This window comes from Umezawaea tangerina (genome assembly GCF_003002815.1).
Classification (GTDB): Bacteria; Actinomycetota; Actinomycetes; order Mycobacteriales; family Pseudonocardiaceae; genus Umezawaea; species Umezawaea tangerina.
The window spans coordinates 56,745-112,713 of record NZ_PVTF01000011.1 but is presented as its reverse complement, the minus strand read 5'-3'; the positions used below and the strand labels follow the sequence as shown (position 1 = coordinate 112,713).

Genomic DNA, 55,969 nt, shown 5'->3' with positions numbered 1-55,969 from the left:
CCGCTCCTGGAGCATGCCGCTGGCGGTGATGTGGATGTTGGTCTTGATGTAGTCGCCGACCCGGCGTTCGAGGTGCTTGGCCACCGAGGAGAGGCTGTCGACCCGGTCCATCCAGAACAGCAGCATCTCGCCCCAGTGGCCGAGGACCAGCTGGAGGTCGGGGTGGCGGTCGAAGGTGCCGCGCAGGATCAGCCGCAGGGCGGCCAGGCCGGCGTCCATGTGCCAACCCCAGCCGAAGCTCGCCAACCCGAGGTCCACCAACGGGTCCAGCCCCCGGTACGCGGCGTCGCGCAGGGCGTCCGACGGGATCTGCGGGTGGATGAAGATGGGCTGACGCAGGCGGGCCGCGGTGGCGAACAGGTCGTCGTAGGCGGGGTCGTCCAGGGTGCGGGTGCCCGTTCGCCCGTGGACCATCGCGCCGACGTGCCCCAGCCCGGTGGCGCACCGTTCGAGCTCCCCCGCGGCGGCCAGCGGGTCGCCGGTCGGCAGCGTCGCGAACGCGCGGAACCGGTCCGGGTGCGCACGAACGGCCTCCGCGGCCTCGTCGTTGGCGTCCCTGGCCAGCGCGACCGCGTCCGGTGCCGGGAGCGCCTGGGTGGCGGGTGTGACCACCGACAGGATGGACACGTCGATCCCCGCGGCGTCCATCGCCTCGATCCGGCCCTGCCCGATGTCCTCCAGCCGGACCTGGTTGTCCCCCAAGGCGTTGAAGGCGACGCTCTCGTCGCGCGCCCCGTCCGGCAGGCGGTCGAGCGCGTCGCGGATGGCGACGCTGTTCCAGTGCTCCTCGATCGCGATGGTCTTCATGTCGACGTCCTCTTCTCCGGACCGCGTGCGGCCCGCCACGATTCGCTCATCATGCGTTGAGCCAAACGTACACCACTCGCTCAACAGCGGTAGAGTGAGCGATGTGGACAAGCCGACGAGCAGGGCGGAGAAACGGGCCGCGACCGCGCAGCGGATCCTCGAGGCGGCGCGCGCGGAGTTCGGGGAACTGGGCCTGGAGGCGACGACCATCCGCCGCATCGCCCAACGCGCCAACGTGGACCCGTCCCTGGTCATGCAGCACTACGGCTCGAAGGCCGCCCTCTTCGCCGTCGCCATCGCCATGGCGGAGTCCACCCCGGACGAGGTCGAGTCCCACCTGCACGACGTCCTGGACGTGCGCCTGGGCACCCTCCCCCCGGAGACCAGGGCCCTCGTGCGCTCCATGCTCACCGCACCCGAGGCGGGAGCCGCGATGACCGCGTTCCTCGACGAGCGGGTCGCCAACCTGAGCCGCGCCATGGGCGGCGAGGACGCCGAGCTGCGCGCCGCGCTGACCGTCAGCAGCATCCTCGGGCTCACCATCGCCCGCCACTTCCTCAAGCTCGACGCCCTCACCACCGCCTCCGACGCCGACATCACCCGCGTCGCCCGCCCCTGGATCACCACCGGGCTCGACCCCGCGCGGCCTCCCACCGGGTCGGACGACTCGACGTCGTGAGATCGCGGCCCCCGGTCGGCGCTCCTGACTTCCGGCGCGCTCGCGTCAGCCCCGCTCGGCGCGGAACAGGGCGGTGATCTCGGCCGGGATGCGACCGCGGTCGCGAAGGGTGAACCCGGCTTCACGCGCCCAGGACCGGATCTGCTGGTTCCGGTCCTGCTCGTCGACCGAGCTCCGCGCCGCCGGAGCCCGTCGACGCGCGCTCGTGGTGCGCCGACCGTGCCGGATGAACACCGCGAACACGGCGCGGAGCCTCGCCGCGTTGTCCTCCGACAGGTCGATCGCGTAGTGGACACCGTCCAGTCCGAAATCCACCGTCTCCTGAGCCGGACCACCATCGAGGTCGTCGACGAACTCGGTGACCGTCCGATGGGCCATCGATTCTCCATTTCCGCGTCGCCTACCGGCACTACGTCCGAGACCCCCTGGAGGTTGCCCTCGGCAGGACATCCGGAGCCGACTTGGGGAAAACTAGGAGAAATCCCGCTCCCGCCCCATACCGCAGGCGCCCGTGGCGTGGTGGAGCGCGCTCCACCCCCCTGGCGTCATCGCAGACCACAATGGACTCACGCGCCTGTCGCCCGCTCCGGCGAAGTCACCTCGACGAGAGGCTTCGCGCGCGCCTTGGCCCGGCGGGCCTCACGCCCCCGAGGCCGCGGACACGGCATCGCCCAGGGTCTCGTGCAGCGGCCACAGCGCCGCGGTCCCGGTCGCCACCAGCCGTCGACGCACCAACCCGTTGACGACCAGCCGCACCCGCTGCCCCGCCGACCCGCCGCTGTGGTGGTGCACGACCAGGAGGTCCGTCAGACCCCGCGAGTCGAAGTAGGTGGTCTGGGACAGGTCCAGCACCACCGACGGCGTGCCGTCGTCGAGCAGGGACAGGCAGCACTTCCGCATGTCGTTGCCGCCGAACGAGTCCAGATCACCCCTGAACCGGACGACCGCCACACCGTCGTGCGCCTCGGACCACACCAGCGACGGTGGCACGTCGGACGTCACCGGGCGGTCACCGCGCAGCGTTCTCGGTCCGACCCCTCCGACACACGCAGAACCTCCACGGAAACCGGAACACCGACCCCAGGACGGGGCCAGACGCTCATGGGCCAAGGCACCTGTCGAATCGACACCCGGTCGAGCGAACTTGACCCACCGCCCACTACTTCGCCCGAATGGACCACTGCCCGAGTGATCTCAAGGACCGCTGTGCACGAGAGACGCCCATGCCGCGGGGGCGTCGGGGTAGCGGGTCCGCAGCTCTCGCACCACGTCGCGCAGCACGTCGGCGGCGGTGTCCGAGCGGTCCCCGACGAGGTGGTGGAACCGCTTGGCCGCGCGCTTGGCGACGCTGTGGTTCAACGGCCACATCCCCGCGACGACGTGCCGGAACCCGGCCAGCTGGAAGGCCGACGCCGGGTGGATCGACTCGTCGACGTGCCGCACACCCCGGTGGCCGCTGGAGCACGCCGACAGGTAGGCCAGCTCCGCGTGCGCCAGGTCGAGCGCGTTGACCTCCGACACCGGCAGGTCCGCCCCGTGCAGGTGCAGCGCGCCCGACGACGGCGCCCGCAGGTCGATGTCCGCGTGGCAGGCGAAGTACACCCAGGTGAACCGCGGCAGCGCGGCCAGCACCCGCTCCGGAACGGCGTCCGGCCCGACCAGCGCGTGGTCGGTCAGCTCGGCCATCTCCTTCCCACCGGGCAGCCCGGCCCCCACCGCCACCCCCAGCACCCGCCGTTCGGGCTCGGCGGGACGCTCCCGCGCCCGCGCCAGGGTCCGCAGCGTGGGCGTGTAGGACGAGACCACCAGATCCAGCGCACCCGGTCGGCCCGGCGCCTGGGCCGCGTGCAGCGGGAACAGCCCGAGCACCCCCACCGGCAGCCACCAGACCCGTTGCGACGGCACGTGCTCCAGCACGGGCCCGACGACAGCGGTCCACAGCCACTCCAGGACGCCGACCACCACCGTCCCGCGCACCCCGCGCAGTTCGCCCCCGTCGTAGGTGGCCCCCAGCAACGCCTCGGCGTGCCGGTCGACGTCGGCCCGCGTCAGCAGCGGCAGGTCCACCGGTCGCGGCGGCCCGTCGGCCGTGACGACGACCGCGTGGCCACCGCGCGGGCCGACGTTCACCAGTACCGCCGCACCGCCGGCCACCGCCCGGCGCAGTTCCTCGAACCGGGGCCGCCGCGAGGCCCCGGCCTCGTGGGCTCCGGCCAGCAGGTCCTGGTGCTCGGCCCACAACCGGGCGCGCTCCGCCCTGTCCCCCACGCGGTTGAGCCGCTCCCGCACCTCCCGCAACCGGCCCGCCGCCTCGGAGTCGAGCCTGGCCAGGTCGGCGCGCGCGTCGAACGCGGCACCCAGCAGCACACCCCTGCCCGACTCGGCGACCTCGACCGCCCCCTCCGGATCGCCCACCGCGTGGTGCGCCGCCACCGCGTCGCCGATCAGCCTGCGGTTCTCCCCCAGCCAGTACTCCTGGTCGAGCCGCCGCCACGCCTCGCCGGTGACCGTGGAGGACAGCAGCTCCACCGCGTCGTCGAGCAGGCCGACCGCGACCTCGTCGGAGCCCGCCGCGTAGGCGAGCGTCCCGGCCCGGTGGCCGAGCCGGACCATGTCGGTGGGCGGGCACGTGCCCTTGATTCGGCCGCACCGCGCCAGCACGTCCTGCAGATCTGCCCGCGCCACCGGCCGTCCGGTCAGTTCGTGCTGCTTGAGCAGCACGTTGGCCAGGTTCGCCAACCGCACCGCGACACGCGGGTCGTCGTCGGGGGTGAGGTCGACCGCCCGCCGGGAATGCTCCACGGCTTCGTCCAGGTCCTCGGTCGACCGCAGGTGCAGGCAGCGCCGCAGGAGCACGTTGCCCAGGTTGGACAGGTACGTCAGGTGGTCACCGTGCCGCGCGGGGGACTCGTCGACGGCTTCCCGGGCAATCCGGACGGCGCGGGCGAGATCGGCCTCGGCACCCCTGCCCTCGAAGCGCCGCACCAAGGCGAGTCCGAGGTTCACCCGCATCGCCGCGAGGTCAGGCGAGGCCCGACCGGCGGCCACCGCCAGTTCGCCCGCCTGGACGGCGCGGTCGAGGTCGGCCTCGTCCTCGTCGCGCACGTGGCGCTTCCACCGGGCGAGCGCGACATTGGACAGCGCATCGGCTTCGCCATGGGCCGCCGCCCACTCTCCGACGTCCACGGCGCGGTCCAGGTCGGTCTTCCCACCGTCGCGGCCGTAGCGCAGCTGGTACGCCGCGCACAGGCTCGACAGGCGTTGCGGCAGTACCGCGTCACCGGGAGTGGTGGCGCCGATCGCCCACTCCCCCGCCTCCACCGCGGCGTCCAGGTCCGCGGACCGCCCCGCCCGCTCGTAGCGCTCCTGCCGGGTGACGCCGAGGTTGGCCATGCGCGTGGCCATGGCTGGTTGCCCAGCACCTGTGCGCGCCACGGCGACCTCCGCGCACTCGACCGCCCGGTCCAGGTCGACCAGGTCGCGGTCGCGTTGGTACCGACGCCGGTAGGAGACACCCAGGCTGGACACCGCGCCCGCGACCTGCGAAGGGGGTGCCTGCCGGGCGGCCTCCTCGCCGCACGCCACCGCGGCGTCGAGATCCTCCTCCGGTCCACCCGACCGGTGGCGCTCGAAGTGCGCGTCGGCCAACCGGTGCAGGTACATCGGCAGCCCGGAGTCGCCGGATCCCAGCTCGACCGAGCGCTTCGCGTGCAGGACGGCCAGGTCCGCGTCGGACGGGCGATCGGCGTGCAGCGACCTCGCGGTGAGCGCCGCGGCGAGGTTGGACAGGTACAGCGCCTGGTAGGGGTGGCCGTCGGGCAACGCGGTGAACGCCTCGTCCACGACCTCGACGGCCCGGTCGAGGTGCGCCGACACCTGGGTGCGCGAGTGGAGGGCGCGCAACGCGATACCGAGGTTCGACAGCAGCACCGGGCGGTCCGGGTGGTCGACGACCCGGACGGAGAGCTCCCCGGCTCGCACCGCCGCGGCCAGGTCGTCCGGATTACCACCGCACCGGTGGGACTCCACGTGCGCCAGGCAGAGGTTCGACAGGAACGACGCGCGTGCGGTGAGGTCGTCCGTCAGCTCCACCAACCGGGACAAGAGCACCACCGCGGCACGGGGGAACGCCGGTTCCGCGGAATCCAGGGCCGCGGACAGCAACCTCCCGCCGTGGTGCTCCAGCAGGTCCACATCAGTGATCACATCCTGCCTATCGGCGCGCGGCGTTCCGGCATCAGCTGCCATTCGGGTGGAACGGGCCGCCGCCGGTGCGACGTGGCGCGAACGTCCAGTGGCAACCCCTTACGGTGGTGGCCGCGACGGAGGGAGCAGCGCGAGTGCTGGAACGGGAAGCCAGGAACGACGCCTTGGACGTCCTCGACGACCTGCTGGGCTGGGAGCTGCCGTCCGACCGCTGGCCCGAGGTGTCGGCGCGGCTGACCGCGCTGGCGGCCGCGGTGCGCGCGAACGACAGCGCTGGCGTCACCGCCGCGACCGTCCAGCTGGAGCTGATCTCGCCGCTGATGGGGCCGGGGATGGGCAAGGAGCCCACGGTGCCACCGACCGACGCGGTGCGCGAACAGCAGGCCGAGATCGTCGACAGCCTGCGCGACAAGCCCGACGATGACCACCCCCGGACCGGCTGAGCAGGAACTGGTCGTCCACCTCTACGTCCCGTCGCGCGGTGAGCACGCGGACGCGGCGATCGGCGGGGTCAAGGCGATCTGGGCCCGGTGCCGCGACCTGCTGGGCGCCACCGAACCGGTGCCGCGGGTCGGCCTGCCGACGACTCCACCAGCCGACGTCCGCGGCGAACCCGATGGCGCGCTGGCCGCCGCCCAGAACGGCGCGGTGGACGTGCAGGTGGTCCTGCGCCGCGCCGGTGCCGTGCTCGCCCTGTCGCTGATCTTCGCCGTGCCCGGCACGCCGGGGCTCGGCGCGGCAGCCCCGCCGGGGTGGATCGAGTTCGATCGTTGGTGCGACGAGGTAGTAGGGGCCGACGCGGGATCCGCTCTCGGCGTTGTCCGGGTCCACCAGGCCAAGCAGCCCGCCGACGACGTGCGCGCCTGGCTGCCCGAACGCCTGCGCGACGTCGTGCGCTGGCAGCGGCGGAGGCGGTTCCTGGTGTGGGAACCCGTGGACGACGTGGGGCGGTCACGCGACCTCGTGGTGATCGCGGCCGAGGGCGAGGACGACGAGCTGACCGCGTGGACGTGGAGCAGGGGCGGATCGGAGATGCCACCGCTGGGCCGCTACCTGCTGCACGCGTCCTTGCTGCGCCACCACGTCCGGGTGTGGCGACGCGACGAACCGTGGCTGGCGGGCCTGCGCGAACAGGTCGACGGCCATGTCGTCGAGTCGCGCGACGACCCGGCGTCCGCCGTCGACGAGCTGCGCCGCGACGAGATCGGACTGCGGGTCGCGGGCGACCGGGTGGAGCGGATGCGCACGTCGGTGGAGACCACCAGGACGAACATGGCGGCACTGGAACCCGACCTGCTTCCCGCGGACGTCGGACTGGCCGACTGGTTCCTGGCGACGCTGGACGACTCGCTGCTCGGGCTGACCCGTGGGCGCGCACTCGCCGCCGAGGTGCGCGGGCTCAGCACCCGACCGGAAGCGGCAGGCCATCCCACCGGCAGGCGGATGCGGACGGGGTTCGTGATCGACGTCGTGGACTACGGCCGCCGCTCCACACCCGACCAGGAACTGGTGCAGCGGCGGATGGTCGCGCTGGTCGAGGGAGTGCTGGACGACCTGGACGTGCGGCTGCCCGAGGCCGACCACCAGGGCACCGGTGACGGGCTGATGGTGTTCCTGCCCGAACGGGTGGACGTCCAGCGCGCGTTGCCCAGGCTGCTGCGCGGCGCCGCGGAGCGGCTGGGGCGCGACAACACCGTGCACCGCGACCGGGTGCGGCTGCGCATGGCGGTCGACGTCGGACCGGTCGGTCTGGCCGCGCTCGGGTTCGGAGGAAAGGTCGCGACCAGTCTGGGGCGCCTGCTCGACAGCCCACCGCTGCGCCGGGCCGTGCTCGACCACCCGGACGTGGACCTGGCGATCGTGCTGTCGGACCGGCTGCACGGTTACGTGGTCGCCGAAGGGGTGCCGGGCGTGGACCCGGACGAGTTCGTCCCCGTCGACGTCGAGGTGAAGACCTTCCGCGACCGGGCTTGGCTCTGGATGGCCCGACCCGCGACGCCGTAGCCCGAGCGCCCGCTCACCCCCTCGGCACAGCGGCCAGTGGGCGGATGGTGTCGTGGAGGTGGGTGCGGAGCCAGCGCGAGGCGGGGTCGTCGTCGACGCGGCGGTGCCAGCGCAGTTCGACGTCGGCGGTCGGCAGGGTGACGGGTACGTCGTGGAGGCGCAGGGGGACGCCGCGGTCGACCAGGTGGGTCGCGGTCACGTGCGGGACCAGGCAGATGAGGTCCTGTTCCAGGGCCATGAGCGCCCCGACGGCGTAGGTGGGCACGACGGCCGAGACGTGGCGGGACCGACCGAGCGGTTCCAGGGCGTCGTCGAGCGGGCCGCGGGCGAGGCCGCGGCGGGAGGCGGAGACGTGGGGGTGGTGGCACAGGTCGTCGAGGGTGAGCCGCGGGGCCCGGCCGAGGTCGGAGTCGGCCGCGACGACGGCGACGAAGTGGTCGGTGAACAGCGTCGACGTGTGGACGTCGGGCGGTGGTGGGCCCGCGACCGTGACGTCGAGGTCGATCGAGCCGTCGCGCAGCGGGTCGGGGTCCTTGGAGTCCTGGGGGACGAACCGCAGGCGGACGTCCGGTGCCTCGGCGGCGATCCGGCGGGTGAGGCGCGGGGCGACGACCGGGACCAGGCCGTCGTTGAGGCGGATCGAGAACGTGCGCCGCCACGAGCGCGGGTCGGTGTCGGCGGGGCCGGTCCGCAGGCGGTCCGCGGCGTCGAGCAGCGCCCTGACCGTGCCGGTGGAACGCAGGGCGAACGGGGTGGGGACCAGACCTCGGCCCGCCCGCACCAGGATCGGGTCGTTGAGCGCGCGCCGCAGCCGCCCCAACGCGCGACTGGTCGCCGGGGCCGACAGGTGCAGGCGCTCGGCGGCCTTGGCGACGCTGCCGGTGTCCATCAGCGCGTCGAACACGCGCAGCAGGTTGAGGTCCAGGTCCTCCGCCACGACCGTCCCCATTCGTGCGTCCGACGCATGTAGTCCCTACCGACAATGCACTGGGAATTATGCCCGAGCGGCTCGATACTGGTTCTCGGGAGTCCTCGACGGCGGACGTTCCGCCCTCGACCAGGAGACACCCGACCGGCCGCCCCATCGGGGCAGGGCCGCCAGTCAGCAGGACAGGAGAACAGGCATGCCCAGGATCGTGCGCCCGACCGCCTACGGCTCGCCCGACGTGCTCGCCGTGACCGAGGTGCCCACCCCGCGGGCGGCCGCCGACGGCGTGGTCGTCGAGGTCCGGGCCGCGGGCGTGAACCCGGTCGACTGGAAGCTCTACAGCGGGACCTTCCACGCCGTGGCCGAGGACCTCAAGGACGCCGCCGGGATCGCCGCCTCGATGCCCTCGGTCGGTCTGGAGTGCGCGGGCGTCGTCACCGAGGTCGGCCGGGACGTGACCGGTGTGCGGGTCGGCGACGAGGTGATCGTGTACCCGGTGACCGCCGCCTACGCCGACCGCGTCACGGCCCCGGCCACCTCCGTCCTCCCCAAGCCCGCCGGGCTCGGCTGGGCCGAGGCCGGGTCGTTGATGCTGACCGGCACGACGGCGGTCCACGCGCTGCACGCCGCCGGGGTGGGTGCCGGTGACACGGTGCTCGTCCACGGCGGGTCCGGAGGGGTCGGCCTGATGGGCGTGCAGCTGGCCGCCGCCGCGGGGGCGACGGTGATCGCCACCGCCGCCGAGCGCAACCACGCGCTGCTGCGCGAGCTCGGCGCCGTCCCCGTCGTCTACGGCGCGGGGCTCGCCGACCGGGTGCGCGCCGTCGCGCCGCGGGGCGTCGACGCCGCGGTCGACTTCGCCGGTACCGACGAGGCGCTCGACGTGTCGCTGGAGCTGGTGGCCGACCGCACCCGGATCGCCTCGATCGCCGGGTCGCCGCGCCGGGCCGCGGCGGGCATCGCGGTGCTCGGCTACGGCCCTGGGCAGGACGCGGGCACCGAGGTCCGCACGGCCGCCCGCGGTCAGCTCGTCGAGCAGGCCGGGTCCGGTGCGCTGCGCGTCGTCGTCGCCACCACCTTCCCGCTCGACGAGGCGGCGAAGGCGCACGAGGTCGGGCTCGCCGGGCACGCTCCCGGCAAGCTCGTGCTCATCCCCTGACCGGCGCACCGACCGCACGTGAGGACGGCAGGACGATGACCGACGACGTCGTGGACGTGGCGGTGGTGGGCGCGGGGCCGGTGGGTCTGACACTGGCGGCGCTGCTGGGGCAGGCGGGTCGCTCGGTGGTCGTGCTGGAACGCCATCCCGCGCTCTACGGCCTGCCCCGTGCGGCCAGCTTCGACGGCGAGGTCCTCCGGCTGCTCGCCGGGCTCGGCCTGGCCGAGGAGCTCCTGCCCACCCTGCACGTGCAGGAGGCCTACCAGTGGAGCGACGCCGCCGGGGAGGTCCTGCTCAGCCTGGAGAGCAGGCTCGTCGGCGACAGCGGATGGCCCGACCTGCTCATGTTCCACCAGCCCGTCCTGGAGCGGGCGCTGCACGCGCGGTGCGGGTCGCTGCCCTCGGTCGAGGTCCGGCTCGGCGCGGCGGTGACCGGCCTCGACCGCGCCGAGGACGAGGTCCGGCTCGTCACGGCCGAGGGCGGCACGGTGCGGGCGCGCTACGTCGTGGGCTGCGACGGCGGCAACAGCTTCGTGCGCACGGCGCTCGGCATCGACGAGGACGACCTCGGCTTCGCCGAACCGTGGCTGGTGTGCGACTTCGTGCTCCGCCGTCCCGCCGCCGAGCTGGGCCTGCCCTCGGCCTTGCAGGTCGGCGATCCGGACGGGCCCACCACGATCTTCACCACCGGTGCCGGGCGCCAGCGGTTCTGCTTCATGCTCGACGACGCCGACGTGGGGCGCGAGATCGCCGACGCGGAGGTGTGGCGGCGGGTGGAGCGCCACCTCACCCCGGCCGACGCCGACGTCGAGCGGGTCGCGACCTACACGTTCCGCTCCCTGGTCGCGCGGCGCTGGCGCGACGGGCGCGTCCTGCTCGCGGGCGACGCCGCCCACCGGATGCCGCCGTTCCTCGGGCAGGGCATGTGCTCGGGGATGCGCGACGCGGCCAACCTCGCGTTCAAGCTGGACCTGGTGTCGACCGGCGCGCAGGACCCCGGGGTGCTCGACACCTACCAGAGCGAGCGCGAGCCGCACGTGCGCGCCCTGACCGCGACCAGCATCGCGCTCGGACGCCGGCACACCCTGACCGACCACGCGCTCGCCCGCGAGCGCGACGACGCGATGCGCGCCACCCGCGACTCCCTCCGGGAGCCCGAACGCATCCGCCTGCCCGACCTCGGTCCCGGCCTGCACGGCCCCGGCGGCGGCGCGCTCTCGGTGCAGGGCAGGGTCGACGACGGCCGTCGGGCCGGGCTGCTCGACCAGGTCGTCGGCGGCGGCTTCCGCCTGCTGCTGCTCGGGGACGACTTCCCAGACGTCGACGTCACGGCCCTGCGCGCGGCGGGCGTCACGACGACCGGGATCGGGAAGTCCGCCGGGGACGGCGTCGTGGCCGACCTGGACGGCACCCTGCACCGCTGGTTCGACCGGCTCGGCGCCACCGCGGTCGCCGTGCGCCCCGACCACTACGTCCTGGCCGCCGGGCCCGACGCGGGCGAGGTGGCGCGGGCACTCCTGCGGGTGGTCGCACCGCCGGTGGCCGGGTCGGTCAGCCGTGCGCGCCGCTCTTCGACCGGTCGCGCAGCAGGAACCCGCTGACCGGTTCCACGTACCGCGCCACGATCGGCCCGATGATCGCCATCAGCAGCACGTAGGCGGTGGCCAGCGCGGCGAGCTCGTCCTGCACGTGCCCGGACGCGACCGCGAGCCCGGCGATCACGATGGAGAACTCGCCGCGCGCCACCAGCGCCGCGCCCGTGCGGGCCCGCCCCATCGCCGCGATGCCCTGCCGCTTGGCCGCCCACCAGCCGGTGGCGATCTTCGTGGCGGTGGTGACCAGGGCGAGCGCCGCCGCCACGCCGAGGACGGGCGGGATGGAGGAGGGGTTGGTGTTCAGGCCGAACACCACGAAGAACATCGCCGCGAACAGGTCGCGCAGCGGTTCGAGCATCCTGGTCGCGTTCTCCGCGGTGGACCCGGAGATCGCGATGCCCAGCAGGAACGCGCCCACCGCGGCGGACACCTGCAGCTGCGAGGCGATGCCCGCCACCAGCAGCGCCGAGCCGAGCACCTTGAGCAGGAACACCTCGTGGTCCGGGCTGTCCACGACGGCGGAGATGAACCGCCCGTACCTCAGCGCGACCACGAGCACGACCGTGACGGCGAGCAGCGAGATGCCCACCGAGGTCAGGCCGCCCAGCAGGCTCGCGCCCGCCAGCACGGCGGTCAGCACCGGCAGGTACACCGCCATCGCCAGGTCCTCGAACACCAGCACCGACAGCACGACCGGCGTCTCCCGGTTGCCGAGGCGGCCGAGGTCGCCGAGGACCTTGGCGATGATCCCCGAGGACGAGATGTAGGTGACGCCCGCCATCGCGAGCGCGCCGACCGGACCCCAGCCGAGCAGGAGCGCGGCCGCGGCGCCCGGCACGGCGTTGAGGGCGATGTCGACCAGTCCGGCCGTCCACGACTTGCGCAGCCCGGTCGTGAGCTCCGAGGCCGAGTACTCCAGGCCCAGCAGCAACAGCAGCAGCACCACGCCGATCTCGCTGGCCAGGTGGGTGAACTCGTCGATGCCGTGCAACGGGATCAGCCCGCCGGAGCCGAACGCGAGGCCGCCGACGAGGTAGAGCGGGATGGGCGAGATGCCGAACTTCCAGGCGACCCGGCCGAGCAGGCCGAGACCGAAGAAGACGGCGCCGAGCTGGATCAGGGCGATGGCGGTCTCCTGCACGCGCTCAGCCGCCTGTCAGGATGTCGGCCGCGGCGGTGAGCCCTTCGGCGGTACCGACCACGACGGCGAGGTCGCCGGTGTGGAACAGGAACTCCGGCCCCGGCGAGGGGTGCGCGACACCGGCGCGGACCACCGCGACGACCGAGGCGCTGGTGCGGGTGCGCAGCGCGGTGTCGCCCAGCGTCCGGTTCGCGTACGCGACGACCGGCAGCTGGCGGGTGGTGATGCCGCTGATGTCGCGGTGCTGCTCGCTGAGCCTGCTCACCAGCTGCGGGGAACCGAGCAGGCCCGCGAGGGTGACCGCCTCCTCCGGGGTGAGCGGTATCGAGGCGACCGCGGCGTCGGGGTCGTCCTGCCTGGCAACGATGAGCTCGAACTTGCCGTCGCGGTGGGAGACCACCCCGATCCGACGGCCCGCGCGGGTGGCGAAGTCCTCGCGGACGCCGATTCCGGGCAGGGGCGTGACTTCGACGTCCACAGGCGGTCTTCCCTCTTCTCGCGGGTGTGTTCAGGGTTCGATGAGGCCGGCGCGGATCGCGTACCGGGTGAGGGCGAGGCGGTCCTTCAGTCCGAGCTTCTGCAACAGGTTGGCGCGGTGCCGCTCGACCGTCTTCACGCTGATGAAGAGCAGGTCGGCGATCTCCTTGGAGGAGTTGCCCTCGGCCACGAGCTTGAGGATCTCCTCCTCGCGGTCGGTGATCGCCTTCGCGGGGACGCTCTCGCCGTCGTGCACCCGGTCGAGGTAGTTGCGGATGAGCGAGGCGACCGCGCCGGGGTACAGGAAGGGCTCGCCGCGCATCGCGGCCCGGCAGGCCTCGACCAGGTCCCGGTCGGCGACCGACTTGAGCACGTACCCGGAGGCGCCGGACTTGAGCGCCTCGAAGAAGTACTGCTCGTTGTCGTACATCGTGAGGATGAGGATGCGCAGGTCCGGCAGCAGCCGCGACAGCTCGCGCGCGGCCTGCAGGCCGGTCAGCCTCGGCATCGCGATGTCCAGGATGGCCAGGTCGGGCAGGTCCGCGCGGGCCATGGCGATCGCCTCCGCCCCGTCGCCCGCCTCCCCCACCACGGTCAGGTCCGGCTCGTTGTCGAGGATCAGCCGGACGCCGCGGCGCACCAGCGCGTGGTCGTCCGCGAGCAGGATCCGCACCGGCCTGGTGCCGGGCGTCACGAGGCTCGCCCGGACGTCCGGACCACGAGCCGGACCTCGGTGCCCCGCCGCGGGGCGGGTCCGACGGCCAGATCCGCGCCGACCAGCAGCGCGCGTTCCCGCATGCCCCGGATGCCGGCGCCCTCGACGGAGTCGCCCAGGCCTTCGCCGTCGTCGCGGACGCACAGCTCGACCCCGGCCGACGTCGAGCGCAGCAGCAGCTCGACCCGCCGCGCGCCGGCGTGCCGGACGGTGTTGGTCAGCCCTTCCTGCGCCACCCGGTACACGACGAGCTCGGTCTCCTCGTCCAGATCCGGCAGGTGCCGGTCGAACGTGCGCCGCACCGCGACGTCGGTGTGCTCGGAGATCTCCGCCGCCAACGCCGTGAGCGCGCTGACCAGCCCCAGCTCCTCCAGCACCCCCGGCCGCAGCCGGCGGGCGATCCGGCGCACCTCGTCCAGCGTGCTGCGGACGGTCTCCTGGACCTGCCGCAGCTCGTCGCCCGTGGGCGCGGGCGCGCGGTCGGCGACCCGCTTGAGGTCCAGCAGCACGGCGGTCAGGGACTGGCCGACCTCGTCGTGCAACTCCTGGGCGACCCGGCGGCGCTCGGCCTCCTGCGCGGACAGCGCCCGGGCCGAGCTGGACCCGCGCTCGGCCTCCAGCCGGTCGAGCATCCCGTTGAACGTCGTGATCAGGTCGGCGATCTCGCCGTGCCCCGACGCGGTCAGCCTCGGCCCCGGTTTGAGCAGGTCGATCGTGGTCATCGCCCTGGTGAGCCGTTCCAGCGGCGCCAGCCCCAGCCGGATCAGCGCGGCGTTCGCGACCAGCAGGACGGCCAGCCCCGCGACGAGGATGAGGATCTCGGCGAGCAGCGCGGGCGTGGACACCGTGATCGGCCCCAGCACGAGCAGCGCGACGGCCGCGACCATCGCCACGGCGTTGAGCAGGAAGATCCTGCCGAACAAGGACACGCGCGCTGCCTCCTGGTGATCACGACCCGACACGCCTGCGAGGGTGACCGGAGAACCGGGTGCCTGTCCATCCGTGGCAACACCCATGTTGGGTCCTCTCCCCCGATCCCGCCACAGCGGCGATGGCGGTCAGGACCGGCCTGGAATGGGCCCGCGACCCGATCGCGCCGCGGCGCGGGCACAGGGACAGTGGAGGCGAAGACCCCGCCCCCGCCGAACCCGCCAGGAGGAGACCGTGGTCCGAACCGAGGAGCAGCCCCTCGTCCGACGCGCGCCGCGCACCCCCGCGCCCCGCCCCACCCGACGCAGGCCCGTGGCCGGGATCGACCGGCACCGGCGGACGGCCCACGTCGAGCCGCCCCGTCCGTTCCGCCTCTCCCGCCGGGTGAAGTGGGTGCTCCTGGCCGTCGCCGCGGCGTTCTTCACCGCGGGCGTGGTCGTGCCGCACGCCCTGCTCATCGCCGCGGGCCTCATCCTCGCGGGCACGGTCGGCGTCGGCGGGTCGCACTGATCGGAGGCCGCCCGACCGGCTCGTCCCACCATCGCATCGACCGTCCGATGTGGACGAAAAACGACCAGGTCGCCCACACCGCCGGCCATCCCGGCACTTGAGTCCACATCGGACAGTCGGCGCGAGCGACGCCGCGGAGGGGCCGCGACCTGCCACGTGAGACACCCTCCTAGCCCATTCGGGTATCGCCCCCGTTCGGGATTGTCATGTTCTCGCCGGACTCGCGGCACGAAGGGGCCGTACCGCCGGCACCTCCGGTCCGCGCACCGGTCCGGCCGCGCGACGGCGTCACACGAACAGCCGCGAACCGATCAGCCGAGCGCTGCTCCGGACGACCCAGCGGCTGCCGACCGCCTTAGCACGAATTCTGTCGCGGATAAGATTCGCCGAGTTGACGGTGTGTTAACCGGAGCTATCGACATCCGCGTCCATCCGGTCGCCCTTTAGCGCGTTCTCCACAATGCGTCATCCCCCTTCCCAGGAAGCCGTCAATTCGGTAGAGGTTGTTCGGAACGCCTTCGATGTTTTCCTGACGGCTCGACCGGTGAACGGGGACCTCAGCGTGCCGAACATCGTCCACCAGCTTTCCCTCAATGAGAACTTCGCCCCTCCGCTGCCCGGAGTCCGAGAAGCGGTAATAGCAGCCGCCGACAACTCCCACTTGACCCTGGACGCGATGTCCGACGGGCTCACCGCCGCCATCGCGGCCCACCTCGGCGTGCCCGCCTCCGAGGTGCTGGTCGGGGCGGGCTCCGGCGCGGTGCTCCAGCAGCTGCTCGACGGTACGGCCGGGCCCGGCGACGAGGTCGTGCACGCCTCGCCGTCGTTCTGGGGGTACGGGCCGCTCGTGCGCAACACCGGTGCCACGCCGGTCGTGCTGCCGCTGGCCGACGGGTACGGCACGGACGTCGACGCGACGGCCGCCGCGGTGACGCCCAGGACCAGGGCCGTCCTGCTGTGCAACCCGAACAACCCCACGGGGTCGGTGCTGGGCCACGCCGAGGTGCGGCGGCTGCTGGACGCCCTGCCACCGGACGTGCTGCTGGTCGTGGACGAGGCGTACCGCGAGTTCTCCGACCCCGCCGAGATCGCCGACGCGCTGGCCCTGCACCGCGAGGACCCCCGCGTCGTGGTGGTCAGGACGTTCTCCAAGTCGCACGGCCTGCTGGGCCTGCGGGTGGGCTACCTGGTGGCGGCGGAGCGGGTCGTCACGCCGCTGCGCGGCACCGCGCCCTTCTTCCGGGTCAGCACGGTCGCCCAGGCCGCCGCCATCGCCGCGCTGGCCGCGGAGGACCGGATGCGCGCGCAGTGCGCCGCGGTGCGCGTCGAGCGCGACCGGCTGCGGACCGCGCTGCTGGACCACGGCCTGCCGGTGCCGCCGAGCGCGGGCAACTACCTGTGGCTCCCGCTGGGGGCGGAGGGACCGCCACTGGTCGAGTTCCTCGCCGAGCACGGGGTGGCGGTCGGCGACGTGGGAGGGTTGGGCGTCCGGGTGACCGTGGGGACGCGCGAGGCCAACGACGCGGTGATCGCGCTGGTCGGCGAGTACACCCGCAAGGGCTTCTCCCCCGCCGCCGAGGCGGTCGTGTCCCGGCTGCGCGAGGCGCTGCACGGCGAGTGGCCGGAGCAGGACGACCCGGTGCTCGCCATCTCCCGCTACGCGCTGCTCATACCGGGCAAGCTGCTGCGCCCCCTGCTGCTCACCGCCGCGGCGGGCGCGGTCGGCGGGGACGTGGAGCAGGTCGTGCCCGCCGCGCTCGCGGTGGAGTACCTGCACGTCGGGTCGCTGGTGCACGACGACGTGATCGACGGCGACGAGACGCGCCGGGGCAGGCCGTCGGTGCAGCACCGCTTCGGCGTGCCCGACGCCATCGTCACCGGCGACGCGCTGATGATGCGCACGTTCGGCTCGGTGACGACCTGCGTCGACCGGGGTGTGCCGGAGGCGGCCGCGCTGCGGGCGGTGCGCGCGATCTCCGACGCCGCGGTGGACGTGTGCCGCGGCCAGGCGCTGGAGGGCGCGATGGCCACCGACCCCTCGCGCCCGCTGGCGGAGTACGTGACGGTGATGGCGCTCAAGACGGGGGCGCTGTTCCGCGGCGCGTGCCGGGCGGGCGCGGTGCTCGGCGGCGCGGAGCCCGCCGTGGTCGACGCGGTGGGCCAGTACGCCGAGCACCTCGGTCTCGCGTTCCAGATGCACGACGACCTGCTGCCCTACCTGTCCGACCCCGCCGTCACCGGCAAGTCCGGGCTGAGCGACCTGCGCAACCTGCGCCCCACCTACCCGGTGCTGCTCGCCCACGAGACCGGCACGCCGGAGCAGCGCGCACGGGTGGTGGGCGCGCTCAGCGGTGAGCTGACGCCGGAGGAGGCGTTCACGGCGCTGCGGGACGTGCTCGACGAGACGGGCGCGCTCAAGCGCGCGGTGGAGCACGCCGAGGCCGAGGTCGCGCTCGCGAAGTCCTACCTCGCCGACCTGCCCGCCAACGAGCACACCGCGATGCTCGCCGAGGTCGCGGACATGTCGGTCGACCGGAGGCGGTAGCCGTGGCGACCTGGCGGCGCACCGTCGAAGCACACGTCCAGACGTGGCGCCCGTACACGCTGCCCTACCCCGGTGTCGTCGGGCTGGCGGGCGCGTCCGTCGCGGGCGGCCACCCCGAGCCGCGGCACCTGGTCGCGGCCGTCCTGATCCCCGTGCTGGTCTGGCTGGGAGGGCACTACCTGGGCGACTGGCTCGACCGCGACCTGGACGCGATCGACAAACCCCAGCGCCCCATCCCCTCGGGGCGGCTCGGCCCGCGCGCCGCGCTGCTCTCGGCGGTGGTGTGCGAGGTCGTCGCGGCGGCAGCGGCGGCGGTCGCGGGCTGGCGGGTGCTGGTGCTGCTGGTGGTCGGCGTGGCCGGGATCGCCGCCTACAGCCGCCTGTGCAAGGGGCGCGGCATCTCCGGCAACCTGGTGCGCGGGGCGCTGACCTCGCTGGCCGTGCTCGCGGGCGCCACCTGCGTGCCCGACGGCCGCGTGTGGACGGCGGTGCCGTTCGCCGTGGTGTTCCTGCTGCACGACGCCGCGTCCAACCTGGTCGGCGCGGTGCGGGACGTGGAGGGCGACGAGGCGGGCGGGTACCGGTCGGTGCCGGTGCAACGGGGTGTCGCCTACGGCGCGCGCCTGGCGCAGGCCCTCTACGGCTCGGCGCTGGTCGCCGCCGTGGCGTCCGTGCTGGTGCCGCTGCCCGACCGCACGTCCTACCTGACGCTGCTGGTGGTGGCCACCGCGATCGGCGCGTGGGTGTTCGGCGGGCTGCTGACCCAGGGCGACGGCATCACCCGCGAGTCGGCGCTGCGCGCCCACGAGGTCCTGGTGGCCGAACGGCTCGTGCTGGCGTGCGCGGTGACGGCCGCCGGTGCGGGCGCGCCGGTCGCGGTGGCGGTGCTGCTGCCGGTCGTCGCGTTCAGCGTCGTCACCCAGCACGCGATGCGCGCCCGGCACGAGATCCCCCCGGCGGGCCTGCGGAGGGCGACCGCCTCATGACACGCGTGAGGTACTACGACGACCGGGGACGGGGCTGGGCATGAGTACCGACGTGGACGTGGTGGTGTGCGGGGCCGGGGTCGCCGGGCTCGCGGCGGCGCACGCGCTGGGCGGGCTCGGCCTGCGCGTGCTGGTGCTGGACAAGCAGCGCGCGGTCAGGGCCGTGCCGAAGGGCGAGCTGCTGCAACCCGGCGCGGCGGGCGTGCTCGCGCACTGGGGTGTCGTCGACGAGCTGGACGCAGACGGCGCGCTGCGCCTGTCGGGCCTGGTGGCGCGCGACCCGCACGGCGCGGCGCTGATGACGATGGACTACCGGACGCTGCCCACCGAGCGGCCGTGGCTGCTCGTGCACGACTACCACGTGATCCTGGGCGCGCTGAGCCGCACGCTGCCCGCCGGGGTCGAGCTGCGGCGCGGGGTGCTGGTGCGCGAGCTGCTGCGCGACGAGAACGGCCGCACGACGGGCGTGCGCACCGATGGCGGCGACCTGACGGCGGCGCTGGTCGTGGCGGCCGACGGGGTGTCCTCGCGGTTGCGCCGCGCCTCCGGGATCGAGGTCGTGCGCACCGACTACGAGCACCGGCTGGCGGCGTTCGAGCTGACCGGCCAGGCGCCGGGCGACGACGTATCCACCTACGCGACCCCGCGCGGCCTGGCGATGCGCTACCCACTGCCCGGCGGGCGGGCACGGCTGTACGTGCAGGTCGGACCGGACGAGCTCCGGGGCGTGGACGCGACCGCCGCGGCCGGGTGGGTCGACGGCCTGGTGCGCGACGTCCCGGCGTTCGCCCCGCTGCGCGAGGACGTCGCCCGCGCCTGGCCGACCCGGCAGGTGCTGCCGGTGGGGCGGGCGCTGGCCACGTCGCTGACCGCCGACGGGCTGGTGCTGATCGGGGAGAGCGCGCACGCCGTGCACCCGGCGGCGGGTCAGGGCATGAACAGCTCGATCCTGGACGCGGCGAGCCTGGCGACGCGGTTGCGCCCGCTCGACGGCGACCTGTCACCGGACCTGCTGCGGCCGCGGCTGCGCGAGTGGAGCGCCGAGCGCAGGCAGGCGCTGGCGCACGTCGGGACGACCAGCCACAACGCCACCCGCATGATCAGCGACCTGTCGCCGCTCGTGCGGGTGCTGGGCCGCCGCGCGCTGCGCAAGACCGGCGGCAACCGGCGGCTGCGCTACACGATCATGCACAACATGGCGGGGCTGGGGCAGCACCCCCTCACCCCGTTGGACCGGCTGCACCAGCTGGGCGTGCTGCCCGACCCGAGGGGCGGGCGGCTGCCGGGTTGGGCGCGGTCGCGGTGACGGCGCGCCGGGATCCCGTGCCGGTGCGGCACCCGTGCCACGAAGCCGCCGCGGGGTGGTCGACCGGACGGACCCACCCGGCCGACCACCCCCGTCGACGTCCTGGTTCAGAGCCCGCACTCCACGACGAGCAGCCCGCTGTCCCAGCGGCGGGCGGTGGCGGTGGCGAACCCGGCGCGCCCGGCGAGTGCGACGAAGTCCTCCTCCGAGCGCTCCCGGCCGCCGAGCAGGGCGAGCGACTGGAGGTCGAACGACGAGTTGTTCTTCGCGTGCTCCTGCCCGGCCAGCACCTCCACGACCAGCACCCGGCCGGTGCCGACGGCCTCGGCGGCGCGGGTCATGATCCGCAGCGCGTCCTCGTCGTCCCAGTCGGTGACGACCCTGGAGATCACGTAGGTGTCGTAGCCGGTGGGCAGCGGGTCGAAGAAGCTGCCGGGCACGAAGCCCGCCCGGTCGGACACCCCGGCCTCCTTCAGCGCGGTGGTGGCGTCCGGCTCGACCGGGGGCAGGTCCAGGACGGCGCCGGTCAGGTGCCGGTTGGCCTTGAGCACCTCGGCCAGCAGCGCGCCGACACCGCCCCCGACGTCCAGCACCCGACGGCTGGACGTCCAGTCGACCTCGGTGGCCACGACCGGGCCGGTCTGCCAGGCGTGGACGGCCATGATCCCGCCGAAGAAGACCCGCAGCTCCTCGTCGGCGCCGTAGTCGTCCCAGAACGGGACGCCGTGCACGACCCCGTAGGCGGACTTGCCGGTGCGCACCGAGTGCGCCATGCCCGCGAAGGCGAGGTCCATCCTCGCGCCCGGCCCCTCGCTGTCGAGCCAGCTGCGCGCCGCGCCGTAGTCCTCGCTCAGCAGCAGGCGCGACACGTCGGTCAACGCGTAGACGCCGGGCCGCGGCCGGGCGAAGAAGCCGATGGAGGTGAGGTGGTCCAGCAGCCTGCGCAACGCGTCGGGGACGGCCCCGGCGGAGGCGGCCAGCTCGGCGAGCCCGGTGGTGCCGCCGTCGATCAGCTCGGGCAGGTGCAGGGTGACGGCCACCCTGACCGCGAACGGCGTCGCGAGGTCGACCATCTTCGCCAACTCGTCCTGTGCGGTCATTCCGATGAATTCCCCTCGATAGGGCGGGAGACGATTCGTCCACCAAGATCCTGACATCGTCGCGCGAAGGCGGTCAAGAGAAACGACGAGCATTCCGAAATCCCTGTCGACCGTGCCGCCGGACACGCGCACGGAATTCGATCGCGCACATCAGAAGAAAGGCGTACGACATGCCATTCCAGGTTCGCCCGATCTCCGGTTCCCTCGGCGCCGAGGTGTACGGCGTCGACCTCGGCTCGGTCGACGACGAGCAGTTCAAGGAGGTCCACGACCTGCTCATGCGCCATCTCGTGCTCTTCTTCCCGGACGCGGGCGGCCTGACCCCGCAGGCCCACGAGGCGTTCGGCAGCCGGTTCGGGCAGTTGGAGGTGCACCCCTTCCTGCCGAAACTGGAAGGCCACGACAAAATCGTCGTGCTCGATTCCGAACAAGGCGCGCGCGCCGATGTCTGGCACACCGACGTGACGTTCGCCCAAAGCCCGCCCATCGCCTCCGTCCTGCAGATCACGCTGACGCCGGAATCGGGCGGCGACACGATGTGGAGCAACCAGTACCTCGCCTACGAGGCGTTGTCGGAACCGATCCGGGACCTGTTGGAGGGCACCACGGCGTCGCACCTGTTCGTCCACCCGAACGGCACGTTCCGCAGCGAGGCCGAGCACCCGGTGGTCCGGACGCACCCGGTCACCGGCCGCCGGAGCCTCTACGTCAACCGCATGTTCACCCGGCGGATCCTCCAGCTCAGCAAGGGTGAGAGCGACGCGCTGCTGGAGCACCTGTTCGCGGTGTCGGAGAGCCCGCAGCGCACCTGCCGGTACCGGTGGGTGGAGGGCGCGGTGGCGATGTGGGACAACAGGGCGACCCAGCACTACGCGGTGAACGACTACGCGGGGCGCCGGGTGGGGCAGCGGGTCACCGTGATGGGTGACGAGCCGCGCGGGGCGGAGCCGCGGTGGGGCAGGTTCCAGGAGGCCGGGATGTCGGCGACGACCGTGAAGGAGTGAGGCTGCGGGGGCGCGGGCCGAGGTCCGCTCCCCCGGCGAGTCCAGGCCGGTCGCGGCCGTCGGGACGACCGCGACCGGCGGCGCGTCACTCGCCCGGTTCGGTCCTGGGACCGAGCACGACCGGGAACGTGCGCGGGGCGTGGACGTGGACGCTGCGGCGGAAGGTCAGGTCCGCGGGGTCGGCGGCCGCCCGCATGAGCGGGAACCGGCTGAACAGGGCGGACAGGCCCACCTCGCCCTCCAGCCGGACCAGGGCCGCCCCCAGGCAGCGGTGGATCCCGTGGCCGAAGGCCAGGTGGCCGGCGGTGTCGCGGTCCGGGTCGAACCTCGTCGGTTCCGGGAACTGGGCGGGGTCGCGGTTGGCGCCGCCGGTCGACAGCATCACCGACTCGCCCCTGCGGATCGCCACCCCGCCGATCTCCAGGTCCTCCGTGGCGAAGCGCAGCGAGGCGTTGATGGCGGGCGAGAGCCAGCGCAGCAGCTCCTCGACCAGGGACGGGGCGGACGCCGGGGAGGCGAGGCGGTCCAGCCCGGCCGGGTCGGCCAGCAGCGCGCGGACGCTGTTGGTGATGAACACGGCGGTGGTCTCGTGGCCCGCCATGAGCAGCAGCATCGCCATCGCCACGATCTCCAGGTCGGAGAGCCGGTCGCCCTCGTCCGACGCCGTGATCAGCGCGGACAGCAGCGCGCTGTCCGGTGCCGCGCGCTTGGCGGCGACCAGGCCCTCCAGGTAGTCGGCCATCCGGGTGGAGGCCAGGACCATCTCGGGTTCGGGGCACTCGTCGATGAGGACGGTCGAGAGGCGGGCGAACTCCTCGCGGTCGATCTCGGGAACGCCGAGCAGCTCGCAGATCACCACCATCGGCAGGACGATCGCGTACCGCGCCACGAGGTCGACCGGCTCGTGCTCGGGCAGGGCGTCGAGCAGCTCGGCGGCGACGGCCTCGACCCGCGGGCGCAGCTCGGCGATCCGGCGCGCGGTGAACGCCTGGACGACCAGGTTCCGCAGCCGGGTGTGCTCCGGCGGGTCGAGCGAGGTCAGCATGTGCGACATCGGCGCGGGCAGCCCCGGTGGCGCGGAGGCCCGTTCCTCCTCCGGGAGGCTCGACCGCCAGTCCTTGGCCAGCCGCTCGTCGGTGAGCCCGGCGCGCACGTCGGCGTAGCGGGTGACCAGCCAGGTCGGCCCGGTCTCGAACTCGACCTCGCGGACGGGGCTGGTCTCGCGCGTCCTGGCGAGGGTCTCGTGCGGGTCGCGCCAGTAGTCCTCGGTGAAGGAGTCCTCGTGCGTCGTGCCGGTCATCGGGCCTCTCCGGTTCCTGGGGTCAGCTGGTGGGACCGGCGGCTCACGAAGTCGTGTCCCGCCGGGTCGCCGTCCGGTAGCGGCCGAGCGCGCGCAGCGCCATCCCGTGGGCGAACGCGGGGTTGCTGTACCGGCTCACGAAGCGCACGTACTCGTGCACGTTCTCCGACGGCCACCCGCCGCCGGGCCGTCGGCGCGCCAGCAGCCAGTCCACGCCCGACCGCACGGTGGCCGGGTCCGCGCCCGCGGCCAGCAGGGAGGACACCGCCCAGCCGGTCTCCTCGACCGTGCCGGGCGCGCCGGAACCGTCCCCCCACGACCCGTCGGGCAGCCGGGTGCGTTCCAGCCAGGCCACCGCCCGGCGGGCGGGCTCGTCGGCCGCGCGCCCGACCCTGGAGAAGGTCTCCAGCACGGCCGCGGTGCCCATGGTGTGGTGCCGGTACCAGACCGACTCGAAGGTGCCCTCCGGGCTCTGGACCCGCGCCAGCCAGCCCAGTGCGCGGCGCACCCGGCGGTCGCCGGCGGGCACACCCGCGTCGAGCAGGGCGTCGACGGCCTGCACGGTGGTCATCGGGCACGGACCGCTGTTGGCCACCTTGGTGTTGCGCACGCAGAGGCCCCAGGACCCGCGGGTGTCCTGCACGCGGGTGAGCCAGTCGACCCCCCGGCGGACCGCGTCCGCCTGCTCGTCGCCGGGCAGCCTGCACAGCACGGAGAGGACCTCTCCCGTCTCCAGGGTCGAGGGCCAGCCCTCCGTGCCCGACCAGCCCCAGTAGCCCGGCGGGCAGCCGAACGCCAGGAACGGGCGGTGCTGCTGGATGCGCACGAACAGCCGGACCGAGGCCGCCAGCCGCGGGTCGCCCGCGTAGCCCGCCTCGGCGAGGCCGCGCGCGGCGTACATCGTCCAGGCCGCGTCGAGCGGGCCGGTCTCCCACGAGCCGTCGGGCGCCATGGACCGGTGGAACCACCCGACGGCGGCGGCGACCATGTCCGGCGCCAGACCCGCGCGGGCCAGACCGGTGCAGACCAGCCCGGTGACCCACGCGTTCTCGCACCAGGCCCCGGTCGAGCCCTCGTGCTCGTAGACCTGCCGGACCACCTTCAGCGCGTTGGGCTCCCCCCAGCGGGCCAGCGCGCGCTGGAGCCGGGTGAGCGGCTTGTGCCGGGCCTGGGCGAGGCCGAGCGCGGACGCCATCGGCAGGCGCAGGTCGAACAGCCTGCGGTACAGGCCGGGCAGCAGCGCCAGCTCCAGCGGGAAGCGGCGCATGTCCTCCGGGGCCAGCCAGCCGACGAAGCCGTAGTACTGGCGGCACCACGAGACGACCTCGGGGTGCGGGATCGCGTCCAGGCCGCCGTGGTCGTCCATCCAGCGCTGCCCGGTGGCGACCGGGGTCGCGCTGCCCTCCGGGTCGACCAGGTGCAGGACGGCGGAGGCGACCGCCGTCGGGCCCGCCTCGCTCGGCAGGCCGGGGACCATCGCCCAGCCGCCGTCCTCGTTCTGGGTGCGCCTGAGCCACCCGGCGCCCGCGGCGATCAGGTCGGCGCTGCCCACGGGGTCGGCGAAGTGCAGCGCCGACACCGCGCCGACCGTGCCCAGGGTCGAGGTCAGGCTGTCCTCGCCGTAGTCGAACACGCCGTCGTCGCGCTGGGCGCCGAACAGGACCTCGGCTCCCTCGGCGATCGCCGCTTCGAGGACCTCCGTGAACGGATCGGGGTCGACGTGCACCGAAGTCATTCGGGTTCCTCTCACCCGGCCGGGACCGGGGGCTCGTCACGAGTGGGGGATCACGAGGTCGGCGCCGTCGGGCCGGGCACGCGCGGCACCCGGCCCGCGGTGCCCCGGTCAGCGGTGGTCGGTCGAGGCGGGCGTCGTGCGGGCCGCGGCGAGTCCGGCGGCGAACCGGCCCGCCGCGCGCAGGACCGCGTCGTTGGCCTCGGGGATGCCGGTGCTGACCCTCACCCCCGAGCCGCCCGCCAGTGCGCGGACGGCGATGCCGTCCTCGGCCAGGTGCTCCACGAACTCCCGGTTGCGCGCACCGAGCCGCAGCCACAGGAAGTTCCCGCCGCTGGGCGGCACGTCGAAGCCCAGGTCCAGCAGCCCGGACCGGACGCGGTCCCGCTCGGCGGCCACCCGTTCGCACTGCTCCCGCATCTCCGGCTCGGCCTTGAGCGCGGCCACCGCCGCCGCCTGGGCGATGGTCGGGACGCGGTAGAACGGCGTGGTGCGGCGCACCGGCGCGACGACCTCGGCCGCCCCCACCAGGTATCCGACGCGCAGGCCCAGCAGCCCGTGGGACTTGGAGAAGGTCCGGACGACCGCCACCCGGTCGTCGGTCCTGTGCAGCTCCACGGCGTCGGCGATCGCGTCCGGGGCGGCGAACTCCCGGTAGGCCTCGTCGACCAGCACGAGCACGTGCGGCGGCAGGGCGTCGAGCAGGTCGCGGAGCCGGGCGGCGTCGAGCACCTCACCGGTGGGGTTGTTCGGGTTGCACAGCAGCACGACCGAGGTGTCCGGGGTGACCGCGGCCGCCACGGCCGCCAGGTCCTGCCGGTCGTCGGGACCGGTCACCGCGACCGGCTCCGCCAGGGCGTTGCGGATCAGCAGCGGGTACATCTCGAACGACGGCCAGGTGTGCACCACCGTCGTCCCCGCACCGGCGTGCGCCGTGAGGAACTGCTGGAGCAGCGCCCCGGACCCGGCTCCGGCCACCACCCGCCCCGCGTCGAGCCCCAGGCGTCCGGCCAGGTCGGCCGCGAGGCCGTCGGCCAGCGCGTCGAGGGTGAGGTGGACCTGGTCCAGCGCGCCCGACAACGCCTCGACCACACCCGGCAACGGCGGCGAACAATTCTCGTTGAGGGATAATTGGTGGATGATCCGGGCCACGAGACCAGCCTTTCCCGGTGAGGCGAACCACATTCGGTCAGACTTCTTGCGCCGATCAAATCCACTGGAACGCTAACGATCACGCGCTCACGGCGTCAAGCCCCCTGTCTCAATTACGCCATTGACCGGACGGTAATCGATATTCACCATTACAGCGGTTGACCGATATCCGATTCCCCCAAGAAGATTCACCGACTGGTGACGTGCTGTCACCTCCCTTTGTCGCCGACCGCACACCGACTGGCACGCGCGGAGGAGAACCGGATGAGCATCGACGCCCCCGGCACCGGGACCACCGGGTTCGGCCGACTCGCCGCCGCGCTGCTGACCTCTCAGTTCGGGGTGTACATCGCGATCATCACCCCGTTGCAGCTGCTGCTGGCGCTGCGGCTGACCGCCCTGACCTCCGACACCGGGGCGGCGACGGACTCCTTCGGCCTGGTCACCGGCCTCGCCGCCGTCGTCGTGCTGGTGTCCACCCCGATCGCGGGCCGGATCAGCGACCTGGCGGCGTTCCCGCTGGGCCGCCGCCGGACGTGGATCCTCTTCGGGGCGCTCGCCGGGGCGGCCGCGGTGGTCGCGCTCGGCGAGACGTCGGCGGTGTGGCAGGTGGTCCTGCTGTGGTGCCTTGCCAAGGCGCTGTTCAGCTTCCAGCAGTCCGCGACGACCGCCGTGCTCGCCGACCAGGTGCCCCCGCGGCGGCGCGGTCTCGCCTCCGGGCTCCTCGGCCTGGTGATCCCGCTCGCCCCGCTGCTGGGGCTGGCGATCGTCACCGCGCTGCCCGCCGGGTCGGCGCTGCAGTGGCGGGTGGTCGCCGCGATCGCGGCCGTGGCGGGTGTGGTGTCGGTGCTGCTGATCCGCGAGGGCAGGCCGCGCCCGCGCCGGGACGGGCACGGCGGGATCGGCGTGGTGCTGCGGACGTTCTGGCTCGACCCGCGCCGCCACCCGGCCTTCGGCTGGGCGTGGCTGGTGCGGTTCCTCATCACCGCCACCTACGCGGCGGGCAGCTACGTCTCGCTCTACCTGATCCAGCGGTTCGGCGTGAGCCAGGCCGACGTCGGCGGGCTGGTGCTGACGTGGTCGGCGATCCTCGTGCCCACCGCGATCATCGCGAGCCTCGGCGCGGGGCACCTCTCGGACGTGCTGCGGCGGCAGAAGCCGTTCGTGGTGGTGTCGGCGTTGATCGGCGTGGTCGCGATGGCGCTGCTGGCGTTCGCGCCGTCGACCTCCGTCGTGTTCGTCGCGGCGGGCGTCATGGGGGTCGGGATGGGCACGTTCCTGGCCGTGGACATGGCGATGTGCGTGCGGGTGCTGCCCGACGGCGCGAACGCGGGCAAGGACCTGGGCATCGTCAACATCGCGAACATGCTGCCGCAGTCCCTGGTCCCGCTGTCCGCGCCGCTGCTGCTGGGCCTCGGCGGGTACACCGCGTTCTTCGGTTTCCTCGCGCTGCTCGGGATCGCGGGCGCGCTGGCCGTGCGCCGGGTGCCGGAGATCGGCCAGGAGGACGGCGCGCCCGGCGTCGCCCCGCTGGACCGGGACCGTCCACATCGGACTCCGACACGGAACGCGCCTGGGGCTTCTTGACGGGAGCGCACCAGGGACTTCCCGACGCGTTCGCGGCCGAGCGCACCGGCCCGCACACGTCCGACACCCCGGTCCCACCCGCTGACCAGGCGGTCGAGTGGATCTCCACCCGACTTCCCCGTACGACTGATGGTTAACCCGTTAGGGGGAATGGTCGGACACCCCCGTCCCCCTAGGTCGATGTCCGCATTCCCCCTAACGGGCTACCACGTTCGGAACTAGGTGTGTCACCCGATGTGCGGACAGTGACGACGTCCCTAGTGTTGCTCCTTGTCAGCCACACCCGATTCCCCCCTCTCAGGAGCTCATCCAGATGGTCACGTTCGAGACGCTGCAGGACTTCGCCTCCCACCTGCTGAACGACTCGCAGGCACTCTCGGCGTTCCAGGCCGACCCCGAGGGCGTCCTCCAGACCGCCGGACTGGGCGACGTCTCCGCGCTGGACGTGCAGGAGATCCTCCCGCTCGTCCTGGACCACTCCCCCGTTCAGGGACTCGGCGGCGTGTTCGGGTCGCTGTCCTCGGACAACGCCCTCGACGTCCTCGACAGCGGCGCCCTCGGCCTGCCGGACACCAGCGCCCTCACCGGTGTCACGGCCACCGCGCAGCAGCTGACCAGCCAGTTCTCCGCCGTGACGGACCTGGGCGACGGCCTCGACGCCGACGTCCTCGGCGGCTCGCTGGACAGCGTGAACGACCTCACCGCGCACGCCAAGGTCACCGAGGTCGTGCACGACATCACCGCGCAGAGCCAGGTGACCGACCTCGTCGGCGACCTCTCCTCCGGGGCCGACGTCCTCGACACCACCCACGTCACCGGGACCGTCCAGGACATCACCACCGGTCTCGGCACCGGCGACGTCCTCGGCGGCGACCTGTCCGGCCTCACCGGCACCGTCACCGACAACGCCCTGCACCTCGGCGACATCGCGCAGGCCGGTGACGTGCTCGGCGGCGTCGGCCACGTCGGCGACGTGACCTCCGCGCTCGGCGGCGTGTCCGGCATCGGCGACATCAGCCACGTCGCGGACCTCGGCCACCTCGACGTCGGCGACGTCCTGAGCGACAACGCCATCGCGTTCTGACCGACCCCTGGTCCAGGGTGGTCCACCTCCTCCCGGGTGGGCCACCCTTCCGGCGTGCCTCGGACCGGTCCGCGCTGTCCGATCGTCCACATCGGACAGCGGCGGTCTACTCCGGCAGGAGGACCAGTCGTCCGCGCGTGCCGCCCGCGGCCAGCCTGCGGTGGGCCTCCGCGGCCTGGTCGAGCGGCAGCGTGCCCGCCACGCGCGGTGTGAGCGCGCCCTGTCCGGCCAGCTCGCGCAGACCGTCCAGCTTCTCCCAGTTCGCGGCGTAGTCGCGCACGCCCACCACGGCGACCCTGATGCCCCGCGCGCCGTCGCCCCGGTAGCCGCGGACGGTGGCGAACACGCCGCCGTCGCGCACCGCGGAGAGCACTTCGTCGCCCTGGACCGCGCCGTCCGCGAGCCCGTCGACCCCGTCCGGGAAGTGGTCGCGGATCCGCGCCGCGACGTCCGGCCCCCGGTCGACGACGACGTCGGCGCCCAAGGCGGCCACCATCGCGCGGTCCGCGGGTGCGGCGTCGGCGACCACGGTCAGGCCCTCGTGCCTGGCCAGCTGGACGAGGTACCCGCCGAAGGCTCCGGCCGCACCGGTCACCGCGATGGTCCCGCCGCGGCGCAACCGCATGAGGTCCAGGGCGAGGCGCGCGGTCAGGCCGTTCATCGGCAGCGTCGACGCCTCGGCGTCGGTGCACCCCAACGGCACGGCCGTCACCGACGCCGACGGCAGCACCAGCTCCTCGCGGTAGCCGCCGTGGTCGCCGGACGGGACCACGATCGCCATCACGCGCGCGCCCGGACTCAGCCGGGCGGGCACGTCGGGGCCGACCTCGGTGATGACGCCCGCGACGTCCATGCCGGGCACGGCGACACCACCGGCCGGGCGGTCGCCGTCGGCGCGGGCCCCGGCGATGAGCATCGTGTCCGTGGGGTTCACGGCGGCCGCCGTCACGCGCACCCGCACATCGGCCCGGCCGAGGGGTTCGGCCCCGACCTCCAGCACCCGCAACATGTCCGGCCCACCGAACCTCGTGACGCCGACCGCGCGCATCTGAACCTCCTGCTGGACATGAGTGGTCTTCGGATCTCGCGACTCCCGTCCCAAGCTACGTGCGGGAGCGGCCGAAGTCCAACCGATCGGTTGGGATCGACTAGATTGCCGCCATGGCCTGGGACACCGAGGAGACCAAGCGGCGGTTGCGCGACGCCGCCGTGGTGGAGTTCGCCGAACACGGTTTCGCCGGTGCCACGACGGACCGGATAGCCCGGACCGCGGGGGTCAACAAGGAGCGGTTGTACGCCTACTTCGGCAACAAGCAAGGACTGTGGTCGACCGTCATCGACTCCGAGCTGGAACGGCTCGCCGCCGCCGTCCCGCTGACCGCGGACTCGTTGCGCGACATCGGTTCCTTCGCCGCCGCGCTGTACGACTACCACGCGAGCCACCCGCACCTCGGCCGACTGCTGCAGTGGCAGGAGCTGCGCGCCGAGGACACGTCGCCCGACCCGGCGACGACCGTCCACTACCGGCGCAAGGTCGAGGTTTTCGCCCAGGCGCAACGCGACGGTGTCGTCGACCCCGACGTCGACCCCGGCATGCTGATGTTCTCCCTCATCGCCCTGGCCGCGTGGTGGCAGACCGCGCCGCGACTGGCCCGGATGGTCACCGGCTCCGGCGCCTCGGCCCGCGAACGCAAGCGGCGCCGCGACTTCGTGGCCGAGGCGGCACGCCGGATGGCACATCCGCACCGCTGACGGTCGCCGGCAAGAACTCGCCACCGACCGCCGACGCGGTGCGGACATCGTCCAACCGTCCGGTTGGAACCGTGCGTCCGCGACGACCCGGACGCGTCAGCCCGGCACGTCGGCGAGCACCGCTCGCGCGAGGGCCGCCTGCGAGCGGCGGATCCGCTCGGGCGTGCGTCCACCGGCGAGCAGTTCCTCGACCAGGTCGATGTGGATCGCCGCGAGCAGGACGTGGGCGGCGTACCCGGCGTCGCCCGCCGTGGCACCGGGCATCGCGTCGGCGATCAGCGCGCGCAGCGCGTCCTGCATCCACCGGTAGCGCTCGGTGCGCAGCGCCCCGGTGGAGGACACCTCGCGGGCGCGGATGAGGTGGCGGTTGTCGAGCTTGAAGGTGAGCACCGCGTCGAGGAAGGCGACGACCCGCTCGCGTGCGGGCGCCTCGGACCCCAACGGCGGCCGCCCACCCTCCAGTGCCTCCCGCACCGGCGCGAACTTCGCGTCCGACAACGCGTCGAGCAGGCCGTCACGGCTGTCGAACGCCCGGAACAGGGTCCCCTTGCCGATGCCCGCCGCGGTGGCGATGTCGTCCATCGTGATCGGACCCGCGGTGTCGGCGGCGCCGAAGAGCCCGTCGGCCGCCGCGAGGATGCGCGCCACGGGGACCGGGGGGCGACCACGCCGGACCTGCTTTTCGGACTGCTGGTCCGAAAGTCTGCTACGGTTTTCTGGACTCACAGTCCGAAATTCTAGTGGAGGTAACCGTGCCACACGCACCCGCTGTTCCCGACTGGTTGACCAGGGCGTTCGACCGCCTCGCCGTCGGCGACGTCGACGGCTGGGCGGACATCTACGCCCCCGACGCCGTGCACGAGATCCCCTTCACCGCGGACGACGTCCCGGTCCGGCTCGTGGGCCGGGAGACGATCGCCGCCCGGCTGCGCGAGGTCTATGACGCCGACGCGGGACGCCTGCGCTTCGGGTCCTTCGACGTCCTCCGGCTGCACGAGGGCGGCGACGAGGTCGTCGTCGAGGGCGTGGGGCGCCACCGCCGCGCCGCCGACGACACCCCCGTCGAGATCGGCTGCGTCTGGTTCATCACCCGGCACGACGGGCAGGTGACGCACTTCCGCGACTACATGAACCCGGCGGCGCTGGCCGCGCACCAGCTGATGTGACCGCACGCCTCCGCGGGACGGGGGTTCCGCGAACGCCCCGCGCCGGACGGCCTCGGCGCGCGGCCCGGTTCACCCCTGCGCCTGGCGGGCGAACCCCGGTTCGGCCGCCTCCAGCCGCGGGACCGGGACGCCCAGCCGCCGTGCCTCCGCCAAGGTGTCCCGGCACACCGCGCGCGGCTCCTCCGCCTCGGGGTCGGCGTGGTTCGCGAAGGTCGCCCGCGCCAGCGCGACGTGGGTGAGCGCCCAGGCGAACACGGGGGCGGTCAGCCAGGTGGGCGCGCGGTAGAGCAGCACGCTGCCCCGGTGGCGGCGCAGGTCGACGCCGCGCGCCCGCAGGAGCGGCAGGAGCTCGCGGGTGGTCAGCAGCGCTTCGCGCAGGTCACCCGTCGCGCCCACCAGCTGCGCCAACGAGCCCCGCCGCAGGCCCTGCGACTGCACGCCCGCGCCCACCGCGAAGTGGACCCACAGCCAGCCGCGGAAGTCGGGCTGCTCCTTGAGCCGGAACCCGGACTCGCGGAACACCCGGCGCACGGCCAGCTCGCGTTCGGTCGGGGGCGTGCCGAACGTGCCGAACACGACCGAGGGCAGCAGCAGCCCGCGGAGCACACCGTCCTCGTCGAAGCCGCCACCCGCCTGGGGCGCGCCCCAGGCGACCTGACCGGCGGGCAGGGCCTCGACCGCGGTCCACGGCTCGACCCAGATGTTGCCGAACACGAGCACGGTGGCGTTGCCGACGTACGGCGCCAGCGCGGCCGCCGCCTCCGCGAGCTGGTAGTGCTGGACGCTCAGCACGATCAGGTCGTAGTCGTGGTCCGGCACCAGGTCCTCGCGGTAGCGCGCGGGCCACGACAGGGCGACGCGCTCCCCCAGCACGCGTCGTCGCGCGTCGAGCAGGTCGAGGTCGACCGCGTCCCCGTGGGCCGCCGCCCGGCCGGGTCGGACGTAGAACTCGACCTCGTGCCCGGCCTGCTCCAGGGCCCAGCCGTACACCGTGGCGATCACGCCTCGGCCGAACATCAGGATCTTCACGACGCACCTCGTGGGGTAGGATTGAACTGGAGTTCATCTCCACTTTCGAAAATATGGAGATTGTTTCCACTTGTCAACCGGAGGGCTCGTGACCGCCGACAAGCCGCTGCGCGCCGACGCCCGGCGCAACCGCGACGCCGTGCTGGCCAAGGCACGCGAGATCGCCGACGCCGGGGAGTTCTTCGACCTGCGCTTCGACGACTTCGCCCGGCTCGCGGGCGTGGGCATCGGCACGCTCTACCGCCAGTTCCCCACCCGCGAGGCGCTGGCCGAGGCGGTGTACGCCAAGGAGATCACCACGCTGTGCGACCGGGCCCGCGAGCTGGGGGCCGCCCTGCCCGCGGAGGAGGCCTTGGCGGCCTTCCTCCGCGGCATGGTCGACCACATGCAAGCCCACCAGGGCCTCGCCCGGACGCTGGCCGCGCTCATGACCACCGGTTCGAGCACCGTCGCCGACGGCGGTCAGGCGCTGGAGCGGGCCGTCACCGAGCTGGTGGCCGCCGCCGTGCGGGACGGTGCCGTCCGCGACGACGTGGACGCCGGTGCCGTGATGATGGCGCTGCACGGGATCGGGGCCGCCCACGACCGCCCCGACTGGCGGACCGAGGCCGACGGCGTCATCACGCTCCTGCTGGACGGGCTGCGCCGGACGCGCTGAGCCCCCTGCCCCGTCTCACGCGTGGGGCAGATCGGCTCGACGCACCAGGTCGAGCAGTCCGGCGTAGTCGAAGGCCTGCTTCGCCTCGGCGACCACGCGGTCGCGGTCCTCCCCCGTCGGCACGCCCAGGACCTCGGCCGCGATGTCGCCTGGAGTCCGCCCGCTGGGCGCCCTGGTCCGCCACCACGGCCCCACCGCGGACTCGAGCAGCTCGCCGCAGGACGCGCCGACGGGGTACCCGCGCCTCCTGCCGATCCAGGCCAGCAGTGCCGGGCCGGTCGTGAGGTCCGTGGACCGGTCGGCGAGCTGGTGGCCGCCCAGCCGCACGTACCGGTCCTCGACGAAGCGGGCCGTGCCCTCCCCGGACTGGTAGGGACCTTCCCGCCAGGCCACCTCCGGCAGCCTGTCCCAGCGGACCGCGCGGATGGCCAGGTAGCCGCGCAGCTTCCCGGCCGCGCTCGGGGCGGGCCGGTCCGACGGCAGGGCCAGCACCGCGTCCTCCAGCAGCGCCAACGCCGCGTTCTCGGCGTCACGGGGGTAGTCGGCCGGGGACGGCTGCGTCGTCTGCCCGTCGGGCAACGGGTACGGCGCCCACGTGGACCCGTAGGCGTGGAACGCCTCGTGGACCAGGACCCTCGCGGCGAGCCACGTGCCGAAGTCCAGCAGGCCCCTGATGACCTCGGACGTGCCGAACCCGACGACCAGCGTGGGCACGCCCGCGATGTCGACGGTCCCGATGGTGCCGTTGGGCGACAGCGCGGCGTCCATCCCCGCGCCGCGGGTGATGCGGTGCACCGCACCGAGTCCGAGCGCTCCGGGCAGGTCCACGGGCCGGGCGTCGCCCAACGACCCTGGTCGTCGTGCGTTGACCACGTAGGCGTAGCCGGGCAGCTCCTCGCCGCCCGGCCAGTGCGGGAGGACCAGCTGGGTCCGGTCGGGCCGGTAGTCGCCCCAGATCGTCCGCGCGTGCGCGCGGAACGTCGCGAAGACCTGGCTCAGCACCGTGAGGACCTGGCGGTCGAGCAGCGGCAGGGCGTTCCACGTCGGCGAGTCGAGCTCCGGCGGCGCCACCGGCGTGCCGGGGCCGATCGGCGCTGTCGCCGACGCCCGCCCCGCCACCGGGGTGGTGGACGTCGCCGCCCACAACGCGACCGCGGCGCCTCCGCGGAGAACCGTTCGACGATCGATCCGTGACATTGACCTGTCCCTCCATCGTGGACATCGGGTGGATCCCGTTGCGGGTGCGGCGGCCGGTGGACCGACTGTCCTAAGAGGTCGGACAGCCGGTCCGCCGCTACCGCCAGAAGGTGGTGCCGACGGCGGCCCGGACGCGGTCCGCCTTGTCCTCCCGCGCGGCGCTCCTGGCCTCCCCCGAACCGTCGGCCGGGACCGGGGGACGCGGGTCGTCGGCGCACTCCGACCTCGACGGCGGGAGCACGCCACCGATCAGGTAGGCGTCGATCCTGGCCGTGACGCAGGGGTTGGTGCCGTAGTGGCCGTGCTGCCCGCTGTCCCGCACGGAGACCAGCTGGTCGCCGAGCCTCGCGGCCATCGCGGGCCCGCCGTCGTACTGGGTGGCGGGGTCGCCGTCGGCCTGGATCACCACGCCCGTGGGATAACCGTCCCGCCTCACCGGGACCAGCCCCTCGGCCGGGGTGAACGAGCGGAACGTGCAGTTGGTCGGCGCCGCTCCGACGACACCGCTGCCGTTGCCGTCCGGGTAGTGGTAGCGCTCGCGGAACAGGCGCATGTCGTCGTAGTACGCGGCGGGGTCGGCGGGCCAGTCGGCCTCGCAGGTCACCGTGTCGTAGACGCCGGAGTCGACCTTGGCGATGCCCTGCCCGTGGAGCACGCCGACGGCCGTGCTCGTGTCGGCGGACACCGCGGTGCCCTCCTCCGCCGCCCGGCGGACCTCCACGACCACCTCGGCGGTCACGTCCCAGACCGACCGCGGCTGGGTGGCCGCGCCCAGGAACCGGTCCAGGACGGTGCGGTCGAACGACCTGGGCCAGTAGGAGGGCCAGGCCTCCGGCCGGGCGCGGGTGAACGGGACCGGACGGGTGGCGAGCCGGGCGGCCACCGCCTCGGTGGTGGCCAGCACCTCGTCCCGCGTCCTGCCGAGGTGGTAGGTGTCGTCGCGCTGCCCCACCCAGCCCGCCCACTGCTCGACGTTGTACCGCGCCGCCACCGACTGCTGCTTGGACTGCTCCCGCCACAGCCAGTCGGGGTGGATCGACGAGTCCAGCACGCTGCGGTTCAGCCGCGTCGGGAACAGGCTGCCGTACACCGCCCCCAGGTAGGTGCCGTAGGAGTACCCCACGTAGTTGATCTTCGCTTCGCCCAGGGCCGCCCGGATGACGTCCATGTCCCGCGCGGTGTTGGCCGTGGTGATGAACGGCCGGATGCCGCCACCGGCCCGACGGCACGCCTCCTCGTGGGCGCGGGCGTAGTCCGTGAACTTGACGAGCTCCGCGTCGGTCGGCCGGGACCCGGTGGGCCGCGTGTCCGGGATCCGTTCGCACCGCAACGCGCTGGACCGGCCCACCCCGCGGGGGTCGAACCCGATCACGTCGTAGTGCCTCGCGAGCTCCGACCCGCGGAGCGCGAGCGGCATGGCCAGCCCTCCCCCGCCGGGACCGCCGGGGTTGAACAGCACGACCCCCTTGCGCAGCGCGGGATCGCTCGCCCTGGTCCGGCTGACCCCGATGGCGAGGCTGCCGTCAGCGGGGTCGCGGTAGTCCAGCGGGACCACGACGGTGGCGCACTCCAGCTGCCCCCACTGCCCTTGCCAAGGGTCGATGACGATCCCGTTGTCCGGCAGTTCGGACGGGTCCGGTGGCGGCGGTTCGGCGCACTGGCGCCATTCGACGGGCTGGTCGGTGGAGGCGGCGGCGGGAACGGCGCCCGTCACGAGCCCGCCACCCAGGACGACCGCCATCCCCACGTGCAGCCATCTCCTGCTGGACATCGTTCTCCTTTGCCGGAAGGGGTGTCACGAACCCAGCGCCGCTGTCGGCGGGGTCCTCGCGGCCCTGATCGCGGGGTAGAAGCCCGCCACGGCACCGATCAGGAGCGTCGAGCCGATCGCGGCGGCGATCGTCACCGGCGGCAGGGCGAACGGCCAGTCGTTGACCAGTGCCATCACCCCCGTCACGGCCGCGCCGAGACCGGACCCGAACACCCCGCCGAGCGCGGAGAGCAGAAGGGCCTCGCTGAGGAACTGCACGAGGATGTGCCACCGCGTCGCGCCGAGCGCCCGCCGCAGCCCGATCTCGCGCCGCCGTTCGAGCACCGAGATGACCATCGTGTTGGCCACGCCGATCCCGCCGACGAGCAGCGCGATCGACCCGAGCCCGACCAGCAGCCCGGTGAAGGCCTGGTTCGCGGCGTTGCGGGCGGCGAGCGCGTCGGACGGCCGGGAGACCTCGACGTCGCTGGGCGACTGCGGCGACACGGTCGGGCCGAGCAGCGAGCGGACCCGGTCGACCGCGTCGTCGGCGGACCGCTCGTAGACCGTCGTCGGGCTCCCGTCGAAGCCGAACAGCTTCGTCGCGGCGGGCGCGCCGACGAGGGCCGCGCGGTCGAGGTCCGGTGCGAGGGCGACCGGGTCGAGGACGCCGACGACCGTGAAGTACTGGCCTCCCAACCAGATCTGCGTTCCGGGTGAGACGACGCCGAGGCGTTCGGCGGCGGCGTGGCCGAGGACGACGGTCGGGTAGTCGGAGGTCGCCGGGTTCAGCCAGGCGCCCGTCCGCACGCTGCCCGACACGACCCGCAGGAGCGACTCGTCCGCGACCACGGCGGTGATGCCGCCCGTCGCGTCGGGGTCGGACAACGGGCTCCGGTAGACCGGGACGGACAGCGCGGACGTGCTGCTCACCGACTGGACGCCCTCGATCCTGCCGACCTTGCCGACGGTGTCCGGGGGCAGGGTCGTGTTCTGCCCCAGCAGGCTCTTGCCCGCCGTGGCCGTCAGCAGGTTGGTGCCGAGCCGGTCCAGCTCGTCGTTCAGCCGCGCCTGGCTCGACGCGGAGATCCCGACGACGGCGATCATCGCGGCGATGCCGATCGCGATGCCCAGTGCCGAGAGGATCGCGCGCATCGGCCGCGCGCGGAGCCCGGTCGTGCCGAGCCGGACCACGTCGCGGCCCAGGAGCCGGGACCGGGCCCGTGGCGGGGCGAGCGCGGTGCTCATGCCGCCACCCCGGACTCGGCGAGGTCGTCGACCACTCGGCCGTCCCTGATCGAGATCCGCCGGGGCAGCCTCTCGGCCAGCTCGACGTCGTGGGTGATGACCACGACCGTCGTGCCCTGCCGGTTGAGCTCGTGCAGCAGCTCGACGATCGCGGCCCCCGAGGCCGAGTCGAGGTTGCCGGTCGGCTCGTCGGCCAGCAGCAGCGGCGGGTCGCCGACGACGGCGCGGGCGATGGCGACGCGCTGGCGTTCGCCGCCGGAGAGCTGGTTCGGCCGGTGGTCGAGCCGGTGCGCGAGGCCGACGCGGTCCAGGGCGGCGACCGCACGCCGACGGCGTTCACCGCGCGGGACGCCCGTGTAGAGGAGCCCGTCGGCCACGTTGTCGACCGCGGTCACGCCGTCGGCGAGGTGGAACTGCTGGAACACGAAGCCGATCCGGTGCGCCCGCAGCGCCGACAGGGCGCGGTCGTCGAGGTCGGCGACGACCAGGCCGTCGATGCGCGCGACCCCCGCGGTCGGGCGGTCGAGCGTGCCGATGATGTTGAGCAGCGTCGACTTGCCGGAACCGCTCGGTCCGACGATGGCGACGAGCTCGCCCCGCTCGACGGTGAGCGTCACCCCGGCGCACGCGAGCACCGGCGGCTCGCCGTAGGCGCGCTGGACGTCCGCCAGCTCGATGATCGCGTTCATCGCTTCGGCACCACCACTCGCTGCCCCGCCGCCACACCGTCGCCGGAGACCTCGACCCGGCCGCCCGCGAACAGCCCGGTCGTCACGGGGACCTTCCGCGTCGTGCCGTCGGCCTCGACGACCTCGACCCCGAACTGCTCGGGGGTGATCGCGAGCAGCGCGCCGACCGGGACCGACAGGACGTTCTCCCGCTTGGCGCTGGGCACGCTGACCGTCACCGACGCCTCCTGCAGCGACCCGGCCGCCGCGGGGTCGTCGAGCGTGACGACGACGGGGATGACGGTCTCCTTCTGGTCCCCCGAACCGGGTTTCTCGGTGGGCGTCCCGACCGAGGAGATCGTCCCGGCGGTCCTGGTGCCGCCGGGCAGGTTCAGGCCGACCTTCGCGCCGACGACCGCGAGCTGCTGGTTGGCGAGCTTGAGGGTCGCGTCGACGATCCGGGTCGTGGTCGTCGTGGCGAACAGGTCGGCCCCCTGGCCCGTCCGGTCGCCCACGTGCGCCGTGACCGTGCCGATCCGCAGGTCGCCCGCGGCGAACAGGACCGAGCCGAGCGGCAGCTTGCCGGTCACCTCGAGACCGTTGGCCTTCTGCCACTTCTGGATGGCGTCGGTCGTGAACCAGGAGAACTCCTGGTCCGGCTCCTTGGTGAAGAAGCCGAGGTCGCGCAGGCTCTCCTCCAGCTCCTGCACGTCGGGGCCCTTGTCCATCCCGCTCGCGAAGTCCCGCCACGCGGGCACGCCGCCGCGCAGCAGGAACACGGGCTCGTTGTCGACGGCGTAGAGCCTGCTGCCGAGGGTCACCACCGCACCGGGCGTGGGCACCTCGGTGACGACCCCGCCGCGCGCGGACTGGATCGTGCGCGCGTCGGCGAACCGCAGGGTGCCGGACGTGCTGGTGCTGCTGGCCAGGTCGCCCTTCACGACCTCGTCGGTGGCCCCGCGGAACGCCTGCGCGGCGTCCGGGGCGCCTTCACCGGACCCGACCGCGGCGACGGCCCCGACCCCGGCTCCGACCGCGACGACGACGGTCGCGGCCAGACCGACCAGCACCCGGCGACGTGACCGGCGGGGTGGCCGCGGCGCGTCGACCTCGGGCGGGTGCTCGGCGACCTCCGCCATCACTTGCCCCCGCCGGTCGCGCGCCCGACGACGCCCTGGGGCGCGCAGGTCGTCAGGACGTCCTCCGGGGTGCTCTGCGGGACGGCGAGCGGCGAGTCGGCCGTGGGGTCCGGCACGTCGACGCCGTGCTCCCGGAGGCACTTGGCGATCTTCAGCTGGTCGGCGAGCAGCTCCTCGTCCGTCTTGCCCTTCCCGCTGTCCTTGCGCGCCGGCGGGGTGCCCAGCTGCTCGCGGCACGCCTTGGACGCGTCCTCGAACTTGGTCATGTCGCCGCCGGCGTCGATCTGGATGCCGCCGTCGCCGGACGGGTCCGGCATGTTCACGCCGTGCTCGCGCATGCACCCCGAGAACGCGAGCTGGAACTCGTCGAACGACTCGAACGACCGCTTCCCCGCCGAGGCGGACGAGCCGGTGGTCGGGCTCGCGGCGGTGTCGGCCGCCCCGCACGCTCCCAGCAGCAAGACGAGCAGGGGGACGGCCGCGACGGCGGCGAGGGTGGACGTCCAGCGCGTGGACATGTGGTGCTCCTTCGGGTTCGGGCCGCGACGGGGTGCCGCGGACGCCGAGGAGTCGACCAACCGGCCCGTTCCCACGACGTTCAGGAAAACGTTTATGAATCCACAACGGACCGTGTGGTTGCCTGGGGTCGTCCCGACCCGGCAGAGGAGCGATCCGCATGCGCGTCCTGATCGTCGAAGACGAGCCGTACCTCGCCGACGCGATCCGCATCGGTCTGCGCCGCGAGACCATCGCCGCCGACGTCGTCCACGACGGCGCGGCGGCGCTGGAGTCGGTGGCCGTCAACGACTACGACGTCGTCGTGCTCGACCGCGACCTGCCGGGTGTGCACGGCGACGAGGTCTGCGCGCGGATCGCGGCCGACCACCCGCTGGTGCGCGTGCTCATGCTCACGGCGGCCCGCACGCTCGGCGAGCGGGTCGCGGGCTTCGAGCTCGGCGCGGACGACTACCTGATGAAGCCGTTCGAGTTCCCGGAGCTCGTCGCCAGGCTGCGGGCGCTCGAACGCCGCACGCAGCCCGCACGGCCCCCGGTCGTGGAGTCGCACGGCGTCAAGCTGGACGCGTTCCGCCGCGAGGTCTACCGCGAGGGCAGGCTGGTCCGGTTGAGCAGGAAGGAGTTCGCCGTGCTGCAGGTGCTGATGAACGCCGAGGGCGGGGTGCTGAGCGCGGAGGCGCTGCTGGAGAAGGCGTGGGACGCGAACGCCGACCCGTTCACGAACACGACGCGGGTCACCATCTCCAACCTCCGCAAGCGCCTGGGCGAGCCGTGGGTCATCCAGACGGTCCCCGGCGCGGGCTACCGGTTCGGTGGTTGACGTGCGGCTACCCGGATCGAGGGACCGCAGGCTGCCGATCCGCGTGCGGCTGACGTTGAGCTACGCGGGCATGGTCACCGGCTGCGGGGCGGCGTTCACCGCGATCGTCTACCTCTTCATGCGCTTCGTGCCGAGCTACCTGATCATCGAGGACGTGCGGTTGCCCGCCGTGACCGTCTCGGGCAGGGCGAGTCCTCCCACCGACGGCGTGGCGATCACCAGCCCGACCGACTTCCTCCAGGTGCTCCTGGCGGTCTCGCTGGTAGCCGTGGTGGTGCTGGCGGTCCTGAGCGGGGTCGTCGGCTGGATCGTCGCGGGTCGGATCATCGAACCGCTGGCGGTCATCAACGCCGCCGCCACCCGCGCCGCGACCGGCGACCTCGACCACCGGGTGGGGCTGGAGGGACCGAGGGACGAGATCCGCGACCTGTCCGACACCTTCGACCGGATGCTGGCCTCCCTGCAACGCGCGTTCGCGACCCACCGCCGGTTCGCCGCGAACGCCTCGCACGAGCTGCGGACCCCGTTGGCGACGACGAAGACGATGATCGACGTGACCCTGGCCGACCCGGACTCCGACGCCGGTGAGCTGCGCGCGCTGGCCGAGCGGGTGCGGGAGGTGAACCAGTCGAGCATCGAGACGGTCGACGCGCTGCTGGACCTCGCGGACGTGGACAGCGGGGCGCTGGCCCGTGGGCCGGTCGACCTGGCGCCGATCGCCGCCGCCGTGGTGCGCGACCTCTCCGCCGAGGCCAGGTCCGCCAACGTCGACCTGCCCGCGCCCGCGGGTGGGACGACCGCCGTGGGCGACCCCGTGCTGATCCGCCAGGCCATCTCGAACCTCGCCCGCAACGCCGTGCGCCACAACAGGTCCGGCGGCCGCGCGAGCGTGGTCCTCTCCGCCCACAACGGGTCCGCGCGGGTCACGGTCACCAACACCGGCCCACCCGTCTCCCCGGCCTCCTTGGAGTCCCTCACCGAACCGTTCGTCCGCGGCGCGGGGCGCGCGCTCACCCGGAAGTCCGGCCACGGGCTCGGCCTGGCGATCGTGTCCGGGGTGGCCTCGGCGCACGACGGCGAGCTGCGCCTGCACCCCAACCCCGACGGCGGGCTGACGGTCCACCTCGACCTCCCACGAGCCGCGCCCACCGGCTAGATCCCCTGTGGTACCGGGGAATCCAGCCGGTGGGCGCGCGTCCCGGCCCATCGCGGTCGTCAGTTCGCGGATCGCGCGACGTCCCCGGTCCTCACCTCCACCAGGCCCGCGGGAGCGGTGTAGCCCAGCTTCCCCTTGGTGGCGGCGATGACGACGATGCTCAGCACGCCGAGGCCGAGCGCGGGGCCCCAGAGCAGGCTGTCGTCGGCGCCGGGGAAGAACTCCGAGAAGGCGACGGACTGGAAGTTGTTGATCGAGCAGTGCAGCAGCATGACCAGCGGCAGGCTCTGGCGGCCCTTGTTGAACACCAGCGTGATCAGGAAGCTCATCTCCATGGCCATGACGGCGAACCGGACGATCGTCTCGGCGGTCACGTCGGGGCCGCCCCAGGGGGTCAGGAACAGCGGCAGGTGCCAGATGGTCCACAGGGTGCCCAGGATCAGCGTCGCGACCATCGGGTGGTGGCGCTGCTGGAGGCGGCTCAGCGCGAAGTCGCGCCAGCCCGGCTCCTCGGCGAGACCGGTGGTGAAGAACTGGACCACGAGCATCGGCACGTAGATCGCCAGCACCATCAGCGAAGGCGTCTGGAAGCCCTCCCCGTCGGACGCCGCCAGCGTGCCCAGCAGGACCGCGACCGGGACGGCGAACAGCGCGAAGGCGTACCACGCGACACCGGCCCGGAACTGGAACAGCCGCCTGCGCCACCGCCGCAGCCCGTCCCGGCCCTCGGTGATCGCGGTGACCGTGAACGCGGCGGTCAGCGGGCCGAGGTACGCGCCGGGCAGGATCGCGGTGAGCTGGTTGCCCATCAACAGGTCCGGGTAGCGGAAGTGCAGGACGCCGAACCCGTCGAGCGACAGGATGTAGGGCGTCCACGCCACCCAGCTGATGGCGTTGGCCAGTGCGAAGAACGTGATCAGCGGGTAGCGCCGGACGAGCGCCCGGAAGCCGTTCGAGGGGGCGCGGCCGGAGTCCGCGGAATGGGTCGAGGTCATGACCAAAGGCTATGAACGGACCTTGTGGAAATCAGTGCAGGCAAGGGGCGTCCTCATGGTGGAGTCCGCTCTACCACCGCCCGGCGGGGTGGTCCGGTGCCCCTGCCCGGCCGTGGTCCCGGCACTGCCATGATCTGCCGCATGGCATCCATGGACCCCTTTCGCGACGAGGCGCGCAACCGCGGCGTTCCCGAGGAGGAGGTCGAGCGGTGGCTGGGCACGGTCCGCCCGTGCGCGACCCTGGACTCGACCGACGACCACGCCGACGGCCCGCCGGCCGGCCGCGTCGGCGGGCCGCCGCCGCTGCCCGACGGCGTTCCCGCCCCCACCAAGCCGTTCCTCGCCGTGGTCGACCTCGCGGCCGTCCCCGCCGACGCGACGGACCTGCCGCTGCCGCCGGACGGCACGCTGCTGTTCTTCGCCGACACCGAGGACCCCGGCCCCGGCGAGGACTGGTTCCAAGTGGTCTACGTCCCCGCGGGTACCCCGGTCTCCACAACGGACTCCGGGGCCGGGGAGTCCTATCCGGTCGCGGACCTCCGCCTGAAGGTCGAGCCCTCGCTGCCCAACCGCGTCTCGTCCACCGAGGAGTTCCCGCACGGCTTCGAGCTGGGCTCGGTCTGGTGGAAGACCTGCTCGAGGATCCAGGACGGCGGCATCGTGGAGCTCGGCGGCTACCCGTGGGTCTGGAACTGGGACCCGGTGGCCGACCACGACCACGACCCGGACGACGACTGGGTCCTGCTCGCCTCGATCAACGGCAAGCGGCTGTCCGAGGGCGACGACCTCGGCCTCATCAACTGGGTCGTCCCGCGCGCGGACCTCGCCGCCCGCCGGTTCGACCGGGTGGAGGCCTACTACGACCAGGCGGGCTGACCGCGGGCACGTGCTCTCGACGAGCTGCTCAGCCCAGCGCCGCCGCCGCGCTCCGCAGCTCGTCGAGAGCCTGCCGGGTGAGCTCGCCGAACGCGCTCGTCGACGCCGGGTCGAGCCAGCGGGTGTACGCCCGCGCCAGGGCCAGGTCGCCGAGCTGCGCAGCCAGGCTCGCGACCGGCTCGGGGACGCCGCGACCGCGCAGGGCGGTGGCCATCGTGCCGGTCATCGCCTCCCGCTTCAGCAGCTCGCGCTCGCGCAGCTCGGGGTGCGCGTCGATGATCTCCTGCCGTCGGCGCACCGCCTCCCACCTCTGCGGACCGAAGGCGACACCGGTCGCCTCCAGGGCGGCCCCGACCGCCTCCAGCGGCGTGGCGTCCGCGGGCGCGTCGGCGACCACGGCGGCGAGCAGCCCGTTCAGCGCCTCCTGGCCGAAGAACAGGACCTCGCGCTTGTCCGGGAAGTGCCGGAAGAACGTGCTCTTGGCCAGCCCGGCGCGCTCGGCGATCCCGGCCGCCGTCGTGGCGTCGTACCCCTGCTCGGCGAACAGCTCGATCGCCGCCGTGTGCAGGCGTTCCAGTGCGTTGGGCTCCCAGCGCGGCATGGGTGCCAGCCTAGGTGATGGGACCGGGTCCCATCGGGTGCTACGGTGATGACACCGAGTCTCGTCACCCGTCCGGAGGCCGTCGTGCCGCAGAACAACGCCTTGTGGCTCCCCCGCCGGGGCGCGCGCTTCGAGGTCGGCCCCGCCCCCTACACGCCGCCCGGCCCCGGTGAGATCGTCGTCCGGACCCGCGCCGTCGCGATCAACCCGGTCGACGCCATCCCCGGCTTCGCCTACCGGATCGTCCTGCCCTGGCTGACGTTCCCCGCGGTCATCGGCGGCGACGTGGCGGGCGAGGTGGTCGAGGTCGGCGCCGACGTGACCGGTCTGGAGCCGGGCGACCGGGTCACCGGCATGGCCACCGGGCTCGAAGCCGACCGCGACCGGGCCGCCGAGGGCGCTTTCCAGGAGTACGTCGTCCTGCTGGCCCACATGGTCTCCACCATCCCCGACGACCTGTCGTTCGAGCAGGCCGCCGTGCTGCCGCTGACGCTGTCGACCGCGGCCACCGGCCTGTTCCAGGCCGACCACCTCGGCCTGCCCCTGCCGACCCCCGACCCGCCCGACCGCGGCGAGACCGTGCTCGTCTGGGGTGGTTCCACCAGCGTGGGCGGCAACGCCGTCCAGCTGGCCCGCGGCGCCGGGTACCGGGTGGTCGCCACCGCGTCCCCGCACAACTTCGACCACGTCCGTTCGCTCGGCGCGGCGGAGGTGGTCGACTACCACGGCCGCGACGCCGCGGACCGGGTCGTCGCGGCGATCGGCGGCAGTCCCCTGGCGGGCACCCTCGCGATCGGCTCCGGCTCCGTGCCGAAGACGCTCGCGGTCGCGTCGCGGGTTCCCGGCCGACGGCGGATCGCGGCGGCGCAACCGGCGTTCGCCACCCGCGCGCAACTGCTCCTGCGACGACGCCACGGCGTGCACGTCAGCGCGATCTGGGGCGGCACGCTCAAGGACAACGAGGTGGGCCCCGCCATCTACCGCGACTACCTGCCCACCGCCCTGGCCACCAAGACCTTCCGCGCCGCACCGGAGGCGGTCGTCGTCGGCGACGGCCTCGACCGGATCCCGGTCGCCCTCGACCGGATCCGCCGCGGCGTCTCCGCCCAGAAGCTGGTCGTCCGCATCTAGCTCTTCGGCCTCCAGCAAGGGAATCTGCCGCTCGTCAGCACGGCGGCGTCGACCGTCGTGGGCGTGGTCGGCATCCGACGTCGGGACGTCGGTTGACCAAGGGCCGCCGACGTGCGCCCGGCCCACGGGTATCCCCCTCGCGGTGGGGCCGGGCGCCGCGCGATGATGCCGCGGCGCGGACAGGTGCGGCGTTCCGGCTCTCCGGTGATCGTGGCGGGAGCGCCGCGGCGGCGACCCGGCTGCTCGGCGTGGAGCCGTCGGACGCGTTCGAGGCCGGGGATCGGCTCGGGCGTGGTCCGGGGAGGCGTGCGGTGTCGCTGTGGCTGCTGTCGTCGGCACTGCCGCCCGACGGCGAGCTGGCCGACCACCTCCACTGGCTGCTCGACCGGCTCGAGCCGAAGGCCGGGGTGTTGTGGCGGTTGGTCGACGAGGGCTACGCGGCCGACTGGTTCTGCCTGGCCGCGTCGGGGGCGACCGAGCACGCGGTCGAGCTCGACCGGCCGCTGCTGACGCGGTTGCTGGCACTGCCGGGCGGCCTGCTCCTGGACGTCATGGGCGAGGACTGACCCCGATGCCGCTCGACCGGAGGAGGAGACCGTGACGATCGCGCTGGCCGTGCCGGCCACCGGGTCGGCGACCGCCCTGCGACTGCGCCCGTGGCGAGCGGACGACCTGCCCGCACTGCTCGCCGCGCACCGCGACCCGTTGCTGCGCCGATGGTTGGTCACGTCGTTGGCCGACGAGACCGATGCCCGGCGGTGGCTGGAGGCGCAGGCCGACGGCTGGGCCTCCGCGACGCGGTTCAGCTTCGCCGTGGTGGCCGATGACGACGACAGCGCGCCCCTCGGTCACGTGGTGGTGAAGGTCGCGACCGCGGGCGTGGCGGAGGTCGGCTACTGGACCGCCGCCGCGGCACGGGGGCAAGGCATCGCCGCCCGTGCCCTGGACGCGGTCTCGCGATGGGCGTTCGGCACGCAGGACCTGACCCGCCTGGACCTGCTGCACGCGACGGGGAACCGGGCGTCCTGCCGGGTGGCGGAGAAGAGCGGCTACCCGCTGCGCGACCTGCTGCCCGCCGCGCCTCCCGCGTTCCCGGACACCGGGCACCGGCACGTGCGCACCCCACCTGCCGACAGGGCGTCGGCGCCTACCATCGCTGCCATGGAGGCACGTCGATTCACCGCCACGGTCAGCCTGGAGGAACGCGGCCGCGTGGTCGTGCCCGTCCCGTTCGACCCCGACCAGGCCTGGGGCGCGAAGGCGCGCCACCACGTCACCGGCACCGTCGCCGACGTGCGTTACCGGGGTGTCGTCGACACCTCCGACACCGGCCGCCGCATCGTCCTGCCCACCGCCTGGCTGCGCGACAACCACGTGGCGCCCGACGACCGCGTCGAGGTCGTGCTGTCCCCGGAGGGCCCGCAGCGCGCCGACCTCGCCGAGGACTTCGCCGCCGCGCTCGACGCCGCACCGGCGGCCGGGGCGTTCTTCGACTCCCTCGCCCAGTTCTACCGCCGCGCCTACCTGCGCTGGATCGACGGCACCACCCGCCGCCCCGAGCTGCGCGCGGCGCGCATCGCCGAGGTGGTCGACCTCCTGACCGCGGGCGTCAAGCAGCGGCCCAAGCCCTGACGGGTGTCACAGGTCCAGCCACATGACGCGGAGGCCGACGTCTCCCAGGGTGGGGTGGCGGAAGGCTCCGGGGGGCGATGCCGAGGGTGACGAACCCGAGGCTTTCGTAGCGGCGGACCGCGGCCAGATCCGGGGCCAGTCGTCCGCCCGCGCCTCGCGGATCATCAGGGGCGATGCCTCAGCCATGCGGACCATTGTTCTGGCCGCTGTCCTTCGTGACCACCCGTGGGCGCCGAGCCTCGGGACCGACCCCTATCTCTATGTCGATCGATTGACTCTATGTCAGCCAGCACAGTACGTTCGACGATGTTACGACCAACCCTCACCTTTGGCGATGACGTCGACCGGTGGACCGTGCCCGGCACGCGTCGACCCCGGTCCGGCAGCCCGGTGACACCGCGGAAGGCCGCCGATGACCGAAGAGACCCGAGCCGCGACCGGTGATCCGCGACCGTCCGCGCTCGACACGGCACCCGAGCCGGGGATGACGTTCAAGGAGGCATTGTCCGCGGGCGGCCGGGCGACGCTCGGCGTCCTGCTCGGGCTGCAACTGCTCGACAGCGTCGACAACGCGGTGTTCGCCATCTTCACGCCCGAGATCCGGGAGTCGCTGGGCGTCTCCTCGTCGGCGGTGTCCAACGTCGGATCGCTCACGGGTGTCATGGTCGCCCTGGCCGCCCTCCCCCTCGGGGTGCTCGGGGACCGGCGCCGCCGCACCACCATCGCGGGCGTCTGCACCCTCGCGTGGGCGCTCGCGGCCGCCCTCCTCGGCATGGTCCAGAACCTGTGGCAGGCGGCGGCCGTCCGGATCCTCGCCGGGATCGGCAAGGCCAACGAGGGCCCCATCCAGATCTCGATCCTGACCGACGCCTACCCGCCCGCCGGACGTGGCCGGGTGCTCGGCGTCCACCGCGGCGCCCAGCCCCTCGGGGTCGTCGCGGGCCCGGCCTTCGCCGCACTGGTCGCGGCGGTCGTGCCCGAGGAGCACGAGCCGTGGCGGTGGGCGTACGCCTCGGTCGCCGTGGTCGGCCTCCTGCTGGCGCTGGCCACCCTGCGACTGCGCGAACCCGTCCGCGGCCGCTTCGAGCGGGAGGCCGCGGTCGACGGCGGACCACCGCCCCCGAACGCCGCGCCCGTGCCGCTGCGCGTCGCGTTCGCACGGCTGCGGAAGATCCGCACCTTCCACCACGCCATGCTCGCGCTCGGCGCGTTCGGCCTGTGCGTGACGACGGTGCCCTTCTACCTGAGCCAGATCCTCGGGGACCAGCTGGGACAGGGCGCCACGACCCGCAGCGTGGTCTTCGCCCTGTGCTCGATCGGCGGACTGGTCGGCGCGACCCTCGGCGGCGTCTACGGCGACCGGCTGTTCCGGCGCAACCCCAAGGCGTCGCTGCACCTGGCGGGAGGGACCATCGGGGTGCTCGGCACCGGGCTGGCCGTCCAGGCCTACGCGCCCGACGTCACGACGTTCGTCGTCGTCGGGATGCTCACCCAGGCCTTGGTCTTCGGCGGCATCATCTCGTTGAGCCTCATCGTCGCCGCGGTGGTTCCGCCCGTGTTCCGGGCGACGGCGTTCGCACTGGTGAGCCTGTACCTGGCGGTCGTCGGCGGGCTCGGCGGCGCGCTGGCCACCACCGTGGTCGCGTCGCTCTGGGGCCAGCAGGCCGCCGTCGCCGTGGTGGCACCCGTCGCCTCCGCCGTCGCGGGCCTCGTCCTGATCGCGGGAGCGGGCCACCTGCGTCACGACATCGCGCAGGTCGACGTGGCCGTGCGCGACGAACAGGCCCAGCGGCCGCATGCCCAAGCGGCACGCCCTCGTCTACCGGGTCGGGACCACCAAGAAGACAGAGATCCACAGTAGCGTCAAAACGACCGACCGCTCATTTTGGACGAGCCCCGCACTCGACCGGCATCGCACACGTTCGGCCGTGCGCCCCGAGCGCACACAAGCCCCCGGCTAGCCCTCGATGATCGAGACCAGGGCGGCGGTGAAGGGCGCGGGGTCCAGGTCCCCGCGGATCGCCAGCTGCTGGCTGTAGCTGGCGCAGAGCGCGACGAACGCTTCGGCGATCTGCCCGGCCCGCGGCCGCCCGCGCTCGGGCACCAGCTCGGCCACGGCGGCCCGCATGGCGGCGAGCTGCTGCCCGACGACCGCTGCGAGCTGCGGTGACAGCGCCGCTTCGGCGTAGATCTGGGCGACCAGCCGGGAGTGGTCGGTGTCGCGCGCCAGGGTGCGCACGTGCTCCAGGAAGCCGGCGACGGCCTCGGCGGTGAGCGCCTTGGGCAGCGCTTCGGTCCCCTGCTCGCAGACGGCGACGACGATGTCGTCCTTGCTGGTGAAGTACCGGTAGATGGCCCCGTTGGAGAGCCCGGACTCGGCGACGATGTCGGCCATCGACGTGCGGGCGAAGCCCTGGCGGGCGAACCGGACGCGGGCGGCGTCCACGATCTGCTGACGGCGGGCATCGAGATGCGCTTGACCGACCCTGGGCATGAAGAGCGACCCCTCGATCTACTTGCGGTTGTCGCCGAGCCTACCCGGACCGGACATCCCCGCGACCGTTCAGGGCGCGGGCTTCGACTGCCGCCCCCACGCCTGGTCGAGCGTCTCGCGCAGGGTGCGGACCGCGGGCTCGCCGATCGTCGCCGCCAGGTCGGACTCGACGCGGGCGAGGGTGTCGAGAGCGCGCAGGCGGCGGATCTCGCCCGCGGCGGTGGTGTTGACCAGCCGGTCGCGCCCGGACGTGGGGTCCGGGTCGATCGTGACGACGCCCGCCCCGATCAGCTCGCGCAGGACCGCGTGCAGGTGCTGACGGGACATCCCCATCAGGCGCGCGAGGTCGGCCGAGCGGATGCCGCCGGGCCGCAGGTAGGAGATCACCAGCCCGGCCGACGGGCTGACCCGCACCTCCCCGGCCGCGACGGCCTCGTCGTTGAGGCGGTCGACGAACCAGCGGAAGCCGTCCCGCAGGAGGACCGCCATCGACACCGCGGCCGCACCTGGCGCAGAGTCGCCATCCGGTGGCGGCCGGTGGCCGGGTTGGATCATGCCTGCTAGTTTAACCGTAAATACTTTTTACAGTTGGAGGGTGGCGACATGACCGTGCTGATCGTCGGAGCCGGACCGGTGGGCCTCACGACCGCGCACGAACTGCTGCGGCGGGGCGTCGAGGTCCGCGTCGTCGACGCCGCCGACGGCCCGGCGCGGAACAGCCGTGCGGCCGCGATGCACGCCCGCACGATCGAACTGCTCGACCAGGCGGGCCTGTACGACCGGTTCGACTCCCGCGCGACCCAGGGCGCGGGGATCGCCTTCCACGTCGACGGCGTGGAGATGGCGAGGATGAACGCCCGGTTCACCACGCAGCGGACCCGGTTCAACAAGGTCTGGCTCATCGACCAGGTCATCACCGAGGGCCTGCTCCGCGACGCGGTCACCGCGCTGGGCGGCCGGATCGAGTTCGGCGTCCGGTTGACGTCGTTGACCGAACACCCCGACAGGGTCGCGGTCTCCTTGCGCCGCGACGAGTCGAACGAGGACGAGTCGGCCGAGTTCGAATGGCTCGTGGGCTGCGACGGCGGCCGCAGCACGGTCCGGTCGCAGCTGGACATCCGGTTGCAGGGCGACTCGTCGGAGACCTGGCTCATCGCCGACGCCGAGCTCGACTTCGCCACCCCCGTGGAGCACGACCGGATCCGCTGGGTGCGCGCCGACGGCGACTCGATGATGATCTTCCCGCTGGTCGGCGAACGCCGCTGGCGGCTGCTGGACACCGTGGACGTCGACCACGACGTGGACGGCCCGGAGGCCGCCGAGGCGGTGGCGAAGCGCTTCTCCCGCAAGCTCAGCCGCGGCCTGGGCACCGACGTGACCGTCAACGTCCCGACCTGGGTCTCGGTGTTCACCATCCAGCAGCGGGCCGTCAACACCATGCAGTCGTCGAGGTGCTTCCTGGCAGGCGACGCCGCGCACGTGCACAGCCCCGCCAGCGGTCAAGGTCTCAACACCGGCATGCAGGACGCCGTGAACCTCGCCTGGAAGCTCGCCGCGGTCATCGCCGGCGACGCCCCGACCGAGCTGCTCGAGACCTACAGCTCCGAACGCGTCCCCGTCGGCCAGTCCCTGCTCGGCAGCACCCGCATGGCCACCATGCTGGTCGAGATGAGGAACACCGCGGTCGACCGCGCCCTGCCCGCGGTGTTCGACTTCCTCAAGGCACTGCCCCCGGTCTTCCACGCCCTGGAGCAGACCTTCATCGGCGGCATGTCCGCACTCGCCATCGCCTACCCGACCAGCCTGCTGACCGTCCCCGACACGAACACCACCCGCCCCGGCCCCACCGCCGGACAGCGACTCGCGCAGGTCACCGAGACCGACGCCCGCACCCCGTCCTGGACCGCCGTCCTCGCGGCGCTCCGCCGCCCTGGCTGGCTCCTGCTCACCGGCCCCGACGGCCTCGACCCCCACCCACTCCCCCGGTTCGTCACCAGCCTGCCCGTCACCGACCTGGCCGCCGACCACCTGGGACTCCACACCGACGCCTGGCTCCTGGTACGCCCGGACGGCTACGTGTCCGCCCGCGGCAACGGCCCGACCCGCCTCGACCGCACCCTCTCCCGCCTTCCCATGCACACCACCGCCGTCGCCGCGGCGGGGCGGACGTGAACTGCTACATGGCCTGAGGCGAGGACGGTCTCAGCGGTTCGAGCGCTCGTGCTCCACGGCGGCGAGGAGCCGGGTGGTCCGAGGTGTCTGCGGGGCGTTCATCGCCCGCTGGATGGTGAGGGCGTCGCGCAGGTGGGACATGGCTTGGGGGATGTCACCGGCGCGGTGGAGGCAGCGGGCTTCGCCGACGAGGGCGTTGGCTTCGTGGAGTCTGGTACCGCAGGTGCGGGCGAGTCCGAGAGCCGTGGAGTAGTGGCCGCGGGCGGATCCGCTCTCGGGGTGGTCGAGGGCGAGGTCCCCCAGGGCGTTGTGGGTTTCGGCCTGGGCGTCGACGTCCTCGCCACGTGTGAAGATCTCCAGCGCACGGGTGAGGTGGAAGCAGGCCGGACCGGGCTCGTGCTGTCGGTGGTGGGCGATGCCCACTCCGAGGTGCGCGTTCGCCTGCCCCAGCAGATCGCCTCGACGGACGTGCAGGTCCAGTGCCCGTGCCTGCAGCTCGACCGCCTGGCTCGTGCGCCCCCGCAACAGGTGCACGCAGCCGAGGTAGTTCAGCGCGTTGGCTTGTGCCAACGGATCCTCGCTGCGGCGGTACAGGTCGACCGCCTGCGTCAAGGCGTCGCCCGCCTCGTCCGCTTCCCCCCGCAGCAGGTGCACGTAACCGAGGTTGTTCAGCGCGTTGGCGCGGGCCAGCAGGTCGCCGCTGCCGGCGTACAGGTCCACCGCCCGCCTCGAAGTGTCCCTGGCCTCGTCCAACTCACCTCGCAGCACCTGCACGTAGCCGAGATCGGTGAGAGCGGCGGCTTGTCCGAGCGGGGCGCTGTTCCGCGTGTGCAGCTCGAAGGTCCGGGTCAAAGCGGCCACGGCGGCGTCCAGGTCACCCTGTCTCCGGTACACGTACCCGAGGTCGCTCAACACGGCGGCTTGGGCGCGGAGGTCGCCGGTTCTGGTGGCGGTGGTCAAGGCGGTGCGCAGGATGACGCGGGCGTGGTGCCAGTGGCCGACCGCACGGAAGTACGGGTAGAGGGTGGTCGACAGGCCCAGCGTGTGGGTGGGGTGTGTGGCGTGGGTGTGCTCGATGGCGGTGACGAGGGTGGGCAGTTCGGTGGTCAGCCAGTCGAAGGCGTGGTCCGTGGTCGTGATCTGAACGGGGTGTGCCGGGGCCGCGGGAGCTGTCAGCGCGCTGCGCGTGCGGCGTGCGGGCAGGAGACGGGTAGCGGTGTACGTGGTGTGCAGGTAGTAGTCGAGGACTCCGGTGATGGCTCGACCACGACGCTCGGGGGACAGTCGGGTGGCGTGGGTGTGGGCGTAGGCGCGGAGCAGGTCGTGCAGGCGGTAGCGCCCGGAACTGGTCTCCTGGACGAGGTGGCGGATGTGCAGGGCGTTGAGCGTGCGGCGCGCGCGAGCAGGGGTGGTCCCGGCGAGTGCCGCGGCGGCGGGAGCGTCGATCTCAGGACCGTGATGGGCACCGAGGAGGGTGAACATCGAGCGCAGCTCCTCCGGCAGATCGCGGAAGAACGTGTCGAAGGCGGCTTCGACGGACCGGTCGCCGTAGTCGAACTCCTCGAGTTTGTCGGTGTCCTGGGCCAGTTGGGTGGCGAGGGTGTCCGCGAGGTGCCGGACGGGCCAGGCGGGGTGGGAGCGGAGTTGGGACGCGGTGATGGCGATCGCCAGCGGCAGCCGTCCGCACAACTCGACCAGTCGGGTCACCTGCTCGGCTTCGGCGGCGTCGGGTGTGCGACGGGCCAGGCGCAGCAGCATCCGCGCGGCATCGGCGGGTGGGAGCACGTCGAGGGTGAGGGGGTGGACACCGTCGAGCTCGGGAAAGCGGTTGCGGCTGGTGATGAGCACCAGGCTTCCCCGTGTACCGGGGAGGAGCGGGGTGACCTGGTGGTGGTCGGTCGCGTCGTCGAGCAGGATCAGGAGTCGGCGATCCGCGACCACGCTGCGCCACAGACGCGTGCGGTCGTCGAGGGTGTTGTGTCGGGCGAGGACGTCGCTCCGCACTCCCAGGTCCACCATCAGCGAGTGCAGGGCGTCGAAGGGATCGCGGGGCTTCTGCCCTGGGGTGTGGCCCCAGAGGTTGAGGAACAGCATGCCGTCGGGGTACTTCGGGGCGAGCGTGTGGGCGGCGTGGATGCCCAGGGTGGTCTTGCCCACGCCAGGCATGCCGTCGATGGCGTGGATCGCGACGGCCGTGGCCCCGTCGCCTGCTGCCTGCTCGACGGCGGCGAGCAGGTGGCGCAGCTCGTGTTCGCGCCCCGTGAAGTCAGCGAGGTCCCGCGGCAAGCTCCTCGGCACCAGTGGTGCACCACCCGGATCGCTCACCGTCGTGGTGTGGAAGTGGACGCCGCCGTGGACGGTTCCCGCCTGCACGACCTGGCTGCCGTCCGCCTCCAGGTGGTTGACGATGTGCGCTTCGCCGTCACCGTTGCGACAACCCGCTCCGCGTTCCACGACGGCGCCCTCCACAGGCAGTCCTGCACAAGCTCGGCCGCATCCATCGTGCCGGCGGCGCGGCTCATCGAGGCGGGGTTCCCGACAGCTCACCGCGAACGGCGGACGCGCTCATGCCGACGACCAGGTGAACCGCGATGCGGCGCGGAGTTCGCGCCCCCGTGCCGTCACACCACGACCACCGCCTCACAGCGCCCGGACGACAGCACCCACGTGCGCGGTCAGCAGGCGGGTCGACTCCTGTGACCAGCCGATGCCGTCGGCGCTGAAGTGGCCGTGCAGCGCGCCCTCGTCCGTCTTGCGCAGCCGGATCCCGAGCTCCTGGGCCTTTCCGGTGTCCTTCGGTCCCGCGGCGGCGGTGACCCGGCCCACGATCGGGCCGAAGGTGAACGTGGTGGGGCGGTGGCTGGGGATGTACTCGAAGAAGGGGACGATGCCGGAGTCGACGTCGGGGTTCATCGCGCGGATCTCGGTGGCCGGGAAGCGGGCGTGCGCGGAGCAGCCGCGGACCGCGTCCACGATGCGGCGGTGGTCGTCGGTCCGGGGCGCGGTGAGGTAGGACGGGACCATGCAGGGGCCCGCCACGCGCTGCCAGCGCGGTCGGTCGCGCTTGCCGAAGATGGTGGTGAACAGGAACATGTCTCCGTCGGCGACCTGCCGGGCCATCCCGTCCGCCAGCGCGGCGAGCAGGGTCACCATCGGGGTGCTGCGCCGGGCGACGCACCCGCGTTCGACGTGCGTGAACTCCTCCGCGGTCAGGACTTCCTCGCGGTAGGCGAAGGCCTCGCCCTGCGTGGGCGTGGCACCGGCGAACGACGCCCGGCCGACCACGGCCTCCCACCATGCCCCGGCCGCCGGACGTCCACTGTGGACGATCTCGGCCTCGGCGAGCGTGTAGTCGCCGAACTGGCCGAGCGGGTCCGGCGGCGGGGGTCCGCCCAGCTCCTCCGCGTACAGCAGGCCGAGGTCGGTCAGCAGGATCCAGAGCGTGTCGGGGTCGGCGACCAGGTGGTGCAGGTGCAGTGCCAGCACGTGCGCGTCCGGCCCGGTCGTGGCGAGGCGCACGCGGATCGGGACGTCCAGGGGAACGGGGGCGTGCGTCCAGTCCCGCACGTCACCCTCGGCCGGCACCTCCAGCCCCGTGCCCGGCGACGCGGTGACGACCTGGCCGTCACCGGTCACCTCGGTGCGCAGCACCTCGTGCCGCCGGATGAGCCGGTCGACCGCGACGGCCAGCCTGCCGGTGTCCAGCGGGCCGCGCAGCTCCAGCACCGCGTTCATGGTGAACCAGGGGCTGTCGACGAAGCCGGGCCTGAGCCTTTCCAGGTCCCAGGCGAACGACTGCCACAGCGAATGGGGCAGCAGGGTCACGACGCCTCCGCCAGCAGTCGCGAGTAGTCGGGAACGTCCCGCGCGGCCAGCAGCGCCTCGTGCGCCGCGCCGAGCGGGCCGACGTCGAACCCGCTCGCCTTCCAGTCCGCGAAGCCCACCCCGAACCCCAGCCCGCACCAGAGCTCGGCGTTGCGCCGCTCGTGGTCGCCGAAGGGGTCGAGGAACACCACCGGGGT

Annotated in this window: 52 protein-coding genes (2 of these 52 only partly in view); 23 read left to right on the top strand and 29 right to left on the bottom strand. The window is 73.3% G+C overall.

Going from position 1 to position 55,969, the window contains the following annotated elements:
- A protein-coding gene (locus CLV43_RS32840) for an amidohydrolase family protein (RefSeq protein WP_106192132.1) crosses the window boundary here: on the bottom strand, positions 1 to 807 show its 5' portion. The gene continues 177 nt to the left of window position 1, outside the view; 807 of the gene's 984 nt are visible here — the first part of the coding sequence; it begins with the start codon at positions 805 to 807; its stop codon lies beyond the left edge, outside the window.
- A gap of 103 nt (positions 808 to 910) precedes the next feature.
- Between CLV43_RS32840 and CLV43_RS32835 the strand changes: the two genes are divergently transcribed.
- Positions 911 to 1,486, top strand: coding sequence for a TetR/AcrR family transcriptional regulator (locus CLV43_RS32835; RefSeq protein WP_170156119.1), 576 nt, complete (start codon positions 911 to 913; stop codon positions 1,484 to 1,486).
- Between the two features lie 45 nt (positions 1,487 to 1,531).
- On the opposite strand, the gene CLV43_RS32830 is transcribed toward CLV43_RS32835, so the two are convergent.
- The 3 genes from CLV43_RS32830 to CLV43_RS32820 all read right to left on the bottom strand — a co-directional run bounded on the left by CLV43_RS32830 (position 1,532) and on the right by CLV43_RS32820 (position 5,692).
- Positions 1,532 to 1,864, bottom strand: coding sequence for a histone-like nucleoid-structuring protein Lsr2 (locus tag CLV43_RS32830; RefSeq protein WP_106192130.1), 333 nt, complete (start codon positions 1,862 to 1,864; stop codon positions 1,532 to 1,534).
- A gap of 261 nt (positions 1,865 to 2,125) precedes the next feature.
- Complete coding sequence (locus tag CLV43_RS32825) at positions 2,126 to 2,488, bottom strand: STAS domain-containing protein (RefSeq protein WP_170156118.1); 363 nt, start codon at positions 2,486 to 2,488, stop codon at positions 2,126 to 2,128.
- Positions 2,489 to 2,680: 192 nt separating this feature from the next.
- Complete coding sequence (locus CLV43_RS32820) at positions 2,681 to 5,692, bottom strand: CHAT domain-containing protein (protein ID WP_146174985.1); 3,012 nt, start codon at positions 5,690 to 5,692, stop codon at positions 2,681 to 2,683.
- A 134-nt stretch (positions 5,693 to 5,826) separates the two neighbouring features.
- Here CLV43_RS32820 and CLV43_RS32815 point away from each other — a divergent pair, with 134 nt between their 5' ends.
- Positions 5,827 to 6,135: a CATRA system-associated protein gene (locus tag CLV43_RS32815; RefSeq protein WP_106192125.1), complete on the top strand. Its 309-nt coding sequence runs from the start codon at positions 5,827 to 5,829 to the stop codon at positions 6,133 to 6,135.
- Positions 6,113 to 7,696 (top strand): CATRA conflict system CASPASE/TPR repeat-associated protein, encoded by a 1,584-nt coding sequence (locus tag CLV43_RS32810; protein WP_106192123.1) that lies wholly within the window; start codon positions 6,113 to 6,115, stop codon positions 7,694 to 7,696. The genes CLV43_RS32815 and CLV43_RS32810 overlap by 23 nt, the downstream gene beginning before the upstream one ends.
- Positions 7,697 to 7,709: 13 nt before the next feature.
- Here CLV43_RS32810 and CLV43_RS32805 read toward each other — a convergent pair whose 3' ends face one another.
- Positions 7,710 to 8,645: a LysR family transcriptional regulator gene (locus CLV43_RS32805; protein ID WP_245887151.1), complete on the bottom strand. Its 936-nt coding sequence runs from the start codon at positions 8,643 to 8,645 to the stop codon at positions 7,710 to 7,712.
- Positions 8,646 to 8,820: 175 nt separating this feature from the next.
- Here CLV43_RS32805 and CLV43_RS32800 point away from each other — a divergent pair, with 175 nt between their 5' ends.
- Together CLV43_RS32800 and CLV43_RS32795 are read left to right on the top strand one after the other, a co-directional pair.
- The gene (locus CLV43_RS32800) at positions 8,821 to 9,783 is read left to right on the top strand and encodes an NADP-dependent oxidoreductase (RefSeq protein WP_106192122.1); all 963 of its coding nucleotides are present in this window, start codon (positions 8,821 to 8,823) and stop codon (positions 9,781 to 9,783) included.
- Positions 9,784 to 9,818: 35 nt separating this feature from the next.
- Positions 9,819 to 11,384: a bifunctional 3-(3-hydroxy-phenyl)propionate/3-hydroxycinnamic acid hydroxylase gene (locus CLV43_RS32795; protein WP_106192120.1), complete on the top strand. Its 1,566-nt coding sequence runs from the start codon at positions 9,819 to 9,821 to the stop codon at positions 11,382 to 11,384.
- On the opposite strand, the gene CLV43_RS32790 is transcribed toward CLV43_RS32795, so the two are convergent.
- Genes CLV43_RS32790 through CLV43_RS32775 form a run of 4 tightly spaced genes read right to left on the bottom strand, consistent with a single transcriptional unit; the run spans position 11,335 to position 14,640 of the window.
- Entirely contained in the window at positions 11,335 to 12,519 is a 1,185-nt protein-coding gene (locus CLV43_RS32790) for a cation:proton antiporter (RefSeq protein WP_106192118.1), read from the bottom strand. The genes CLV43_RS32795 and CLV43_RS32790 overlap by 50 nt on opposite strands.
- A 4-nt stretch (positions 12,520 to 12,523) precedes the next feature.
- On the bottom strand, positions 12,524 to 12,997 hold the full coding sequence (locus CLV43_RS32785) for a cation:proton antiporter regulatory subunit (protein ID WP_106192117.1): 474 nt from the start codon (positions 12,995 to 12,997) through the stop codon (positions 12,524 to 12,526).
- A gap of 30 nt (positions 12,998 to 13,027) precedes the next feature.
- Positions 13,028 to 13,690 carry a response regulator gene (locus CLV43_RS32780; RefSeq protein ID WP_106192115.1) on the bottom strand — a complete coding sequence of 221 codons (663 nt, stop codon included), beginning with the start codon at positions 13,688 to 13,690 and terminating at the stop codon, positions 13,028 to 13,030.
- The gene (locus tag CLV43_RS32775; protein WP_106192114.1) at positions 13,687 to 14,640 is read right to left on the bottom strand and encodes a HAMP domain-containing sensor histidine kinase; all 954 of its coding nucleotides are present in this window, start codon (positions 14,638 to 14,640) and stop codon (positions 13,687 to 13,689) included. Before CLV43_RS32775 ends, CLV43_RS32780 begins: the two co-directional genes overlap by 4 nt.
- 235 nt (positions 14,641 to 14,875) lie before the next feature.
- Between CLV43_RS32775 and CLV43_RS32770 the strand changes: the two genes are divergently transcribed.
- The 4 genes from CLV43_RS32770 (at position 14,876) to CLV43_RS32750 (ending at position 19,988) form a co-directional block, all read left to right on the top strand.
- A complete protein-coding gene (locus CLV43_RS32770; RefSeq protein WP_106192112.1) occupies positions 14,876 to 15,151 on the top strand; it encodes a hypothetical protein in 276 nt (91 codons plus the stop codon).
- A 460-nt stretch (positions 15,152 to 15,611) separates the two neighbouring features.
- Complete coding sequence (locus tag CLV43_RS49610) at positions 15,612 to 17,696, top strand: aminotransferase class I/II-fold pyridoxal phosphate-dependent enzyme (RefSeq protein ID WP_245887150.1); 2,085 nt, start codon at positions 15,612 to 15,614, stop codon at positions 17,694 to 17,696.
- Between the two features lie 2 nt (positions 17,697 to 17,698).
- Positions 17,699 to 18,682: a UbiA family prenyltransferase gene (locus CLV43_RS32755; RefSeq protein WP_106192110.1), complete on the top strand. Its 984-nt coding sequence runs from the start codon at positions 17,699 to 17,701 to the stop codon at positions 18,680 to 18,682.
- A gap of 40 nt (positions 18,683 to 18,722) precedes the next feature.
- Positions 18,723 to 19,988 carry an FAD-dependent oxidoreductase gene (locus CLV43_RS32750; RefSeq protein WP_106192109.1) on the top strand — a complete coding sequence of 422 codons (1,266 nt, stop codon included), beginning with the start codon at positions 18,723 to 18,725 and terminating at the stop codon, positions 19,986 to 19,988.
- 107 nt (positions 19,989 to 20,095) lie between these two features.
- Here CLV43_RS32750 and CLV43_RS32745 read toward each other — a convergent pair whose 3' ends face one another.
- On the bottom strand, positions 20,096 to 21,088 hold the full coding sequence (locus CLV43_RS32745) for a methyltransferase (protein WP_106192107.1): 993 nt from the start codon (positions 21,086 to 21,088) through the stop codon (positions 20,096 to 20,098).
- A 170-nt stretch (positions 21,089 to 21,258) separates the two neighbouring features.
- Here CLV43_RS32745 and CLV43_RS32740 point away from each other — a divergent pair, with 170 nt between their 5' ends.
- A complete protein-coding gene (locus CLV43_RS32740) occupies positions 21,259 to 22,092 on the top strand; it encodes a TauD/TfdA dioxygenase family protein (protein WP_106192105.1) in 834 nt (277 codons plus the stop codon).
- A gap of 85 nt (positions 22,093 to 22,177) precedes the next feature.
- Here CLV43_RS32740 and CLV43_RS32735 read toward each other — a convergent pair whose 3' ends face one another.
- The 3 genes from CLV43_RS32735 to CLV43_RS32725 form a co-directional block, all read right to left on the bottom strand.
- Positions 22,178 to 23,392, bottom strand: a complete 1,215-nt coding sequence (locus tag CLV43_RS32735) for a cytochrome P450 family protein (RefSeq protein ID WP_106192104.1) — start codon at positions 23,390 to 23,392, stop codon at positions 22,178 to 22,180.
- Between the two features lie 43 nt (positions 23,393 to 23,435).
- A complete protein-coding gene (locus tag CLV43_RS32730) occupies positions 23,436 to 25,127 on the bottom strand; it encodes a prenyltransferase/squalene oxidase repeat-containing protein (RefSeq protein WP_106192102.1) in 1,692 nt (563 codons plus the stop codon).
- A gap of 108 nt (positions 25,128 to 25,235) precedes the next feature.
- Positions 25,236 to 26,276, bottom strand: a complete 1,041-nt coding sequence (locus tag CLV43_RS32725) for an aminotransferase class I/II-fold pyridoxal phosphate-dependent enzyme (protein ID WP_245887149.1) — start codon at positions 26,274 to 26,276, stop codon at positions 25,236 to 25,238.
- Positions 26,277 to 26,540: 264 nt separating this feature from the next.
- Here CLV43_RS32725 and CLV43_RS32720 point away from each other — a divergent pair, with 264 nt between their 5' ends.
- Both CLV43_RS32720 and CLV43_RS32715 read left to right on the top strand, forming a co-directional pair.
- Complete coding sequence (locus CLV43_RS32720; RefSeq protein ID WP_106192099.1) at positions 26,541 to 27,863, top strand: MFS transporter; 1,323 nt, start codon at positions 26,541 to 26,543, stop codon at positions 27,861 to 27,863.
- Positions 27,864 to 28,176: 313 nt separating this feature from the next.
- Complete coding sequence (locus tag CLV43_RS32715; protein ID WP_106192097.1) at positions 28,177 to 28,947, top strand: IniB N-terminal domain-containing protein; 771 nt, start codon at positions 28,177 to 28,179, stop codon at positions 28,945 to 28,947.
- Positions 28,948 to 29,053: 106 nt separating this feature from the next.
- Here the strand turns inward: CLV43_RS32715 and CLV43_RS32710 are convergent, their stop codons facing one another.
- Positions 29,054 to 29,995, bottom strand: a complete 942-nt coding sequence (locus CLV43_RS32710) for an NADP-dependent oxidoreductase (RefSeq protein WP_106192096.1) — start codon at positions 29,993 to 29,995, stop codon at positions 29,054 to 29,056.
- A gap of 113 nt (positions 29,996 to 30,108) precedes the next feature.
- Here CLV43_RS32710 and CLV43_RS32705 point away from each other — a divergent pair, with 113 nt between their 5' ends.
- The gene (locus tag CLV43_RS32705; RefSeq protein ID WP_106192094.1) at positions 30,109 to 30,699 is read left to right on the top strand and encodes a TetR/AcrR family transcriptional regulator; all 591 of its coding nucleotides are present in this window, start codon (positions 30,109 to 30,111) and stop codon (positions 30,697 to 30,699) included.
- A 96-nt stretch (positions 30,700 to 30,795) separates the two neighbouring features.
- Here CLV43_RS32705 and CLV43_RS32700 read toward each other — a convergent pair whose 3' ends face one another.
- Positions 30,796 to 31,347 carry a TetR/AcrR family transcriptional regulator gene (locus CLV43_RS32700; RefSeq protein ID WP_245887148.1) on the bottom strand — a complete coding sequence of 184 codons (552 nt, stop codon included), beginning with the start codon at positions 31,345 to 31,347 and terminating at the stop codon, positions 30,796 to 30,798.
- 104 nt (positions 31,348 to 31,451) lie between these two features.
- On the opposite strand from CLV43_RS32700, the gene CLV43_RS32695 reads away from it, so the two are divergent.
- Complete coding sequence (locus tag CLV43_RS32695) at positions 31,452 to 31,865, top strand: nuclear transport factor 2 family protein (RefSeq protein WP_106192092.1); 414 nt, start codon at positions 31,452 to 31,454, stop codon at positions 31,863 to 31,865.
- A 69-nt stretch (positions 31,866 to 31,934) separates the two neighbouring features.
- Here the strand turns inward: CLV43_RS32695 and CLV43_RS32690 are convergent, their stop codons facing one another.
- Positions 31,935 to 32,894, bottom strand: a complete 960-nt coding sequence (locus CLV43_RS32690; protein WP_106192091.1) for a ketopantoate reductase family protein — start codon at positions 32,892 to 32,894, stop codon at positions 31,935 to 31,937.
- Between the two features lie 88 nt (positions 32,895 to 32,982).
- Between CLV43_RS32690 and CLV43_RS32685 the strand changes: the two genes are divergently transcribed.
- A complete protein-coding gene (locus CLV43_RS32685) occupies positions 32,983 to 33,552 on the top strand; it encodes a TetR/AcrR family transcriptional regulator (RefSeq protein ID WP_106192089.1) in 570 nt (189 codons plus the stop codon).
- A gap of 15 nt (positions 33,553 to 33,567) precedes the next feature.
- Here CLV43_RS32685 and CLV43_RS32680 read toward each other — a convergent pair whose 3' ends face one another.
- From CLV43_RS32680 to CLV43_RS32655, 6 genes are all read right to left on the bottom strand, one after another.
- Entirely contained in the window at positions 33,568 to 34,749 is a 1,182-nt protein-coding gene (locus tag CLV43_RS32680) for a hypothetical protein (protein ID WP_146174984.1), read from the bottom strand.
- Positions 34,750 to 34,846: 97 nt separating this feature from the next.
- Positions 34,847 to 36,520: an alpha/beta fold hydrolase gene (locus tag CLV43_RS32675; protein ID WP_211304668.1), complete on the bottom strand. Its 1,674-nt coding sequence runs from the start codon at positions 36,518 to 36,520 to the stop codon at positions 34,847 to 34,849.
- Between the two features lie 24 nt (positions 36,521 to 36,544).
- Entirely contained in the window at positions 36,545 to 37,747 is a 1,203-nt protein-coding gene (locus tag CLV43_RS32670; protein WP_106192085.1) for an ABC transporter permease, read from the bottom strand.
- Positions 37,744 to 38,436, bottom strand: a complete 693-nt coding sequence (locus CLV43_RS32665; protein WP_106192083.1) for an ABC transporter ATP-binding protein — start codon at positions 38,434 to 38,436, stop codon at positions 37,744 to 37,746. Before CLV43_RS32665 ends, CLV43_RS32670 begins: the two co-directional genes overlap by 4 nt.
- Positions 38,433 to 39,554, bottom strand: coding sequence for a peptidoglycan-binding protein (locus CLV43_RS32660; RefSeq protein ID WP_106192081.1), 1,122 nt, complete (start codon positions 39,552 to 39,554; stop codon positions 38,433 to 38,435). The genes CLV43_RS32665 and CLV43_RS32660 overlap by 4 nt, the downstream gene beginning before the upstream one ends.
- Positions 39,554 to 40,072, bottom strand: a complete 519-nt coding sequence (locus CLV43_RS32655; RefSeq protein ID WP_106192080.1) for a hypothetical protein — start codon at positions 40,070 to 40,072, stop codon at positions 39,554 to 39,556. Before CLV43_RS32655 ends, CLV43_RS32660 begins: the two co-directional genes overlap by 1 nt.
- A 158-nt stretch (positions 40,073 to 40,230) precedes the next feature.
- Here CLV43_RS32655 and CLV43_RS32650 point away from each other — a divergent pair, with 158 nt between their 5' ends.
- Together CLV43_RS32650 and CLV43_RS32645 are read left to right on the top strand one after the other, a co-directional pair.
- Positions 40,231 to 40,890 (top strand): response regulator transcription factor, encoded by a 660-nt coding sequence (locus tag CLV43_RS32650; RefSeq protein ID WP_106192078.1) that lies wholly within the window; start codon positions 40,231 to 40,233, stop codon positions 40,888 to 40,890.
- A 1-nt stretch (position 40,891) separates the two neighbouring features.
- Complete coding sequence (locus CLV43_RS32645; protein WP_211304667.1) at positions 40,892 to 42,046, top strand: HAMP domain-containing sensor histidine kinase; 1,155 nt, start codon at positions 40,892 to 40,894, stop codon at positions 42,044 to 42,046.
- 59 nt (positions 42,047 to 42,105) lie between these two features.
- Here the strand turns inward: CLV43_RS32645 and CLV43_RS32640 are convergent, their stop codons facing one another.
- Complete coding sequence (locus tag CLV43_RS32640; protein WP_106192075.1) at positions 42,106 to 43,041, bottom strand: CPBP family intramembrane glutamic endopeptidase; 936 nt, start codon at positions 43,039 to 43,041, stop codon at positions 42,106 to 42,108.
- Positions 43,042 to 43,182: 141 nt separating this feature from the next.
- Between CLV43_RS32640 and CLV43_RS32635 the strand changes: the two genes are divergently transcribed.
- Positions 43,183 to 43,917, top strand: coding sequence for a DUF1963 domain-containing protein (locus tag CLV43_RS32635; protein ID WP_170156117.1), 735 nt, complete (start codon positions 43,183 to 43,185; stop codon positions 43,915 to 43,917).
- Positions 43,918 to 43,945: 28 nt separating this feature from the next.
- Here CLV43_RS32635 and CLV43_RS32630 read toward each other — a convergent pair whose 3' ends face one another.
- Positions 43,946 to 44,518, bottom strand: a complete 573-nt coding sequence (locus CLV43_RS32630) for a TetR/AcrR family transcriptional regulator (RefSeq protein WP_106192072.1) — start codon at positions 44,516 to 44,518, stop codon at positions 43,946 to 43,948.
- A 48-nt stretch (positions 44,519 to 44,566) separates the two neighbouring features.
- On the opposite strand from CLV43_RS32630, the gene CLV43_RS32625 reads away from it, so the two are divergent.
- From CLV43_RS32625 to CLV43_RS32605, 4 genes are all read left to right on the top strand, one after another.
- Entirely contained in the window at positions 44,567 to 45,649 is a 1,083-nt protein-coding gene (locus CLV43_RS32625; protein WP_211304666.1) for a zinc-binding alcohol dehydrogenase family protein, read from the top strand.
- Between the two features lie 92 nt (positions 45,650 to 45,741).
- A complete protein-coding gene (locus CLV43_RS32620; RefSeq protein WP_106192070.1) occupies positions 45,742 to 46,215 on the top strand; it encodes a DUF4279 domain-containing protein in 474 nt (157 codons plus the stop codon).
- A gap of 31 nt (positions 46,216 to 46,246) precedes the next feature.
- Positions 46,247 to 47,281, top strand: a complete 1,035-nt coding sequence (locus CLV43_RS32615) for a GNAT family N-acetyltransferase (protein ID WP_106192068.1) — start codon at positions 46,247 to 46,249, stop codon at positions 47,279 to 47,281.
- 412 nt (positions 47,282 to 47,693) lie between these two features.
- Positions 47,694 to 49,142 carry an MFS transporter gene (locus CLV43_RS32605; RefSeq protein WP_106192067.1) on the top strand — a complete coding sequence of 483 codons (1,449 nt, stop codon included), beginning with the start codon at positions 47,694 to 47,696 and terminating at the stop codon, positions 49,140 to 49,142.
- Between the two features lie 96 nt (positions 49,143 to 49,238).
- On the opposite strand, the gene CLV43_RS32600 is transcribed toward CLV43_RS32605, so the two are convergent.
- Both CLV43_RS32600 and CLV43_RS32595 read right to left on the bottom strand, forming a co-directional pair.
- Positions 49,239 to 49,775, bottom strand: a complete 537-nt coding sequence (locus CLV43_RS32600; RefSeq protein WP_106192065.1) for a TetR/AcrR family transcriptional regulator — start codon at positions 49,773 to 49,775, stop codon at positions 49,239 to 49,241.
- 69 nt (positions 49,776 to 49,844) lie between these two features.
- On the bottom strand, positions 49,845 to 50,264 hold the full coding sequence (locus CLV43_RS32595; protein WP_211304665.1) for a MarR family winged helix-turn-helix transcriptional regulator: 420 nt from the start codon (positions 50,262 to 50,264) through the stop codon (positions 49,845 to 49,847).
- 114 nt (positions 50,265 to 50,378) lie between these two features.
- Between CLV43_RS32595 and CLV43_RS32590 the strand changes: the two genes are divergently transcribed.
- A complete protein-coding gene (locus CLV43_RS32590; RefSeq protein WP_106192062.1) occupies positions 50,379 to 51,947 on the top strand; it encodes an FAD-dependent oxidoreductase in 1,569 nt (522 codons plus the stop codon).
- Positions 51,948 to 51,977: 30 nt separating this feature from the next.
- Here the strand turns inward: CLV43_RS32590 and CLV43_RS32585 are convergent, their stop codons facing one another.
- From CLV43_RS32585 to CLV43_RS32575, 3 genes are all read right to left on the bottom strand, one after another.
- Positions 51,978 to 54,401, bottom strand: a complete 2,424-nt coding sequence (locus CLV43_RS32585; protein WP_146174983.1) for a tetratricopeptide repeat protein — start codon at positions 54,399 to 54,401, stop codon at positions 51,978 to 51,980.
- A gap of 186 nt (positions 54,402 to 54,587) precedes the next feature.
- Positions 54,588 to 55,772: a condensation domain-containing protein gene (locus CLV43_RS32580; protein WP_106192058.1), complete on the bottom strand. Its 1,185-nt coding sequence runs from the start codon at positions 55,770 to 55,772 to the stop codon at positions 54,588 to 54,590.
- Positions 55,769 to 55,969 carry the 3' portion of a glycosyltransferase family protein gene (locus CLV43_RS32575; RefSeq protein WP_106192057.1) on the bottom strand. It continues 852 nt past the right edge of the window, so only the last 201 of its 1,053 coding nucleotides appear in the window; its start codon lies off the right edge, out of view — the gene reads right to left on this strand; it ends in the stop codon at positions 55,769 to 55,771. The genes CLV43_RS32580 and CLV43_RS32575 overlap by 4 nt, the downstream gene beginning before the upstream one ends.

Bases quoted from the DNA above. Each gene is read 5' to 3' on its own strand.
- CLV43_RS32625 (WP_211304666.1), top strand. From the start codon at position 44,567: ATGACACCGAGTCTCGTCACCCGTCCGGAGGCCGTCGTGCCGCAGAAC.
- CLV43_RS32705 (WP_106192094.1), top strand. From the start codon at position 30,109: ATGGCCTGGGACACCGAGGAGACCAAGCGGCGGTTGCGCGACGCCGCC.
- CLV43_RS32800 (WP_106192122.1), top strand. From the start codon at position 8,821: ATGCCCAGGATCGTGCGCCCGACCGCCTACGGCTCGCCCGACGTGCTC.
- CLV43_RS32810 (WP_106192123.1), top strand. From the start codon at position 6,113: ATGACCACCCCCGGACCGGCTGAGCAGGAACTGGTCGTCCACCTCTAC.
- CLV43_RS32630 (WP_106192072.1), bottom strand. From the start codon at position 44,518: ATGCCGCGCTGGGAGCCCAACGCACTGGAACGCCTGCACACGGCGGCG.
- CLV43_RS32710 (WP_106192096.1), bottom strand. From the start codon at position 29,995: ATGCGCGCGGTCGGCGTCACGAGGTTCGGTGGGCCGGACATGTTGCGG.
- CLV43_RS32735 (WP_106192104.1), bottom strand. From the start codon at position 23,392: ATGACCGGCACGACGCACGAGGACTCCTTCACCGAGGACTACTGGCGC.
- CLV43_RS32650 (WP_106192078.1), top strand. From the start codon at position 40,231: ATGCGCGTCCTGATCGTCGAAGACGAGCCGTACCTCGCCGACGCGATC.
- CLV43_RS32730 (WP_106192102.1), bottom strand. From the start codon at position 25,127: ATGACTTCGGTGCACGTCGACCCCGATCCGTTCACGGAGGTCCTCGAA.
- CLV43_RS32830 (WP_106192130.1), bottom strand. From the start codon at position 1,864: ATGGCCCATCGGACGGTCACCGAGTTCGTCGACGACCTCGATGGTGGT.
- CLV43_RS32600 (WP_106192065.1), bottom strand. From the start codon at position 49,775: ATGCCCAGGGTCGGTCAAGCGCATCTCGATGCCCGCCGTCAGCAGATC.
- CLV43_RS32715 (WP_106192097.1), top strand. From the start codon at position 28,177: ATGGTCACGTTCGAGACGCTGCAGGACTTCGCCTCCCACCTGCTGAAC.
- CLV43_RS32635 (WP_170156117.1), top strand. From the start codon at position 43,183: ATGGCATCCATGGACCCCTTTCGCGACGAGGCGCGCAACCGCGGCGTT.
- CLV43_RS32640 (WP_106192075.1), bottom strand. From the start codon at position 43,041: ATGACCTCGACCCATTCCGCGGACTCCGGCCGCGCCCCCTCGAACGGC.
- CLV43_RS32665 (WP_106192083.1), bottom strand. From the start codon at position 38,436: ATGAACGCGATCATCGAGCTGGCGGACGTCCAGCGCGCCTACGGCGAG.
- CLV43_RS32720 (WP_106192099.1), top strand. From the start codon at position 26,541: ATGAGCATCGACGCCCCCGGCACCGGGACCACCGGGTTCGGCCGACTC.
- CLV43_RS32605 (WP_106192067.1), top strand. From the start codon at position 47,694: ATGACCGAAGAGACCCGAGCCGCGACCGGTGATCCGCGACCGTCCGCG.
- CLV43_RS49610 (WP_245887150.1), top strand. From the start codon at position 15,612: ATGCGTCATCCCCCTTCCCAGGAAGCCGTCAATTCGGTAGAGGTTGTT.
- CLV43_RS32795 (WP_106192120.1), top strand. From the start codon at position 9,819: ATGACCGACGACGTCGTGGACGTGGCGGTGGTGGGCGCGGGGCCGGTG.
- CLV43_RS32675 (WP_211304668.1), bottom strand. From the start codon at position 36,520: ATGTCCAGCAGGAGATGGCTGCACGTGGGGATGGCGGTCGTCCTGGGT.
- CLV43_RS32660 (WP_106192081.1), bottom strand. From the start codon at position 39,554: ATGGCGGAGGTCGCCGAGCACCCGCCCGAGGTCGACGCGCCGCGGCCA.
- CLV43_RS32750 (WP_106192109.1), top strand. From the start codon at position 18,723: ATGAGTACCGACGTGGACGTGGTGGTGTGCGGGGCCGGGGTCGCCGGG.
- CLV43_RS32740 (WP_106192105.1), top strand. From the start codon at position 21,259: ATGCCATTCCAGGTTCGCCCGATCTCCGGTTCCCTCGGCGCCGAGGTG.
- CLV43_RS32590 (WP_106192062.1), top strand. From the start codon at position 50,379: ATGACCGTGCTGATCGTCGGAGCCGGACCGGTGGGCCTCACGACCGCG.
- CLV43_RS32595 (WP_211304665.1), bottom strand. From the start codon at position 50,264: ATGGCGGTCCTCCTGCGGGACGGCTTCCGCTGGTTCGTCGACCGCCTC.
- CLV43_RS32745 (WP_106192107.1), bottom strand. From the start codon at position 21,088: ATGACCGCACAGGACGAGTTGGCGAAGATGGTCGACCTCGCGACGCCG.
- CLV43_RS32680 (WP_146174984.1), bottom strand. From the start codon at position 34,749: ATGTCACGGATCGATCGTCGAACGGTTCTCCGCGGAGGCGCCGCGGTC.
- CLV43_RS32670 (WP_106192085.1), bottom strand. From the start codon at position 37,747: ATGAGCACCGCGCTCGCCCCGCCACGGGCCCGGTCCCGGCTCCTGGGC.
- CLV43_RS32805 (WP_245887151.1), bottom strand. From the start codon at position 8,645: ATGGGGACGGTCGTGGCGGAGGACCTGGACCTCAACCTGCTGCGCGTG.
- CLV43_RS32655 (WP_106192080.1), bottom strand. From the start codon at position 40,072: ATGTCCACGCGCTGGACGTCCACCCTCGCCGCCGTCGCGGCCGTCCCC.